This window comes from Aurantimonas sp. C2-5-R2 (genome assembly GCF_036549495.1).
GTDB classification, from domain to species: domain Bacteria; phylum Pseudomonadota; class Alphaproteobacteria; order Rhizobiales; family Rhizobiaceae; genus Aurantimonas; species Aurantimonas coralicida_A.
Genome location: NZ_JAZHLJ010000008.1, coordinates 1 through 56,486 on the forward strand (window position 1 = coordinate 1; position 56,486 = coordinate 56,486).

The following is a 56,486-nucleotide window of genomic DNA, read 5'->3' on the forward strand; positions in this document are numbered from 1 at the left end:
AGGCAGCTGCGCCGACCTTTGACGGGCTTTACTCCGGGGAATGGGCGCACCCCACATTTAGTGGGCGTGGGTAACAACCGGATAGGCAAGATATCGATCTCAGTTAGAGGCCGTTTCGAAACCCTGCCAAGACCAGCCTCCATGGTTCACCCGGGACGCCCAAACCCGCGGAAATCGGGTATCATGTCATTGCGGAGCGACCATCCGAGGGGCCTTTGAACCCGCCGCAGTGAGTTTCGAAACGGACTCTTAGAGCATGCGCGACTCTGGCTATATCCTCTGTAGTTGGGGGATGGGAAAGCCCATACTCCAGTTGTCTGCGTAGGGCACGAGCTCTGTCAACTTTTCGATAATGCCAATTTGCTTTCCCTTGGTGCTTAAGAGCACTGGCGGTTAGAGAGGCGAATGCGGGAACCAGAGCAAGGGCACCCACCCATTTCGCATCTATCGACGAAAAGACACCGATTATACCTGCCATTACACTTGATATTATCGTTAACGACATAAGAGTGTATGAAAATATGTAATTAATTCTTCCAAGTCTTTTATATTTTTTAACTACAGAATCTAGCTCCTCCACGAGGTTTTTTCTTACATTTCTCGCTTTCGGATTATCAACCATCTTAAATTTGTCCTTCGGCGCCGGCATTCAATAGGCGATCCGAAGTAGCATGGATAAAGATGTAGCGTGTGTCCAAATGATAATTCCGTCTTCCGACTGCTCGATAAAGATGGTCAGCCCAGCTTTGAGGCTTTCGGAAATTGCCCGCTATTGCCAGTTCATTTCACTCGCCAAGAAAAACTGCTTCACGGGCCAGAGGCGGAGGCCGATCGTTACCTGACGATCGGCCTCCCAGCGCCATGCGGTCAGCAGTTCCAACAGCACAACGTGGCACTTCTTGCCGTTGAGGATGACGACGCCCTCGACGCCGCGTGCGATCGCCGCGATGCAGGCCTCGATCTCGGGGGTCATGCCGGCCGGACATCGTCCCGTCGTGGATCGACTTCTTCGCCTCCGACATCGACAGCCCCCTCGCGGAGGCTGGCCGGACTTGCCGAGGACCCGGGTCAACGTCGCTTCTTGCGCCCGCCACCGGAGCGGCCAGCCCAACCCGTCTCGGCTAGGTCATTGTCGGCGTTCTCGTCTTTCAGCTTGCGCCAGCGTGCCAGCCGTTCGGGATCGATGTCGCCGGCGATGACGCCGGCCTGAACGGCGCATTGCGGCTCGTGCGCATGGGTGCAGTTGCTGAATCGGCAGAGCGGCGCGCGCTCGGTGATCTCCGCGAACAGTCGGTCGAGACCGTCGGCGACGTCACTGACCTGTAGCGTCCTGATCCCCGGCGTATCGATGACCCAGCCGCCGCCCGCGATCGCATGAAGCGAGCGCGCGGTGGTCGTGTGGCGTCCCTTGGAATCGTGTTCGCGGACGGCGCCGGTCAGCTGCGGCACCGCCGCGTCCGACCCGACCAGCGTATTCACCAGCGTCGATTTGCCGACACCCGACGATCCGACCACCGCCACCGTCTGCCCGCGGGCGCACCACGGCGCCAGCGCTAGCGCCGCCTCGCTTGCCTTGGGATTGACGATCACCACGTCGAGGCCGCGCTGCAACGCGCTGGCCTGGCGATGAAAGGCTTGCGGATCCGTCGCGAGATCCGCCTTCGTCAACAGGATGACCGGCTCCGTTCCGGCCTGGTTGGCCACGGCCAGATAACGCTCGAGCCGGGCCGGATTGAAATCGGCATCGCACGACGTGACGATGAACAGCGTGTCGATGTTGGCGCCGGCACATTGCGGGACATGCGTGCCCGACACCCGGCGCTGGAGGATCGACCGGCGGTCGAGGCGGCGTCGGACGAGCAGCGTCTCGGGATCGACCAGCACGAAGTCGCCGACCGCGAAGTGGCTGATCGGGAGGTCGGCCGGCAGTACCGGCTCGACGGGGCCGGTGGGTGACAGGGCGGTGATGCGCGAGCGATGAACCCTCGCGACGCGCACCGGCTGGAGACCATCGTCATCCGATGTGAGCTGTTCTGAAAAGAACGCGGACCAGCCCAGATCGAACAGCGGGTCGTCTCGGACAGGCGCGACGGGATCGATCATCGATCTGCCCGATGTCGTCCGCGACCGATCTCGAACTGACAAGCAAGGAAGTCCTGCGGAGGGTATGGCGTCGCCAGTTCCAGCTGCACCGCGTTGATCCCGACCTGGAGGTTGCCGGCCGTTCCGCCGCTCACACCCGCATGTCCGCGGCGGTGTTCAGCGTCGTTCCGACCCGACTTGCGATGGGCAGACCTTCGTCCCTGAAGATCTGTACCCCGATGGATGGCGGACGAAAGGATCAGTCCCGCGGTTCCGGGGGCACTGGAGTGGGGGCTGCCTGCTCCTTGGCGGCGGCCTTGGCCTCGGCCTTCGCGGCCTTCTTGGCAGCCTTGGCTTTATCGCGTTCCTGACGCTCGAAATCGAAATTGGGCTTTCTCGCCATCGTGGCTCCTTTTCGTCTATGTCGAATTTGCCGCCGATCCGGCCCGCGACCCATGCCGGCCGAAAGCGGATACGGCGTTCTGGTCGATCGGCGACCGGATGAACAGCCCGATTTTTGGTTGTCCGCCGGTTTGCCAGACCGTCAGTCTACAACGCCAGTGCTTGTATGGCGAGGATTTGCATCTTGGGACATGCTGCCGTGCGACCAAGGCGGCGGTGCTGATCCGAGCATTTTCTGCCCGGCCGGATGCCCGTCACCGCACGATCAGCGTGCCCGCCCCGTGCTCGGTCAAAAGTTCCAGCAGGACGGCGTGGCGTTTCTTGCCGTTGAGGATGACCACCCCCTCGACGCCGCGCTCGATCGCCTCGATGCAGGTTTCGACCTTGGGGATCATGCCGCCGGAAATGGTGCCGTCACGGATCAGGTTCTTCGCCTCCGCCACCGACAGCTCCTTGATCAACTGACCGGATTTGTCGAGGACGCCGGGAACGTCGGTGAGGAACAACAGGCGCGAGGCTTCCAGCGCGCCGGCGATGGCGCCGGCGAAGGTGTCGGCGTTGATGTTGTAGGTGGCGCCGTCGCGGCCGGGGGCGACCGGCGCGATCACCGGGATCATTTCGGAGCGGGCCAAGAGGTCGAGCAGCGTGCGGTCGACCTCGACCGGTTCGCCGACAAAGCCGAGATCGAGCACCCGCTCGATGTTCGAGTCGGGATCGACGACGGTCTTGCGGGCCTTTTCGGCGAAGACCATGTTGCCGTCCTTGCCGCACAGGCCAATCGCCCATTCGCCCTCGGCGTTGATCAGGGCGACGATCTCCTTGTTGATCGAGCCGGCGAGGACCATCTCGACGATCTTCACCGTTTCCTCGTCGGTGACGCGAAGGCCGCCCTCGAAGCGCGATTCGATGCCCATCTGGGTTAGCATCCGGCCAATCTGCGGGCCGCCGCCATGGACGACGATCGGGTTGACGCCGGATTGCTTCAAGAGCGCGATGTCGCGGGCAAACGCCTGGCCCAGTTCCGGATCGCCCATGGCGTGGCCGCCATATTTCACCACGACGGTCTTGTTCTCGTATGCCTGCATGAAGGGCAGGGCCTGGGCGAGCAGGCGCGCCTGGGTCTCGCCATTGTCCTGGGGCAGTGCTGCATCATTCATGAGCGGTCTCCGGAACCCGTGCTTATGGGCCGCGCCGGGCTTCTAGCCGGAAACGGGGCGAAGAGGAACCGGGGGGCGGTGGCGGTGTCTTCGGCGAAGATCATGCAAGGTCGGTCTTCGCGAAGTCGTTGCCGGTGTAGAGAAGGCGCGCGCCGATTTCCTTGGCGCTGGCGTAGATGAAGCAGTCGCCGAAATTCAGATCCGCCGGGTGGCCGACGATCTTGCCGTAAGTCGCAGCCGCCCGCAGGGCGCGCGCCGCCGTTTGTGGGCCGACGGCCACGACCTCGAGCGTGTTGGCTTTGACAAATTCAAGCACGACGATGTCCGCTGCGGCGATCTCTTCCGCCGTCGGGCGGCGGCGCGGATCGGATTTGGCGCGGGCCAGGCCGAGCGTCGCCTCGAACAGCGCAAGGGGCGAGGTGTACAGGGGCGAGTCCGCCTCTTCGATCGCGCGCTTCAATCTCTCCGCGTCGGGCTCGCGGTTGAGAATCGCCACGATCGCCGAGGCGTCGATCATCATCAGGCGTCGTCCCACATCGCGTCGGTGAAGGCCTTCATGTCGAAGGGAAGCGTTTGCGACGAGCCAAGGGCATCAGCCATCGCCATCACTTTGGCGTTCCGGTCGTCGAACCGCTCGGGCCGGCGCGCCCGGCGCAACTCGTTCCGCAGCGCCCGTCGGACGGCGTCCGTCTTGCTCTTGGCCCCGGTCATGGCGCGAAGCTTCCTGGCGAGTTCGTCGACTTCAGGGTCCCGGATGTAAAGCGCCATCATCAACTCTCCGCACTGTATATTCATATCAAGAAAGTATATACAGATGCGAGGCCTTGCAAGGTCCGCGGCTTGTTCGGGGCTAGCAGATCCCTCACCCCACCGCGCGCTTGACGTCTTCGATGGCGCTGGCGTCCTCGATCGTCGCCGGCATGTCGAACGGATCGTGGTCGACGATCGCCTTCATCGTGCGGCGCAGCACCTTGCCGGAGCGCGTCTTCGGCAGCTTGTCGACGATGACGACCCGTTTGAAGGCGGCGACCGGGCCGATGCGGTCGCGCACGATGGCGACGAGTTCGCGCTCGATCTCGTCGCGATCCTGGCCGTTGGCGTTCTTGAGAACGACGAAGCCGCAGGGAAGCTCGCCCTTCAGTTCATCGCGCATGCCGATGACGGCGCATTCGGCGACCGCCGGATGGCCGGCGACCGCCTCCTCCATCTCGCCGGTCGACAGGCGATGGCCGGCGACATTGATCACGTCGTCGGTGCGGCCCATGACGTAGAGATAGCCTTCCTCGTCAATGAACCCGCCGTCGGAGGTGGAGTAATAGCCGGGAAAGGCCGACAGATAGCCGTCGCGGAAGCGGTCCTCGGCGTGCCACAGTGTCGGCAGCGCGCCCGGCGGCAGCGGCAGCTTCACCGCGATTGCGCCCATTTCATTGGGCGCGGCCTCCTTGCCCGCCTCGTTCAGCACATGGATTTCGTAGCCGGGCATGGCGACGCCGGGGCTGCCGCGCTTGATCGGCAGCAGGCCAAGGCCCTTGGGATTGGCGGCGATCGGCCAGCCGGATTCGGTTTGCCACCAATGGTCGATCACCGGACGGTCGAGGGTCTTTTCCGCCCAGATCAGCGTATCCGGGTCGGCGCGTTCGCCGGCCAGGAACAGCGCCTCGAATTGCGACAGATCATACTGCGCGGCCAGCGCCCCGTCGGGGTCTTCCTTGCGGATGCCGCGGATCGCCGTCGGCGCGGTGAACAGCACCTTGACCCCGTGCTCGGCGACGACCCGCCAGAAGGCGCCGGCGTCGGGCGTTCCGATCGGCTTGCCTTCGTAGAGAACCGTCGTGCAGCCCTTCAGCAGTGGCGCGTAAGCGATATAGGAATGGCCGACGACCCAGCCGACGTCGGATGCCGCCCAGAACACCTCGCCGGCCTTGGTGCCGAAGATCGCGTCCATCGACCAGTGGAGCGCGACCATGTGGCCGCCATTGTCGCGCACGACCCCCTTGGGCTTTCCGGTCGTGCCGGAGGTGTAGAGGATATAGAGCGGGTCGGTCGCCTTGACGGGAACGCAAGGCACGTCGCGGCCAGCCTCGATCTCGGCGAAGGCCTTGTCGCGCGAGACGGCCCAGTCGTGGTCGCGGCCCTCGACCAAAGTGCAGGTGCGTTCGGGCCGCTGCAGGACGATCGTTGCTTGCGGCTTGTGCGTCGCCAGTTCGATCGCCTTGTCGAGCAGCGGCTTGTATTCGACTTGCCGGGTCGGCTCGATGCCGCAGGAGGCCGACAGGATCAGCTTCGGGGTGGCGTCGTCGATGCGGGTGGCGAGTTCGCGCGCCGCAAAACCGCCAAACACCACCGAATGGATCGCGCCGAGCCGGGCGCAGGCCAGCATGGCGACGATCGTTTCCGGGATCATCGGCATGTAGATGATCACCCGGTCGCCCTTTTCGACGCCGAGATCGGTCAGGCTCGCCGCCAGCGCCTTCACCTGGCGCAGGAGCTCGCCATAGGTGATGCGCCGCTTGGTGCCGGTGACCGGGCTGTCGTGGATGATCGCCGCCTGGTCGCCGCGGCCGGCGTCGACATGGCGGTCGAGCGCATTGAAGCAGGTGTTGCATTCGCCGTCGGGAAACCAGCGGCCATAGACCCCGGCATCGGCGTCGAGCGCGCGGGTCGGCTCCTTCGTCCAGGCGAGATCCCGCGCGGCTTGCATCCAGAAGCCTTCAGGATCCTTGCGCCAGGAATCATAAACTTCGTGGTAGCGGCTCGCCATGACTGTCCCTCCCGATCGCGGCGCGGCCGGCGTTGCTGCGGCCGTTCACGCTTTGCCTCGGGCGGCAGTCTACTCGGCGGCGTCCGGAACGGAAATGCTGCTTTCGGTGCGGGCGACCGTCGGCGGTTCGGGCACCTCGCAGCCGGTGGCGCAGCAACGGCCGGGCTGCTTCGACACCCGCTGGCCCTCGTCGAGAACGCCGCGGCCGAGCAGCCGCTCCACCAGTTCGACCTTCTCCAGCACCGGATAGTTGCGCCAGATCTCGCGTTTCATGGCTTCCGGCGAGCCGCCGCCATGCAGCGAGATGACCGAGTACCAGCCGCCCTGATGCGAGGCGGTCAGATCTTCGATCAGCCGCGCGACCTCCAGCCGTTGTTCGGCCGGAATGTCCGGCCGGCCGGCGAGGACAGCCGAGAGCGAGGCCTTGGTCTCCGGATTGTGATCCTCGTCGGGACCCGGCAAGGCGACGATCAGGCCGCCGGAAACGTAATGGGCGACGCGGTGCATGTCGTAGATCTTGGTCGCCAGCAGCAGCTTGCCGACATTGGAGAACATCGGGTCGGGCATGATGTTACCAGAGCCGTCCTTGACGCCGTAGACCGAGGCGGCGACGCCGCAGGCATAGAAGCTCTCGGTGATGGTGATGAGTTCGACCATGGCCTCGCGGATATGCCCGTGCTTGTCCGGGTCGAGGCCGTTCTCCTCGGTCATCAGGGCGCCGGCTCCGATCAGGAGGTCGCCGAAGCCCGCCCGCGCGCCGATGCACGAATGCCGGTGATGGGTGGCGTAGGAGGTGGTCAGGTAACCGGCCTCGACGGTTTCGCCGTCCATGAACACACGCTCATGCGGCACGAACACGTTCTCGAAGATGACGACGCCGGTGGATTGGCCATAGGTGCCGGAAAATTTCGCCGCCGCCTCGCCAGGACGCCCAGCGGGCCGCGCAACGATGGTGACGCCTTCCGCGTCGACCGGCACGGCGCAGGCAACGGCACAGGCCGCGTCCTCCGGCCGGTGGGTCCGGCACGGCATGACAAGGAATTCGTGGACGTAGGGCGCGCCGGTGACGATCGCCTTGGTGCCAGAGATCACGATGCCGTCGGAGCGGCGCTCCTTGACGTGCACATAGACGTCGGGATTGGCCTGATCGCCGGGCCGCTTGGACCGATCGCCCTTGGCGTCGGTCATGGCGATGCCAAGCGTTAGGTCCTCGTCCTGAACGCGATGGAGATAGACGAGGAAGCGCTCGAAATAATCCGTCCCGTGCTCGGCATCGGCCCGCTTGGTCGCCTGCCACAGGCCGTTCAGCGCGTCATGGACGAGGTAGCGCTGGGCGCAGCCGGATTCCTGGCAGACGAGCCGGACGGCTTCGAGCTTGTAGAGCAGGTCGGTGGATGTCTCGTTGATATGCAGCATCCGGTTGACGGTCTTGCCGGATGTCGCTTGCCGGGCGGTCATCAGCGCCGCATGCTTTTCCTTGAGCGCCATGTCGTAAGTGACGCCGATGGCGTTGATCCCGGGCCGCAGCGATGGTGCGTCGGCGACGCTCGCCACCCGCTCGCCATTGACGAAGACGCGCGGATTGTAACGGCGGAGGGACTCGCGAAACTCGGCGGACGACATCATCATGGCGGATTTCCTCATTGTGTATTGCAAGCAGATTTGAACACTGTTAGAAAAAATGTCAAATGTAAGATCAAGGGACGAAATCGCGATGGGCAACGGGCAAGCGGATCGCCGCCGGGCCGTCGGCGAAATGAAGCGCGAGCTCATTCTCGATGCGGCGCGCCGGGTGTTCGAGGCCGATGGCCTCGACGGCGCCAGCCTGCGCTCTATCGCCAAGGCCGCAGGCTACACCCCGGCGGCCCTCTATTTCCACTTCGACTCCAAGGAAGCGATCTATGCCGAGGTGCTGGAAGCCTCGTTGCGGCGGCTGGAGAAGACCGTGGATGCCGCCGTGGAAGGGCTGGGTCGGCCTGACGACGAACTTGAAGCCGCCGCGATGGCCTTTTTCGGCTTCTACGCCGAAAACCCGCGCGATCTCGATCTGGGCTTTTACCTCCTGCGCGGCGGCATGAAGCCGCAGGGGCTCGGCGTAGCGCGGGACGAGCGACTGAATGCCCGTCTCGGCGCGGCGCTGGCGCCGATCGGGCGGGCGGCGGAGGCAATGGGCGCCGAACGGTACCAAGCGAACCGGCTGACCGTGGAGATATTCGCCCATGCCGCAGGCCTGCTGCTCCTCGCCCATACCGGCCGCATTCGGATGTTCGGCGCATCCGCGCCCGAGTTGATGCGGCGCTACGTGCGCGATCAAATGGCGCTGCTTCGCCGCAGCATTTAGCCGCCTCGAAACGGCGAGGCCGCGCGGTGCGGTCATCCGCGATTGGTCGCCGGCCTTAGAATCTGGTTGCGGCCTTTCGTAGTCTCTATTTAAACTCTTCGACGGATGCGGTGTCTCATGAAAGGGGCACTGATGCCGGCGGTGAGGGGGGATCGTGCGCGACGCGCCGTCGGGAGCGTCGCTGAACGGAGTCGCGCCGGCGGCATCCAGCCAGCGTTGGTGGCCCTTGTCGTGTCCGCCGCGATCCTCGTCGGTGCAAGCAGCCCTGCCCACTCAGGCGCCTGGACGCTGGAGGAGGGCACGGGTCAGGCGATCGTCACCGGCCTCTACTCGCAAGCCGACGCGGCATTCGACGCGGACGGGTATCCCGCCCCGCGATCGGACTTCGAAAAAGGCGCGGTCGCAATCCTCGTCGAATACGGCCTCACGGAGACGTTCACACTTCTTGGCGATGGCGAATTCGGCGCCGAGCGCGAGGGCGATCTGCCCTTCGCCCGACCGGGGTTGTCGCATGTCGGGATCGGCGGCCGGTTGCGCCTATACGAGGCCGACGGCTTCGTCGCCTCCGGCCAGATTTCGGCTCGGGTCGAGGATGCCTTTGGCGCGGCCGACGCGGTGGTCGACACGTTTGGTTGGGACGCGCCGCAAATCGAGGTCCGGGCGCTGGCCGGCTATGGCTTCACGCTCGGTGACTATCCCGCCTTCGTCGACGCGCAAGCAGCCTATCGCTACCGGGTCGGCGGCGGGCCGGACGAAGTGAAGCTCGACCTCACCCTCGGCATCCGGCCGTGGTCGAACATCCTGCTACTCGCCCAGGGTTTTGCAACGTTCTCGGCCGGCGGCGGCGAGGATGTCGAGACCTATGCCTATCACAAGGCGCAACTCTCGATGGTCTACGATTTCAACGAGCAATGGTCGTTGCAGGCGGGCGGCTTTGCGACCGTGGCAGGCACCAACGCGATCAAGGAGCGGGGCTTGATCACCGCCCTCTGGTATCGTTTCTGACGAAAGCGGCGGCGGGTGCGGCGTCCGCGAGCAGGAAAGAGTGAAGTCTTATGCGGAATTACCTCGGCCTCGACCTCGGCACATCCTCGCTGAAGGCGCTGCTGATCGACGATAATCAGCGCGCCATCGCCTCGGTCTCGGTGCCGCTCAAGGTCGAGCGGCCTCGCTTCGGCTGGTCGGAGCAGGACCCGGCAAGTTGGATCGCGGCCTGCGAAGATGTCCTGGCGAAGCTGAAGGCCGAGCATCCGGACGACCTTGCCGCCGTCGCCGGCATCGGGCTCTCGGGCCATATGCACGGTGCGACGCTGCTGGGAGTGGACGACCGGGTTCTGCGCCCCTGCATCCTGTGGAATGACACGCGCAGCCACGAAGAAGCGCGCGAGCTCGACGACGCGGAATCGCGCGCGATCACCGGCAATATCGTCTTTCCGGGCTTTACTGCGCCGAAACTCGTCTGGGTCGCGCGCCACGAGCCGGAGATTTTCGCCAAGGTTCGAAAAGTGCTGCTGCCGAAGGACACTCTGCGGCTCTGGCTCACCGGCGAGACGGTGTCCGAGATGTCGGACGCCGCCGGCACGTCATGGCTCGACACTGGCAGGCGCGACTGGTCGGACCGCATGCTGGAGAAGACTGGCCTGTCGCTTTCCCACATGCCGCGTCTCGTCGAGGGCACCGAGGTTTCGGGCGGGCTCAGGCCGGAACTCGCCGCCACCTTCGGGATGAAGGCGGGAACGGTCGTCGCCGGCGGAGGCGGCGACAACGCCGCGTCGGCCTGCGGCGTGGGTGTCGCCGAACCCGGCAGCGGCTTTCTGTCGCTCGGCACCTCCGGCGTCCTGTTTACCGCGACGGCGGGCTACGCACCGGCGCCGGAAACGGCGCTGCACACCTTTTGCCACGCCATCCCCGGCCTCTGGCACCAGATGGGCGTGACGCTGTCGGCGGCGGGCTCGGTTGGGTGGCTGTCGCAGCTCCTGCACGAAAAGCCGGAAGCGCTGACCGGTGCGCTGGGCGAGGAAATCGCCGAGCCCGGGCGGCTGGTCTTCCTGCCCTATCTGTCCGGCGAGCGCACGCCGCACAATGATGCCGACATTCGGGGCGTCTTTGCGGGTCTGGAGGCGGGCACCGACCGTGAGGCGATGACGCGGGCGGTGCTCGAAGGCGTCGCCTTTTCCATGCGCGATTGCCTGGAAGCGGGCGGCGCGGGTGCGCGGCCGGAGCGGCTGATCGCCGTCGGTGCGGGCTCGCGCTCGGCCTATTGGCTGAAGCTGATGGCGACGGTGCTCGGCTGCGATATCGCGCTGCCCGAGGCTGGCGATTTCGGCGCGGCCTTCGGCGCCGCGCGACTCGGCCTGTGCGCCGCGACCGGCGCCGATCCAGCATCGGTCATGTGCGAACCGCCGATCGCGCGGCGTTTTGCGCCGGGCGGAGACAAGACGGAGGCCTATGAGGCCGCCTGGCGTCGCTATCGCGCGCTTTATCCAGCCTTGAAGGCGGCGATGGCGGGATAGGGATGCGACTCCGGGCTCGCGACGGGCCGGCAGAGAATCTATGCGAAAACCGACATATGGCCAGGATAGTGGCGACGGTTTCGTGGCCTGGCCAGATAGATAACGACGTAACGTAATCCCAAACGCAAAGAGAGCCGCCGCGGCCTGGAGGGGGATACACCGCAACGACTCTCTCGCTTCCGTCGAGCGAAGGCCCTGGAGAGGGGGAAGAGGGCCGCATCGCTCTTGATTCGGCTTAAGCGGGGGACGTGCTTCGGCCGAACGCGACGCCGTGAGGCATCGCCTAAGCTAAAATGCGACTTGGGTGGATATAAATCAAGGGAGCGCGCCTGCGCGCATGTCACATACCCGTGATGGCAACCTTAATTCGCGGTAACAAATAGAAAGCGGCCCGACAATGCAAGGGGCACGGGATTTCGCGGCTAGCGATCCTCCCGCCGCGCAATTTTCGACGAGGCCTGTCCGGCCGACGCTCCACCGCATATCCCGGCGCCGGAGTGATGGACTTGGGGCGGGCGCCAAGCTATCTCCGGCCCATGCAAAAAGGCGATCATCTCTTCCTCGTCGACGGCTCGGCCTACATCTTCCGGGCCTATCACGCGCTGCCGCCGCTGACCCGCAAATCCGACGGCCTGCCGGTCGGCGCGGTCTCCGGCTTCTGCAACATGCTGTGGAAGCTGGTCGAGGAATCGCGCGACACCTCCGTTGGCGTCGCGCCAACGCATTTCGCGGTGATCTTCGACCACTCCTCGAAGACCTTCCGCAACGAGCTCTACGACCAGTACAAGGCCAATCGCGAGGCGCCGCCGGAAGACCTCGTGCCGCAGTTCTCGCTGATCCGCGAGGCGGTGCGGGCCTTCGATCTGCCGTGCATCGAAAAGCAGGGTTTTGAGGCCGACGATCTGATCGCGACCTATACCCGCCACGCGCTGGAAGCGGGCGGCGATGTCACCATCGTGTCGTCCGACAAGGATCTGATGCAGCTCGTCGGGCCGTGCGTGATCCTCTACGACCAGATGAAGGACAAACGCCTCGGGCCGGAGGAAGTGAAGGAGAAGTTCGGCGTCTATCCGGACAAGATGATCGAGCTGCAAGCGCTGGTCGGCGATACCTCCGACAACGTGCCGGGCGTGCCGGGGATCGGCCCGAAGACGGCGGCGCAGCTGCTCGATGAATATGGCGACCTCGAAACGTTGCTCGCCCGCGCGCCGGAAATCAAGCAGACCAAGCGGCGCGAGAACCTGATCGCATTCGCCGACCAGGCGCGGCTGTCGCGGCGTCTGGTGACACTTGATGAGGCGACGCCGCTCGACACGCCGCTCGACGATCTGTTCATCCACGAGCCCGACGGCGAGAAGCTGATCGCCTTTCTCAAGGCGATGGAGTTCACGACGCTGACCCGGCGCGTCGCTGCCCGGCTCGACACCAATGCCGCCGAGGTCGAGACCGCCGCGATCACGGTCACGGGCCCGGCGCGCGGTCCCGACCTCGATCCGTCCGCGCCGGCCGCGCCGCATGGCGATGGCGAGGCCCTGCTGCCCTTCACCCCCGCCGGGCTCGTCGAAAGCCGCAGGGCGGCGGCCACCTCGGCTATGTTCGACCGCTCCGCCTATGTGACGATCCGCGACGCCGCGACGCTTCAAGCCTGGATGAGCGAGGCGCGGGAGGCCGGGATTCTCGCCTTCGACACCGAGACCAGCTCGCTTTCGGCGATGAATTGCGACCTCGTCGGCGTCTCCTTCGCCACCCGTCCGGGCCGCGCCGCCTATCTGCCGCTCGGCCATATCTCGCCCTCCGGCGAGGCGGACCTTCTGTCGGAGAAGGCGGCGGAAGACGAGATCGGCCCGCAGCTGCCGCTCGATGAAGCGCTGGCGATTCTCAGGCCCGTCCTCGAGGACGCGTCGATCCTGAAGATCGGCCAGAACTTCAAATACGACTACCTCGTCCTGCTCCAGCACGGCATCGCGGTGGAATCCTTCGACGACACGATGCTGATCTCCTACGCCCTCGACGCCTCGTCCTCGCTGGACGGCCACGGGATGGACGAATTGTCGGAACGCTTCCTGGGGCACAAGCCGGTGTCCTACAAGGAGCTCTGCGGCTCGGGAAAGAGCGCCAAGGCGATCGCCGCCTGCCCGATCGACAAGGTCACCGAATACGCCGCCGAGGACGCCGACGTGACGCTGCGCCTGTGGCAGGTCTTGAAGCCACGCCTCGTCGCCGAGGGCCTCGCCTCGGTCTATGAGCGGCTCGAGCGGCCGCTGGTGCCGGTGCTGGCGCGCATGGAGCAGCGCGGTATCAAGACCGACCGGCAGATCCTGTCGCGGCTGTCGGGCCGCTTCGCCCAGAAGCAGGCGGGGCTCGAAGCCGAGATCGCCGAGATGGCCGGCGAGGCGTTCAATCCCGGCTCGCCCAAGCAGCTCGGCGAAATCCTGTTCGGCAAGCTCGGCCTGCCGGGCGGCAAGAAGACCAAGAGCGGCCAATGGTCGACCGACGCGCGGGTGCTGGAGGAACTGGCGGCCGAGGGCCACGAATTGCCGCGCCGCATCGTCGACTGGCGCCAGCTCAGCAAGCTGAAGGGCACCTACACCGACACGCTGCCGGCGCATATGGACGATCAGGGGCGCATCCACACCTCCTATGCCATGGCCTCGACGACGACGGGGCGGCTCTCCTCCTCCGAGCCGAATTTGCAGAACATCCCGGTGCGGACCGAGGAGGGCCGGGCGATCCGCACCGCCTTCGTCGCGCCCAAGGGCAAGAAGCTGGTCTCGGCCGACTACAGCCAGATCGAGCTGCGCATCCTCGCCCATATCGCCGACATTCCGCAGCTGAAGGAGGCGTTTCGCGAGGGGCTCGACATCCACGCCATGACCGCGTCGGAAATGTTCGGCCTGCCGGTCGAGGGCATGGACCCGATGGTGCGGCGGCGCGCCAAGGCGATCAATTTCGGCATCATCTACGGCATCTCGGCCTTCGGGCTGGCCAACCAGCTGTCGATTCCGCGCGAGGAAGCCGGGCTCTACATCAAGCGCTATTTCGAGCGCTTTCCGGGCATTCGCGACTACATGGACGCGACCAAGACCTTCGCCAAGGAACATGGCTACGTCGAGACGCTGTTTGGCCGGCGGGCGCATTATCCCGACATCAGGGGGCCGAACCCGTCGGTGCGCGCGTTCAGCGAGCGCGCCGCGATCAACGCGCCGATCCAGGGCACCGCCGCCGACATCATCCGCCGCGCCATGATCCGCATGGAGCCGGCGCTCGCCGCCGCCGGCCTGTCGGCGCAAATGCTTCTGCAGGTGCATGACGAACTGATCTTCGAGGTCGATGAGGACGAGGTCGAGGCGAGCCTGCCCGTCATCAAGCAGGTGATGGAGGGGGCGGCGCTGCCGCGCGTCGAACTCACCGTGCCGATCGAGGTCGACGTCAAGGCGGCCGGCAATTGGGAGGAAGCCCATTGAGCGACGCGAATGCCAGCAATGCGGCGCGCGACAGGCTGATCGTCGGGCTCGACGTGTCCACCCGCGCCGAGGCGGAGCGGATTGTCGAGACGCTCGGCGACGCCGTGTCCTGGTACAAGATCGGCTATCAATTGGCCTATGCGGGCGGGCTGCCGCTGGTCACCGACCTCGCCAATTCCGGCAAGCGGGTGTTTCTCGACCTGAAGCTCCTCGACATTCCCAACACGGTGGCCAAGGGGGTCGACAGCGCGCTCGCGCTCGGCGCGTCGATGCTGACGATCCACGCCTATCCGCACGCCATGCAGGCCGCCGTCGACGCGGCGAAGGGCACGGATTTGACGCTGCTCGGCGTCACGGTGCTGACCTCCCTCGACGATGCCGATCTGAAGGCGGCCGGTTACGCCCATGGCGTCTCGGACCTCGTGCGGCTACGGGCGGGACAGGCACGGGACATCGGCCTGGGCGGCATCGTGTCGGCGGCGCACGAGGCGGCCGCGATGCGCGCCCTGATCGGCCCTGACATGGCAATCGTCACGCCCGGCATCCGGCCGGCCGGCGCTGCCGCCGGCGACCAGAAGCGGGTGTCGACCCCGGCCGACGCGCTTCACGCGGGTGCCTCGCACCTCGTCGTCGCCCGGCCGATCGTCGCGGCCGCAAACCCACGCGAGGCCGCCCTCGTGATCCTTGACGAGATGGCGGCGGCGCTCGCCTCCAAGGCGCAAGGACGCTTCGCAGCAACGCGCCGGCCGGTGGGGCTAAGCGCTCAAAGGGAGAGAGACTGATGGCAAAGGGCTACTGGATCGCACGCGTCGACGTGCGCGACCCCGAGGGCTACAAGGGTTATGTCGAGGCCGCCGCGCCGGCGTTTCGCGAATATGGCGCGACATTCCTTGCCCGCGGCGGCGCGTTCGAGGCGCTCGAGGGCACCGCGCGGAGCCGCAACGTCGTCATCGCCTTCGACAGCGTCGAAACCGCCAAGGCTTGCTACCACAGTGAGCAGTATCAGAAGGCCAAGGCGATCCGGCAGCGCTATGCCGAGGCCGACATGATCATCATCGAGGGCTACGACGGCTAGGGCAGGGTGAGGAAAACCGGAACCGGTTTTCCTCCGGTATCCCGCACAAGCTGTTTCAATGGCGATGCCTGCACATCGTGGTGGTCCGCTCGCGGGGCGAAGCGGGAGTCCGTCCAAAGTGCCCTTTGATCGATGTCTATGCCAAGTCTGCAGTGTAGGGCTAGTCTAATCGACGATGATGACCTGGCCGGTGATCGCGCCATCGACGCTCTTCGCATAGGCACGTCCGACGCGCTCAGACGAAACCGGGTCGTGGCCCGGAAACCACTGCCCATATCGCGGCACCGAGACATCTAACAGACCGGGACTGACGACATTGATCCTCAGTCGGCGGGGCATCTCAATGGCTGCCCCGACGACGAATCCACCGAGCGCTCCGTTCGCCGTTGCGGCACCGACGCCCATGCGAATTGGGTCGCGATCGAGCACGCCGCTCGTCAGTGTGAAAGACCCACCTTCCACAACCGACTTCAATCCGGCGACGACAAGGTTGATCTGTCCCATTACCTTTTGACGCAGGCCAAGCATGAGCGTTTCCGCGGTATGTTCACCCAGCGGCGCGAAATGCACATCCCCGCTGTCGAGACAACCGCGTCCACCGTTCCGACGCGTGCATACATTTCATCGACCGAGGAAGGGTCAGACATATCGACCTGGATTTCTCCGCTCGAACGGCCCACACGGACGAGATCGTGTCGCCTGCCGAGTTCCTCGCAGGCTGCTTCGCCGATATCTCCCTCGGCTCCGACAACGATGATTTTCATGATTTGCCTCCCAGTATGTCGTCATATCGCGCGAGCTTATGGGTCAGCAGCTTTCTGCACTTCGCGAGTAATGCTTGTTGGACCTGCAGACGCTTCTCGTGCTCAAGGAGCATCGTCTTCCGCTCGGAGACTGTCCCGTCTCCCTGCTGGTAGAGCCCGGCGAAGTGTTTCATCGCCTTGGTCGGCATCCCTGTTTCGCGAAGGGATGCGAGAAGGGTCAGCCAATCCACGTCCTCCGGTGAGAAGTGTCGCTTTCCATCAGACCCCCGGCGGAGGGCAGGGCAAATGCCAGCCTTCTCGTAATATCGTATTGTGTCGATGCTCAAGCCGCATTTCGCAGCCACTTCCGCGATTTTCATGTCATTCAAGGTCCCGAGATCCATCTGCCTTGAGAAGACTACCGACCTGGAGTGACTTCAGGTCAAGCCGCTCCGGCAGCAATATGCCGAGGCCGACACGATCATTGTCGAGGGTTACGACGGCTAGAGCAGGGATGACGAAAAGCGGCGACCGGTTTTTCGCCCGCTTTCCGTGCGAGCTATTTCAATGACGCCATCCGAACATCGTGTTGGTCGAAGCTCCCGTTGGTTCTACCGGGCGGGCTGCCTCAATGATTTACTGCCGACAAAAACGAACACTACGAGCGAGACAGTTTTAGGAAATCGACAACCGCCCGTATCGGGGCGGCCGACATCATGTCGGAGTGGATGATAAGCCAAACCTCGCGAATAAGCGGCGGATCGTCTGGACAGGCCCGGTCGAGCGAAACCTTGGGCGCCGCCATGAATTCGGGCAACATGGCCACGCCCCCATCCGCCAAAACAAAGGCAAGTTGAATCTCAAGGTGGTCGGATGACAGCCCGAAGTCATGCCCCCCGGTCATCCGCTCGACTGCGGATTGCTGGGGTGAATGAGCCATCGATCCGTCCAAGCCGATAAAATTCCAGTCGGATCTTGCCGTTTCTTTCAGATAGCGGGTGAGCGCGTAGAGGTGAAACCGCACCTCGCCGAGTTTCGTCACCGTTAGGTCCCCCGCCGTGGGTCGGCTGAGGCGGATTGCTATGTCGGCTTCGCGCCGGTCCAATGAAACGACGCGCCCTTCCCCCGAAACTCGGAGGCGCAGGTCAGGGTGGCGTTTCCTCAGCCTGACCAGGGGCCCCGCCAGAAAAGCTGCCGCATAGGCGGGTGGGGCACTGATAATGACGTCACCCTTGAGCTCCGCGTTCGCACCGCGTGCCAGACGCGCCAGTTCCTGTGTCTCGACCGCGATCCGCGTGGCGACGCTCGCGACGCGTTCCCCGTCCGGCGTCAGCGTGAGCCGCCTACCCCGTCGATCAACGAGTTTCATCCCCAGTTCCGACTCCAGGGATGCGATGCGGCGGGCCACCGTCGCATGCTCGACGCCAAGCTGACGGGCAGCCCCTGAGAGGCTGCCGCGGGCCACAAAAGCCGCAAAATGGCGCAGATCCTCCCAATCCATCTCTGTTAATTTTTTCCCATCCATTGGTTCAATATAGGAAATTTATAACAGTTCGGCGAGCACCTATGTTGCTGAGAGAAAGCGAGGCCATCATGAACAAAGCCGTCAAATTGAAACGCCCGGGGTCGATAGATCAGATGGAAATGGTGGACTGGCCGCCGCAGGAGCCGGGGCCGGGCGAAGTGCGCATCCGGCACGAGACGATTGGGGTCAACTTCATTGATATCTATTTTCGCTCAGGCCTTTACCCGTTGCCCGCTCCCGGCATTCTCGGTGTGGAGGGCGTCGGGACCATCGAAGCTCTTGGCGATGATGTAAACGACGCCAAGGTGGGGCAGCGTATCGTATATACCGCTCTCCCCGGAGCATATGCGGCCACGCGGCTGTTACCCGCGTGGCGGGCTATAGCTCTGCCAGATACGATCTCTTCACACAGCGCCGCTGCATCGATGCTGCGCGGCATGACGGTGCATATGCTGCTCAGGTGCACCTATCCGGTCAGCAAGGAAAGCGTCTTGCTCGTTCATGCAGCCGCAGGTGGGCTTGGCAGCATGCTCACGCGATGGGCGAAATACCTTGGCGCCACTGTAATCGGAGCGGTCGGCTCGCCGGAAAAGGCATCGGCGGCGCGGAACAATGGCGCGGACCACGTGATCGTAGGTCGCGATGCAGAAATTGTCGACGAGGTTGCTAAGCTGACCATGGGGAGGGGAGTTGACTTCGCAGTCGATGGTATCGGCGGAAAAATGTTGCGCAAGACCCTTGCCTGCGCCCGACCCCTCGGCACTGTCGCCAGCATCGGTCAGGCTGCCGGCCCGATCCCGCCGCTCACCATTGAGGAGTTCGCGCCCTTGCGGGCGATCTGTTTCTCCCGGCCGAGCATCATGAGCTATGCGAGCGACAAGGATATCTACCGCGACGCTGCGAAGGAAGTACTGGCTATGATACAACGGAACATTACCGCTGGGATTGGTCGGGAGTACCGTCTTGATCAAGCCGCAGAAGCCCATGTCGACCTCGAGACCGGCCGCATGGTGGGTGCCGCGATCATCGCGATCTGAGCCTTGCTCATGAGCTGGTGCCGCGACTACAGTCCATGCACTTCATAGTTGGAGCCGACCACACGGTTGGCGGGCTCGGCAACGGAAATCGATCGCGTCGTAGGAAATCGGATAAGATCGATCCGATTTGATGTGATCTAGCGGCCGCTCTCCGGCACGGGAAGCCATGGGCAAGAAGCCGGGGCGCAAAGCATTCAAGGGTCTGGCGTCGAAAGGCTACCGCATTCGCATGATGGAGCCCGGCGCGGCCGATTCATTGCTGGCGATCCGCCAGGAGGCAGCCACCCGGCCGCCGGAGCCTGGGAACGAAATTCCAGTGGAGCCATCAACGCTGCCGGATTTCGTCCGATTCCTGCTATCCCACGAAATTTTCGTCGCCGTGGCCAAGCGCAACGGCCACCCGGTCGGCTACGCAGCGGCGCAAGAGCGCGGCGATCTCTACTGGCTCGCCGATCACCGCGTCCTGACGCCGGATCGACGTCGCGGCATCGGCGGCGCCCTCATCGCCGCTGTGACGCAGAGGGCACGGTGGTTCGACCATCGGGCCGTTGGCATACCAGCGACTGTCGACAACTGCCGTCAAGCGGCGCTCTATGCACGTAACGGTTTCATGACGGTCTCGCGCAAGCGACACCCGGCTATACTGGCGAATCAGCGAGTAGACGAGATGCTGGAGGAAGCGGGCATCGAAGCCCAAAGGGTGCTCATCAAATGGCTATAGCAGCCATGTGCCGGTGTTAAAATCGACCTCGGCTCCCTATTTGTGCATTGCAGCAAAATTTGCTAATTTATTCAGGAAGGCATAGCGGGAGTTGATGTTGTATCATTTTTATGAATGGAACCACGCGGCGCTTACGCCGCTGCGGGCCATGGCCGACGTCACCCGGCTGTTCTACCAAAATCCGCTCAATCCACTGTCGCAAACCACGGCCGGGCGCTCCATCGCGGCGGCGGCCGAACTGTTCGAGCGCACCACGCGGGTCTATGGCAAGCCGGAATTCGGCCTCGACGAAACCGTCGTCGCCGGTCAACGCGTGCCGGTGCAGGACAAGGTCGTGTGGGAGAAGCCCTTTGGCCGGCTGCTGCATTTCGACCGCGAACTGCCCAAGCGGCACGGTGAGGACCCCCGGTTTCTGCTAGTCGCCCCGATGTCGGGCCATTACGCGACCCTGCTGCGCGGTACGGTGGAAGCGCTGCTTCCCTATGGCGACGTCTACATCACCGACTGGAACGACGCCCGTCACGTCCCGGTGACCGACGGTCGTTTCGACCTCGACGACTATGTCGACTACCTCATCGAGATGCTCCAGTTCCTCGGACCCGATACCCACATCATCGGCGTCTGCCAGCCGGCCGTTCCGGTGATGATGGCGGTGGCGCTGATGGAAGCGGACGAGGACGATTGCACGCCCGCGACGATGACGCTGATGGGCGGCCCGATCGATACGCGCATCAACCCCACCGCGGTCAACCGGCTGGCCGAGGACAAGGGCATCGACTGGTTCCGCGACAACGTCATCATGACGGTGCCGTTTCCGCAGCCGGGCTTCACGCGGCCCGTCTATCCGGGCTTCCTGCAGCTGACCGGCTTCATGTCGATGAATCTCGATCGGCACATGACCGCCCACAAGGAGTTCTTCTGGCACCTGGTCAAGGACGACGGGGATTCGGCCGACAAGCACCGCGAGTTCTACGACGAGTACAATGCGGTAATGGATCTGACCGCCGAGTTCTATCTGCAGACCGTCGACGAGGTGTTCATCAAGCATTCGCTGCCGAAGGGCGAGATGATGCATCGCGGCAAGCGCATCGACCTGACCAAGATCAAGCGCACGGCGCTGCTCACCGTCGAGGGCGAGAACGATGACATTTCCGGCGTCGGCCAGACCGAGGCGGCGCAGCGGCTCTGCTCGAACATCCCGGCCGACATGCGCGTCCATTACGTGCAGCCGAAGGTCGGTCATTACGGCGTCTTCAACGGCTCGCGCTTCCGCGCCGAGATTTGCCCGCGCATCGTCGATTTCGCGCTGACGCACGGGACCACCCACGCCAACGCGACCCAGCCTCACAAGGATGTCGCGCCGCGGCGCGAGGGCGCCGTCGCCGAGCGGGAGGCAAAGGCCGAAAAGCTCGGCAAGACCATCATCGGTGAGACCGAAGTCGCCAAGCTGGCCGCCGCCGACGAAGCGCCGACAGCGGCGACGCCGGCTCCTGAGACAAAGGCGAAGGCCGACAAGACAGCAAAGGCCGGCAAGGCGGCGAAGGCGAAGGCTGGGCGGTCTGCCGACAATGCGAACGCCGCCGCGGCCAATACCAAGGCTGCGTCATCGGTAAGAGATGAGGGAAAGACAACGCCTGTCGCCAAGACAGCCAAAAAGCCGAAGGATCAGACATCCAAAGCGTCGGGCTCGAAAGCGAAACGGGCGGCGAACGATTCAGAACCGAACCTCTTCGCCGAAGCGTCGGCGCCCAAGCCCGGCGCCGAGACGCCTGCGGCCAACCCGGCGAAGACCCAGCCGGTGAAGGCCGTTGCCAACTCCGCGCCCAGGCTCCAGCAGGAGACGACGAACAAAGTCGGCGGCGCCGAGGCCCCGAAGCCAGCTGTGGCCAAGACGGCCGCCCAGCGCGTATCTGCACCGCAAAAAAGCGAACCGGCGCCCGCCAAATCCAGTCCCGCCAAGGCGGGAGGCCCTAATCGCCGTGCCCGGCGCGCGGCCAGCGCCAGCGCAGCGGCGAAGCCGCGCAGCCGCCGATAGGGTTTTGCCGGACGCGGCGCGGCCCATCTCCGCACCGCTCCCATGATACGAACAGCCGCCGGAGGGCATCCCTCCGGCGGCTTTTTCATGGGCGTCGGGTGGAGCTTCATCCAGGGCGCGGCAAGAGAGGCTGGGACGCGGCTTTGCCGTCCCTTGTGGCCCCAGGCCCCTCTTCGACGCCCGACACAGACCCTTCAAGGATGCCGTAAAAGGCCGCATGGGCGGCGGAAATACGCCGCCTCCGTGACCGTAAGGGGGTCATATCACGGCGCTGTAATTTTTTGGCTCCACGCCGGGAACGCTCCTGCAATCAGTTGGTTAGAGGTGCCGACAGGGACAGCTCAACTCGAGGAATGGAGCTTACAATGTTCAAGACCACAGCACTCGCCACCGTCGTCGCGCTCGCCATGGGCGGCTCGGCCTTTGCCCAGGCCAATTCAACCAACGCCGGCAACAACAAGATCGATGCCGGCGGCGGCAAGGGCCTCGTCGTCGTCGATATCAGCAACAACGACATTGCGCAGAACATCGCCAACGATCTCTCGGCCCTCAACGACCTGACCGTGCAGGCGCAGGACGTTATCGATGTCGGCTCCGTACAGGTGCCGATCAGCGTCGCCGCCGTGGTTTGCGAACTGGAGGTCAACGCGATCGCCAGCAGCAACGACAAGGGCGACAAGTCCTGTGATGCCCAGAGCACCAACGACGCTCTGAACCAGGCCGTGCAGCAGAGCCTGCCGACGCAGTCGAACTAAGCGACGCGTCCAATCAGCAGCGAGGGGGCACGCCCCCTCCAACCGGCGCGATCGTCTGGATCCCGTCCCCGTTCAACCGGAAATCCGCCGGCAGTGGAGAGGCCCGTCACCAGACGGGTCTCTTTTCTTTCTCGGCCCTGATTCCAGGGCAATGTGCGCACGGTAGCAGCAGGGCTATCCCGCCGCTTGCGCCTTCTTCTCAAGCCGGCGGCGATGCAGCACGGGCTCGGTGTAGCCGGACGGCTGTTCCCGCCCTTCGAAGACCAGGTCGCAGGCCGCCTTGAAGGCGATCGAGCCGTCGAAATTTCCGGCCATCGGCTGGTAGGCCGGATCGCTGGCGTTCTGCTCGTCGACCTTTCTGGCCATCTTCTTCATCGCTTCCATCACCTCGTCCTTGGAGACGACGCCATGATGCAGCCAGTTGGCGATGTGTTGGGAGGAGATGCGACAGGTGGCGCGGTCCTCCATCAGGCCGACATCGTTGATATCGGGCACGGTCGAGCAGCCGACGCCCTGGTCGATCCAGCGCACGACGTAGCCAAGGATGCCCTGCGCATTGTTCTCCAGTTCGCCCCGGATCTGCTCCTCCGGCCAATTGGCGCGGTTGGAGAGCGGGACGGTGAGGATGTCGGAGAGGACCGCCCGGCTGCCCTTTTTGGCAATTGCCTCCTGCCAGGCGAGGACGTCGACCTTGTGGTAATGGGTCGCGTGCAGGGTCGCGGCCGTCGGGCTCGGCACCCAGGCGGTGTTGGCGCCGGCCTGCGGATGGGCGATCTTCTGGGCCAGCATGTCGTGCATCCTTGCCGGCATCGCCCACATGCCCTTGCCGATCTGCGCCTTGCCGGTCAGGCCGCAGGCAAGACCCACATCGACGTTCCAGTCCTCATAGGCCTTGATCCAGGTGCGGTCCTTCATCACGGTCTTGCGGATCATTGGCCCGGCTTCCATCGAGGTGTGAATCTCGTCGCCGGTGCGGTCGAGGAAGCCGGTGTTAATGAAGAACACCCGATGCTTGGCGGCGCGGATACACTCCTTGAGGTTGACCGTCGTGCGGCGCTCCTCGTCCATGATGCCCATCTTGAGCGTGTAACGGGCAAGGCCGAGCAAATCCTCGACGCGGCCGAAGATCTCGTCGGAGAAGGCGACCTCGTCCGGCCCGTGCATCTTCGGCTTGACGATGTAGATCGAGCCGGCACGCGAATTGCGGATGCCGCCGGTCTTCTTGAGGTCGTGCATGGCGATCATCGCGGTGATCACCGCGTCCATGATGCCCTCCGGCACCTCGGCCCCGTCCTTGAGCTGGATGGCCGGGTTGGTCATCAGGTGGCCGACATTGCGGATCAGGAGCAGCGAGCGCCCCGGCAGGCTGAGGGCCGCGCCGTCGGCGCCGACATAGTCGCGATCCGGGTTGAGCTGCCGCGTCACCGTCTCGCCGCCCTTCTCGAAGCTGTCCTGAAGGTCGCCCTTCATCAGGCCGAGCCAGTTGCGATAGACGGCGGTCTTGTCTTCGGCGTCGACGGCGGCGATCGAATCCTCGCAGTCGCAGATCGTCGTGATCGCCGATTCCATCATCATGTCGGCGACGTTCGCCGGATCGTTCTTGCCGATCCGGTTGGTCGCGTCGATGGTCACTTCCAGATGCAGGCCGTTGTGCTTGAACAGCAGCGCCGTCGGGGCCGCGGCGTCGCCGCGATAGCCGGCGAAGGCGGCCGGGTTCTTCAGCCGCGCCTGTTTGCCGCCGTTGAAGGTGGCGGCCAGTGTACCGTCCTCGACCGAATAGGCCTTCACGTCGATATGCGAGATCCGGTCGAGCGGCGCCAGGCCGTCGAGGAAGCTCTTCGCCCAAGTGACGACGCGCGCGCCCCGCGCCCGGTCGTAGCCCTTGCCTTCGGGCAGATCGCCCATCGCGTCGGTGCCGTAGAGCGCGTCATAGAGCGAGGCCCAGCGGGCATTGGCCGCGTTCAGCGTGTAGCGCGCGTTCATCAGCGGCACGACGAGCTGCGGACCGGGGATCAGCGCGATTTCCGGATCGACGTTTTCGGTCTCGATGGCAAAGTCCGCCCCTTCCGGAACGAGATAGCCGAGATCGCCCAGGAACGCCTTGTATTCCTTCATGTCGATCGGCTTGCCGCGGCGCTCGCGGTGCCAGTCGTCGATCTTGGCTTGCATCTCCTCGCGGATCCGCAGCAACTCCCGATTGCGCGGTGCCAGGCCGTTGAGGATGTCCGACGTCCCCTTCCAGAAGACATCCGGCGCGATCCCGGTGTCCGGCAAAGCCTCCGTGTCGATGAAATTCTTCAGGATGGCCGCAACCTTGAGGTCGTGGACGTCGATCATGTCGGACATGCGGTTTCTCCAATAGTGCGCTGCGGGAGGACATCCGACATGAAAAGCGCGAAGTCAATTCGACGGAGGGCGCACAAGGATGCACCCCGTTCCCAAACGGGGAGTGGGCCTGTCCTCTCCGCCGCCCTTGAGGTTTCCTCGTCGGCTGTTACAAATCTGCGACCGGGCCGCTTCGGCCCTTTTTGGGAGGACACTTCATGAAGTTATTCAACCGTCTCGCCGCCTCGGCGCTCGTCGCGGGCCTGGCCATGGCGCCAGCCGCCGCCTCGGCCCAGCAGTTCATCAACGTACTGACTGGCGGCACCTCGGGCGTCTACTATCCGCTCGGCGTCGCGCTCGCCAAAGTCTATGGCGACAAGATCGAGGGGGTGAAGACCCAGGTCCAGTCGACCAAGGCGTCGGTCGAAAACATCAATCTGATTGCACAGGGTCGTGGGGAAATCGCCTTCGCCCTCGGTGACTCGGTCAAGGCCGCCGCCGAAGGCAACGCCGACGCCGGCTTCCAGCAGCCGGTCGAGAAGCTGCGCGCCATCGCCGCGATCTATCCGAACTACGTGCAGATCGTCGCCTCCAAGGATTCCGGCATCACCGATCTGGCCGGCCTGAAGGGCAAGGCGCTGTCGGTCGGCGCACCGGCGTCCGGCACCGAGCTCAACGCGCGAGCGATCTTCTCGGCTGCCGGCATGAGCTATGAAGACCTCGGCAAGACCGAGTATCTGCCCTTCGCCGAGTCGGTCGAGCTGATCAAGAACCGCCAGCTCGACGCGACGCTCCAGTCGGCCGGCCTCGGCGTCGCCTCGATCCGCGACCTCGCCTCGTCGCTGCCGATCACGGTCGTCGCGGTTCCGGCCGAGATCGCCGAAAAACTCGGCGCGCCGTTCCAGGCAGCCGAAATTCCGGCGGGCACCTATGATGGCCAGGACGCAGCCGTGCCGACGCTGGCGATCACCAACATCCTGGTTACCTCGAGCGACGTCGACGAGGAACTGGTCTACCAGATGACCAAGCAGCTGATCGAGAACCTGCCGGAGCTGGTCGCCGCCCACAATGCAGCGAAGTCGATCGACCCGGCGAAGGCCGCGAAGAACCTGCCGGTCGCTCTGCATCCGGGCGCCGAGCGCTATTACAAGGAAGCCGGCCTGCTCTAAGAGTCCGTTTCGAAACTCACTGCGGCGGGTTCAAAGGCCCCTCGGATGGTCGCTCCGCAATGACATGATACCCGATTTCCGCGGGTTTGGGCGTCCCGGGTGAACCATGGAGGCTGGTCTTGGCAGGGTTTCGAAACGGCCTCTAAGGGTAGCCATTGTTTCACGTGAATCGGCCGCGCGACCGAAAGGGTGCGCGGCCGTTTTCATTCGCGCGGCCTTCAGATTACCCCGTCACCCCGCAGCGCGGCGATCTCGGCGGACGAATAGCCCGCCTCGGCGAGAACCGTGTCGGTATCCGCGCCGAGATCCGGCGCCGGATGGCGGACGACGCAGGGCGTGTCCGAGAATTTGATCGGAAAGCCGGTCATCTTGACCGTGCCGTGGCCCGGATGATCGATGGCGAGAACCATCTCCTGCTCGCGCACCTGCGGGTCCTCGAACACCTCGGCGAGTGTCTGCACCCGACCGCAGGGCACGCCGGCGGCGTTCAGCCGCTCGATCCAGATCGCTTGGCTCTCGTGACGCATGGCATCGTCGATCATCGCGTTGACCTCCGCGCGGCGCTCGACCCGCTTGGCATTGGTGTCGAAGCGCGCATCCTCCAGCATCGCCGAAAGCCCGGTCGTCTCCAGGAACCGCCGCAGGATCGGCGGGGTCGACGCGGCCACCGCCACCGGACCGTCGGATGCCTGGAACAGCCCGTAAGGCGAGGCGATTGGGTGGTCGTTGCCGGTCGGCGGCGGCGTCTGGCCGGTGGCGAGCTGGGCGGCGGACAGATAGGCCATCATCGAGATCATGCCGTTCATCATCGAGGATTCGACTGCCTGGCCGGCGCCGTCCCGGTCGCGCACGCGCAAAGCCGCGACGATGCCGAGCGCGGTATAGAGACCGGCGATGAGATCGGTCAGCGGCGGCGCGGCGCGGATCGGACCGCCTTCCAGGGTTCCGTTCACCGCCATGAAGCCGGACATCGCCTGGGTGATGAAATCGAAGGCCGGTCGCTCGCTATAGGGGCCGGTGGTGCCGTAGCCGTTGACCGAGCCGACGACGAGCCGCGGATTGATGGCGTCGAGCCCGGCGCGGTCGAGCCCCATGGCGGTGAGGACGCCGGGCCGGAAATTCTCGACCAGCACGTCGGCCTCGGTCAGAAGCCTGCGCAGGACGGCCTTGCCCTCCTCGCGCTTCAAATCCAGCGTGATCGAGCGCTTGTTGCGGTTGAAGCTGGCGAAATACCAGGACAGACCATCGATGATCGCGCCCTGGCCACGCACATGATCGCCCGAACCCGGCGTTTCGATCTTGACGACATCGGCGCCGAGATCGCCGAGGATCATTGAACAGAACGGTCCGGAGAGAATGCGCGTCAGATCGACGACGCGAATACCGGCAAGCGGTTGCTCCATGCTTCTCAGCCCGCCGCCGTAGAGACGTCGTCGACGCCGTGCCGGGTCAAACGCGGCCCGGCCTTCATCACCTGGCCCGGCAATTCCCGGCCAAGGATCGTCTCGGTCCGCTTGGCGACCGCGATCAGGCGTTTGAGATCGACGCCGGTCTCATAGCCGCTTTCCTGGAGCAGATAGACCAGATCCTCGGTGCAGATGTTGCCCGTCGCCCCCGCCGCGAAGGGACAGCCGCCGAGCCCGCCGATGGAGGAATCGTAACGGTTGACGCCTTCGGAAAGGCCGACCATGACATTGGCGAGGCCGACGCCGCGCGTGTTGTGGAAATGCAGCGTGATTTTCATCTCCGGCACGCCCTCCCGCAGCGCCGCCAGCAATGCCTTGACCGTCGTCGGCGTCGCCATGCCGGTGGTGTCGCCGAGATTGAGATCGACGATGCCGAGGTCGCGGTAGAAGCGCGCGATCCGCACGACGGATTCGGGCGGAACGTCGCCCTCGAAGGGGCAGCCGAAGGCGGTGGCGACGCCGCCCTGGACCCGCTTGCCCGCCGCCGTGGCGATCTCGACCACCGGCGGAAACCGCGCGAGCGTCTCGTCGATCGAGGCGTTGACGTTCTTGCGGCTGTGCGCTTCGGAGGCCGAGCAGAACAGCCCCATGATGTCTAGCTGCGTTTCCGCCGCCCGCTCGGCGCCGCGGGCGTTCGGCACCAGCGCCGTCAGCACGACGCCCGGTCGCTTGTCGATGCCGGACAGGACCTCGGCGGCGTCGGCGAGTTGCGGCACGGCGCGCGGCGAGACGAAGGAGGTCACCTGCACCTTGCGCAAGCCGGCATCGATCAGGCCGTTGACGATCTCGATCTTGCGTTCCGTCGGGATGAAGGGCTTTTCGATCTGGAAGCCGTCGCGGGGGCCGACCTCGCAAATCTCGATCCGGCTCCCAGCGCGCACCGGCATGGGCAACACATTGCCTGCTTCGGCCATCATCCCGCTCCTGTTTTGTTTCGTTGGCATTACGGTTCCCATACGCGAAGGGTCAGTCGAAAGTAAATTTTGAAATATTGCGCTGCATTGCAGCATGCCCTCTTTTCGCGGCGCAGCACAGATGACATCGCGTCCGGCCTTGACCGGCCGAATACTTCGGTGTCATCCACTAACAAAGGCACGCAAGGGTAAATGTCGGTGACGGCGCGATCTCTTGCGGCCGACAACAGGGCGGGGGACGCAAGAACCGTCGCCAGAGGGAGGATGAGTATGTTTTTGAAACGTTTGCTGATGGTCGCGGCCGTGGCGTCGATCGCCTTACCGGCGGCGGCGTTCGAGCCGTCGAATGTCGAGTGCATCGCACCGGCCAATCCCGGCGGGGGCTGGGACTTCACCTGCCGGACCGTCGGTCGCCTGCTGCAGGAAGAAGGCCTCGTTCCGGGCGCCGTCCAGGTGACCAACATGCCGGGCGCCGTCGGCGCTGTGGCCTTCGCCAATGTCGCATCGAAGCGCAATGACGACCCGAATCTGATCGTTGCGACATCGACCGTCGGCATCACCCAGATCGCCCAGGACAAATATCCGGCCGGCATCGACCAGATGCGCTGGCTGGGCATGCTCGGCGCCGATGTCGGCACGGTGCTGGTCAACAAGGACTCCGAATACGACTCGCTCGAAGCCGTCCTCGCCGCCGTCAAGGAAGACCCGGCCGGTGTCGTGGTCGGTGGATCGTCCTCGATCGGCGGCTGGGACCATCTGCGGTTCCTGATCCTGGCGCAGGAAGCCGGCGTTCCGACTGACCAGTTGAAGGACATCCGCTGGGTCGAATTCTCCGGTGGCGGTGACGCCGTCACCCAGTTGCTCGGCGGCCATATCGACGTCGTCCTCACAGACATCGGCGAGATCGGCGGCTTCATCCAGTCGGGCGACGCCAAGGCTTTGGCGGTCATGTCCGACGACAGGCTGCCCGCCTATCCTGATATCGCCACCGCCAAGGAGCAGGGCATCGAGGCCGTCGGCTACAACTGGCGCGGTTTCTACATGGGCGGCGGGGTTCCCGACGAAGCCTATGATTTCTGGGTCGAGAAGATGAAGACGCTTTACGATTCGGACGGTTGGCAGACGGCGGCGACCGAGTCGGGCCTGACCCCGATCTGGCGCGGTGGCAAGGAATTCGATGCCTTCGTGCGCGAGTCCAAGGACAAGGCCGCGGAAATCTCGAAGGCCATCGGTGTCATCCAGTAGGACGGCCATGAGCCTTCGTCTCAGTGACCGCATCGCGGGGGCGATACTGCTCGCCCTCGCGATCTGGTACTGGATCGCCGCCGGCGGCTATGTCGTCGCCTATGGCGATCCTGCCGGTCCCAGCCTGTTTCCCCGCATGGTCGCCGTGCCGCTCGGGCTGTTCGCGGCGTTCCTGATCATCAAGCCGGACCCCGACCCGATCTGGTTCCGCTGGCCGCATGTCTGGGGCCAGTTCGCGATGCTGGCGGTCCTCATCGCCTATCCGTTCGTTCTCGAACCGGCGGGCTTTCCGCTGTCGACAAGCGTCGCCGCGGTATTTCTGGCGCGGATTCTCGGCGGAAGCTGGTTGCAATCGGTACTCACCGGATTGGTGATCGGTTTCGGTCTGTTCTTTCTGTTCGACGGCGTTTTCGGCCTGCCGCTGCCGATGGGACCGCTTTTCGGCTAGTCACCGCTTGACCGGTGCCAAGGAGATCACGTGGAAATTCTTGGATTTCTCGCCGACGGCTTTGCGGTCGCCCTGACGCCGACGAATATCGGCCTCGCCCTGTTCGGCTGCTTCATCGGCACGATCATCGGCGCGCTGCCGGGCCTCGGCCCGGTCAACGGCGTGGCGATCCTCATCCCGCTGGCGTTCTCGCTGCAATTGCCGCCGGGCTCGGCGCTCATTCTTCTGGCCTGCGTCTATTACGGCTGCATGTATGGCGGCCGCATCTCCTCCATCATGCTGAACATTCCCGGCGACGAACCGGCGATGATGACCTGCCTCGACGGCTACCCGATGGCCAAGAACGGCAAGGCGCCGGAGGCTCTGGCGATCTCCGGCATCGCTTCCTTCGTCGGCGCGGTGGCCTCGACCATCGGCCTGGTGCTGTTCGCGCCGCTTTTGGTGCAGTTCGCCATCCGCTTCGGCCCGGCCGAATATTTCGCGCTCTATGTCATGGCTTTCGCCACGATCGGCGGCATCACCGGCGCCAACCCGGCCAAAACGCTACTGGCGGCCGGGATCGGACTGATGCTGGGAACGGTCGGGATCGACCCGCAAAGCGCCGTGCCGCGCTATACCTTCGGCAGCTTCCACCTTTATGACGGCTTCCATGCCATTATCGCTATCGTCGGCCTGTTCGCCATTTCCGAGGCGTTGATCCTTTTGGAACACGGGATCGGAGGTCATTCCGGCGCGATTCCGGTCAAACGCGCCTTTGCCCGCTGGGCCGACATCCGCCAATCACTGGGGGCGATGTTGCGCGGCTCCGGCCTCGGCTTCGTCGCCGGCATCCTGCCGGGGGCGGGTGCTTCGCTCGGCTCGTTCATCGCCTACACGCTGGAAAAGCGCTATTCGAACAGCAACGATACGTTCGGCAAGGGCGATCCGCGCGGGGTCGCGGCGCCGGAGGCCGGCAACAACGCGGCGGCCGGCGGAGCGCTGGTGCCGATGCTGGCGCTCGGCGTACCGGGCTCCGGCACGACGGCGGTGCTCCTGGCGCTGCTGATCTCGCTGAACATCACGCCGGGACCGCTCCTGTTCCAGAACCAGCCGGACATTGTCTGGGGCCTGATCGCGGCACTGTTCATGGCGAACGTGTTCCTGCTGATCCTCAATCTGCCGCTGGTCGGCCTGTTCACCCGGATGCTGGCGATCCCGATGTGGGCGTTGATGCCGTTCGTGGTGATGATCTCCTTCGTCGGCATCTATTCGATCAGCCACTCCACCTTCGACCTGCAAGTCATGGTCGGCTTCGGCGTGCTCGGCTTCATCCTGCGCAAGCTCGATATCTCGGTGGTTCCGGTCGTGCTCGGGCTTCTGCTCGGCGGCGAAATGGAAAGCATGCTGCGGCGGGCGCTGTCGATCTCGGGCGGCGATCCGTCGATCCTCGTCGGCAGCGGGATTTCGATCGGGCTCTATACGGTGACGGCGTTCTTCCTGCTCGCGGCGGTCTATTTCGCGTTCCGCAAGCGGCGGGCGAAGCCGGCACTGGAGATCGAGCAGGAGACTATGGCGGACTGAGGCGCCGTCGATCCGGACGACCGAGGCGTAGCCGGTTATATCGAGGCCGTGGCCTGCATGCGCCTGATGCCGTCGGCACCGCTCGACCAGAGTTCGCAGCCATCCCCATCGCGCCGTGCATTGAGACCCATCGTCTTGCCGTCGAACAGCGGCTTGACGCCGCGATAGGAAAACACCGCCGGCGTTCGGCCGAGCGTCTCGGCGGCCAGATGCGCCAGCAGCGTCGCCTGCAGCGGTCCATGTACGACAAGGCCGGGATAGTTCTCCTCCTCGATGCAATAGCGCCGGTCGTAATGGATGCGATGACCGTTGAAGGTCAGGGCGGAATAGCGAAACAGGGCCAGCGGGCTCGGCTCGAAGGCGCGGCTGACATCGGCCTTCGGCGGCTCGGTCGCTTCGGGGCGGGCCGCCGGCGTGGCGCCACCGGTCTCGGCCGCGCGGTAGACGATGTCCTGGCGCTCCTCGATAGCGACGACGGCGGAGGCGAGAATGTCGTGCCGGACTGTCACGAAGCATAAGGGGCCGGAGCGCCCCTGCTTGAGTTCGACGGCCTCGATGCGCGAGCGGCGCGTGACCCGGTCGCCGACGACGAGCGGGGTCAGAAAACGCAGTTCGCCGCCCGCCCACATGCGCCGGGGCAGGGGCACCGGCGGCAGGAAACCGCCGCGCGCCGGATGTCCGTCCGGCCCGGTGGCGGAGTTGGGCACAACCGGCGGCGCGAGGCACCAATGCAGGCAGAGCGGGGTCGGGGCGCCCTCGGACACGTCTCCCGGTTCACGGTCGAGCGTCGCCAGGAACGAGCGGACCATCCGTGTGTCGATATGGTCGCTCGCTTCCTCGGAGCGGCCGATCCAGCTTTTCAGATGGTCGATATCGATCGGGTCCGTCATCGTTTTCTCCCTCAATACGAGCGCGGCAGGCCGGGTCTGCCCGGCGAGAGTGGGCAGGGATTGGCAGACGCCCGCAGTTAAACCGGTCGGCCGGAAACGCGGATCTCCGGCCGCTTCCATCGCGCCGGCCCGGTGGTGTGGATGGAGGTGCCGCCGGCATCGACGGCGACGGTCACCGGCATGTCCTCGACCACGAATTCACGGATCGCCTCCATGCCGAGATCGTCGAAGGCGAGGATGCTCGAGGAGCGGATCGCCTTGGAGACGAGATAGGCCGCGCCACCGACGGCGATGAGATAGGCCGCGCCATGGCGCCTTATGCTGTCGATCGCGGCCGCACCGCGCTCGGCCTTGCCGATCATCACCAGGAGGCCGGTCGCCTCCAGCAATTGGTCCGTATACGGGTCCATGCGGGTCGAGGTCGTCGGGCCGGCCGGTCCCACCGCTTCGTCGCGCACCGCGTCGACGGGGCCGACATAGTAGATCGCGCGGCCATTGAGATCGACGGGGAGTTTTTCGCCGCGATCGAGCATCGCGATCATCCGCTTATGGGCGGCGTCGCGCCCGGTCAAAAGCCGGCCGGACAGGAGCAGCGTCTCGCCGGCCCGCCAGCCGGCGACGTCCTGGCGCGTCAGCCTGTCGAGGTCGACGCGGCGCACGGACGCGTCCCCCTGGCCGAGGGCGATGTCGGGCCATAGATCGATCGCCGGCGGCGTGAATTCCGCCGGGCCGGTGCCGTCGAGCGTGAAGCTCAGATGCCGGTCGGCGGCGCATTGCGGGACCAGCCCGACCGGCTTCGACGCGGCATGAACGGGATAGGTCGCGATCTTGACGTCGAGCACCGTGGTCAGGCCACCGAGCCCCTGCGCGCCGATGCCGAGCGTGTTGACCTTCTCGTAGAGCTCGATCCGCAGTTCCTCCAGCTTCGAGGCCGGGCCGCGGGCAATCAGCGCCGTCATGTCGATGGGCGCCATCAGCGATTGCTTGGCCAGCAGCATCGCCTTTTCGGCGGTGCCGCCGACGCCGATGCCCAGAATGCCCGGCGGACACCAGCCGGCGCCGAGCCCCTCGACCGTCTTCAGCACCCAGTCGACGACCGAGTCGCCCGGGTTGAGCGCGGCGAAACGCGCCTTGTTTTCCGAGCCGCCGCCCTTGGCCGCCACGGTCACCGCGATCTCGTTGCCGGCCACGAGTTCGACGTGGGTGACGGCGGGCGCGTTGGTGCCGGTGTTCTTCCGCTCGAAGATCGGATCGTCGAGGATCGACGGGCGCAAGGGGTTTGCTGCGTCGGTATAGGCGATGGCCACCGCCTCGTTCACCAACTCGGTGAGCGGGCGCGTGGTGGCCAGACGCGCCTCCATGCCGAATTTGACGAAGACGTTGACCGTGCCGGTGTCCTGGCACATCGGCCGGCCGCCGAGCGCGGCCATGCGGGAATTGACCAGGATCTGCGCCATCGCGTTCTTCGCCGAGGCGCTTTCCTCGCGCTGATACGCCTCGGCGAGATGGGCGATGAAGTCCGGCGGATGATAGACCGCGATGTATTGCAGCGCGTCCGCGACCGAACGGATGAAATCCTCCTCGGTGATCGGAGAAGCGCTCATGCGGCCTCGCTGGAACGCGGCGTTGCGCCGAACGCCGAAAGCCGGTCGAGCCCTTCGAACTGGTCGGCCAGACGCCGCGCGTCGTCGCCGAGAACCGGTTCGGCGAGTGCCATGAACTTGGCGCGGATGGCGGCCGCGTCCGGGAAGGTCGCCGGCTCGCCGGACGGATCGCGAATGCTTCGCTCGAGCGTTCCGCTGGCGGTCTCGACGCAGAGCGTCGCGCCGAAGGGATGCGCCAGCCCTTCGAGGCTTTCGTCGCGCACGACATCGATCCGGTCCGACAGCGCGTCGAGCGCCGGATCGCCGATTCGCCGATAATCGTCCCAGCCGAACGATCCCTGGTCGAGCGCCACGCTGGCGACGAAGGGCATGGAGAACTGGCCGTCGACGATGCTGCGCACCCGGCGCTTTTCCGGCAGGGGATCGCCGGTCAGCGTGATGCCGTTGCGGTGCAGCCCGATCGTCACGGAGCGGAGGTCCGCAGCGGTGAGCCCCTCCTCGCGCCGCAGCGCCAGCAGCCCGTCGAGCGCAGCATGGGTGTAGCGGCAGGAGGGGTAGGGCTTCATGCCAATCTTCATGGTTTCCCAGACCGAGCCGAGCCCCGCTACCGCTTTGGCCGGATCGGCGGCGTCGGTGTAGCCGACCAAGAGACCGTGCCGGCCCTCGATCGGGGCGGATGCCGCCTTCAAGCCGTTCTTGGCCAAAGTCGCGGCGAAGACGCCGTTCATTGCCGCCGCGCCGACCTGCCAGCGCTTGTTCCAGGCGCCGTTAACGAGGAATTGCAGTGAGCCGGCGGCCTGACTGCCCGACACGCCGAAGGCGCTGGCGACACCGTCCGCATCGAGGCCGAAGAGCCGCGCCGCGGCCGCTGCGGCGCCGAAGGTGCCGGCGGTGGCGGTGGGATGAAAGCCGCGCGCGTAATGGCTGGTCGGGTCGAGCGCGTTGCCGAGTCGGCAGCAGACCTCGTAGCCGGCGACGATCGCCGTGACGATCTCGGCGCCACTCGCCCCGACCATCTCGCCGACCGCGAGCGCCGCCGGCACCACCGGGGCGGAGGGATGCAGCGAGGAATCGGCATGGGTGTCGTCGAAATCGAGGGAATGGCCGAGCATGCCGTTGACCAGAGCCGCGACCGGCGGCGCCAGCCGGCGTCCCGTGCCGACCACGCTGGCGGCGCCCGGCCCGCCGAGGCCGAGTTCGTCCAGCGTCGCATAGAGGCTCGGGGTGGATTCCGATTCGGCATGGGCCCGCACGATGCTGCCTGTCAGATCGAGCGCCAGATGGCGCGCGCGCAGGGCGACCTCCGGCGGAATCGCGTCGAAGGACAGATTCGCCACGAATGCCGCGAGGATTCTCGTTTCGTCGCTCATGTTCGCGCCCTCCTCAAGCTTCGTCGCGTGGCCCGCTCGTTTCATCCCGGCGCGACAATCGTAAGCTTGTCGGTTTATTGGCATTGTCGCGCGGGTCAAGCGCCGAAGCCGAATTGACCTGACGCCGCGTCCGTATCGGTCCGCCAGCTTGGACCAGCCACCGCCTTCGGCTCTGGCCGATATCACCGCGGTCCAGTAAAACGCGGCGCGACAATCGGCCGAGAGCGATCACCCCTGGCCATCACGCAGCGAAGCGGAGCCCATGAATGAACATTGATCTCGCCGGCGTTCTCGTCGTTTCCGTCGAGCAGGCCGTCGCCGCGCCCTATGTCTCGGGACGGCTCGCCGACGCCGGTGCGCGGATCCTGAAGATCGAGCGCCCGGAGGGCGATTTCGCCCGCGGCTACGACAGCTTCGTCCACGGTGAGAGCGCCTATTTCGTCTGGCTCAATCGCGGCAAGGAATCGGTCCGGCTCGACCTCAAGGATGCGACAGATCGCGAACGCCTCGCCGGGCTTATCGGCGAGGCCGATATCTTCATCCAGAATCTCGCACCCGGCGTCATATCGCGGCTCGGCTTCGACGTGGGTGAACTGCGGGCGCGTTACCCGCGGCTGATCACCTGCTCGATCTCGGGCTATGGCGACGACGGCCCGCTCGCGCATCTGAAGGCCTATGACCTTCTGGTGCAGGCGGAGACGGGCCTGTCCTCCGTCACCGGCAACGAACACGGGCCGGCGCGGGTCGGGGTTTCGGTCTGCGACATCGCCGCCGGGATGACCGCGCTATCCAGCATCATGCAGGCGCTCTACGCCCGCGAGCGGACCGGCGCCGGGCGGCACATCTCGCTGTCGCTGTTCCACGCCCTCTCCGACTGGATGAATGTCCCCTATCTGCAATATGTCTATGGCGGCCTGACGCCGCCCCGCAACGGCCTCAGCCACCCGACCATCGCCCCTTACGGGGTGTACGAATGCTCCGACGGCCGCGCCATCCTGTTGTCGATCCAGAACGAGCGCGAATGGGTCAATCTCTGCGCCAAGGCCTTGGAGCAACCTGAATTGGCCACCGATGAACGGTTTGCCTCGAACAACCAGCGCGTCGCCAACCGGCCGGCGCTGGAGGCGATCATCCAGTGCATCTTCGCTCGCCATGATCGCGACGCCTTGGCCGCGCGCCTCGAGGCGGCGCAGATCGCCTATGGCCGGTTGTCCGACATGGAAGATTTGAAGAACCACGCCCAGAACCGGACGGTGACGGTCGATACGCCGACAGGCCCGGTCACCATGCTGGCGCCGGGCTTCCTCATCGACGACACGCTTCCCGAATTCGGCAAGGTGCCGGCCCTCGGGGAGGACACCGAGCGGGTCCTCGCCGAGTTCGGGCTGACCGAACCAGCGTCCGCGAAGGGCTGACGGGGCAAGCCGAAGCGCGAACCGCTGACGGTGATCGCGCTTCGGGATTAGCTTGCTACCAGTCGGTGCGGTCGGTGGTGAACAGAAAGTCCTCGCCCGGTGCGCCCGAATGGCAAGCGATGCACCCGGCCTCGGCATTGCCCTTGGCGACCCGGCCGGCCAGTTCCATTCCCTTCGGGTTCTTGTCGAGCGACCCGTCCGGTAGGTATTTGGCGTAGAACCAGTCCTTGTTCTCCGCGTCGTAGCCGGCCTCGCGCTTGAACATGACCGTGACCGCGCCGAGATGCTTGCTCGGATCGGCCAGAACCTGGTCCGCGGTGACGCCCTGCGGCCCGTAATTGTTCTTGACCACCAGCGATCCCGCCTGCCCGTCGATCTCGGCGTTGAGATAGAAGGTCTCGAGCATCATGCCGTGCGGGTCGGTGCCGGCATAGGGAAAGGCGTGAATGGCGCCGTCGCCGGCGAGATTCAGCTGTTCCATCGCCGCCCAGACCTTCTGGGCATAGGCGGTGTCTTCTTCCTGACCGAAGGGCGGGGTCTGGGCCTGGGCCACAGCCATGGTCAGCGCCGAGGCGACGACGAGGCTTCCAACCAGCTTTGAACGTAATTTCATGAATTCCTCCACCTTCTTCCGACTCCGAGGCCGATCCCCGAAAGATCGTGCGAGCGGTGCCAGCCCGGTTTGCCGCACCGACGTGTTCGGCGCGGCAAGAAACCTGCACGCTCGATGGTTCTTCGCGGCGGGGGCGGGATTTGTAACGTCCGAGGTGGGGAAAATTAATTCGCCGCACCCTTCACGGGGTGGACGGTCGCCTACGATGCCGAAATCGAACAGCGCGGGAGCGGGGCGCCGCGGGGCTTAAACCGGACCGCACGAAAAAGTGACACGCAACCCCAGCGCTTCGGCGGCATTCCTGGGGACGACGAACCCCAAACGCATCTGACCGAAGGACGATATCATGCGCCACACCACCCTGATTCCAGGCGACAAGGCTCCGAAGCTGGCTGTGGAGGTTCTCGGCGGCCCCGCCTTCGATCTGGCCGCCGAGAAGCCCGAAAAGATGTCGCTGGTGTTCTTCTATCGCGGTGTTCATTGCCCGATCTGCAAGACGCAGATGGAAGAACTGAACGACAAGCGCGCCGAGTTCGAGGCGATCGGCGTCTCGGTTCACGCAGTGTCGATGGATTCGAAGGAGCGGGCCGAACGGCAGAAGCAGGAGTGGAAGATCGCCGATCTGCCGATCGGCTACGGTCTGACCGAGGAAAGCGCCCGCGAATGGGGGCTGTTCATTTCCGCCAAGGAGAAGGATTCCGAGCCGGCGCGTTTCGCTGAGCCCGGCATCGCGATGATCTACCCCGATGGCACGATCTATGCGCTGTATTTCCAGAGCATTCCCTTTGCCCGCCCGACGCTGGACGGCTTGAAGAAGGGGCTCGGCTTCATCCTCGAAAACGACTATCCGATCCGCGGCAAGCTCGCCGCCTGAGCCGAGGCGCTCATTCAAGCACCGGCGGGGGACCGCGTCTGGTCTCGGCCGGTACTTTTCGATTCAAATCCGGACCAACGGTTTCTCCTTGGCCAGAGGCTTTTGCGCCGGCCCGCTTCGCGCTAGCGTCGGCAGATGGCCTTTTCTCACTTTCGATGGCGAGCCGTATGACCGATACTCCACATCTCTCCGACGAGCCCCGCTGGAAGAATGACGGGGTCCGCGTCATCAAGGGCGATCAGCTCGATTCCAATACCGCCCAGACGCCCGGCATGTTTCGCCAGGCGGCGATCAATCACGCCCGCGTCGGAGCACAGAAGATATGGGCAGGCACGGTCACCATCGAACCCGACGCCAAGACCGGCGTCCATCATCACGGGGCGCTGGAAAGCGTCATCTTCGTCTTGCGCGGCAAAGCCCGCATGCGCTGGGGCGAACGGCTGGAATTCGTTGCCGAGGCCGAAGCCGGCGACTTCATCTTCGTGCCGCCCTACGTGCCGCATCAGGAGATCAACGCCGATCCCCAAAATCCGCTCGAATGCGTGCTCGTGCGCTCCGACAACGAGGCGGTGGTCGTCAACATCACCGATGTCGATCCGGTCGAGCGGCCGGAGGAAATCTATTGGGTCGATCCGATCCACCGGCATCCCGGGGGCGGGGGCTGAGCCCGGCATGACACGGCGGGTTTTCCCATGCGGCTCAGGCTACCGGTTGATGGGTGACGCGTTTGCCTCTCTCGGCGTTTCCCGGAACCATGTGAGCGAAGGAGCAGGCCATGGCCGATCAAGCTGACCGGGTTTTGCAGGCCGCGTCCGTCCTGGTCTTCGGCTCGCTGAACGTCGATCTGATCTGCCGGGTCGCGGCGATCGCGCGGCCGGGCGAGACCGTGCTTGCCCCCGACTACGAACAGTTGTTCGGCGGCAAGGGGGCCAACCAGGCGGTCGCCGCCGCGCGCGTTCTCGGCGCGGCCAACCGCGTCGCGATGATCGGCGCGGTCGGCGAGGACGAACTGGGCAGGGCGGTCACCGGCAATCTGGCCAATGAGGGCATCGACGTTACCGGCCTGCAGACGGCGCCAGCTCGGACCGGCTGCGCCTTCATCAGCATCGACAGCGGCGGCGAAAATGCCATCACGGTGGCGAGCGGCGCCAATGCCCGTCTCGACGCGTCGGCGCTGCCGGACGGTCTGCTCGACCCGTCCAGCGTGCTGGTGCTGCAAATGGAAACGCCGCTCGCCGCGAGTTTTGTGGCGGCGGAGCGAGCCCGAGCCAAAGGCGGGCGCGTGGTGGTCAATCTGGCTCCCGTGCCCGCCCAACTCGATGCCGACGATTTGGCGCGGTTGCTGGCGCCGGCCGACTATCTCATCGTCAACGAGAGCGAACTTGCCGCCGCCGCCGGACTGTCCGGAATCGGCGGGGACGAGCCCGGCGCGCTGGCGACCGCTCTCGCCGCCCGCTTCGACCTCGTTGTCATCGCCACGCTGGGAGCCAAGGGCGCGCTGGTCGCCGAGGGCGAAGCCATTCACCCGATTCCGGCACTGGCGGTGGAGCCGATCGATACGACCGGTGCCGGCGATACCTTCGTCGGCGTGTTCGCCGCGGGTCTCGGCGAGGGGCTGTCGACCGAAGACGCGGCTGAACGCGCGGTCGTCGCGGGGTCGCTCGCCTGTCGCCGGGTCGGGGCGCAATCGGCGATGCCGACGGCAGGTGAAATCGAACAGGCGCTTGCCGGCCGTTGAGCGAGCGCTCTGGCGGGCCGCGGTCCGGGCGTTTATGGTCCGGCTGACCTCATTCCCAAGCAAAGGATGCCGCTTGCGTCGCTGGAACCGCTCTTTGGCCGTCGCCGGACTTTTCGTTGCGCTGAGCGCGCCGACCTTCGCCGTTGCTGCAACGGTGCGCGTCGCGGTGGCGGCGAACTTCACCGAGGCGGCCAAGGCGATCGCCACCGCCTTTGCGGCGAAGACCGGCGACACGGCGGAACTCAGCTTCGGCTCGACCGGTACGCTCTATACGCAGATTTCCCAGAACGCGCCGTTCGCGGTGTTTCTGGCCGCCGACGACGCGCGACCGAAAAAGGCGGTGGCGGAGAAGCTGGGCGTTCCGGGTACGGTCTTCACCTACGCCATCGGCAAAATTGTGCTCTACAGCGCCGATCCGGACCGGGTCACCGGCGAGGAGACGCTGAAAGCCGGGGATTTCGACAGGATCGCCATCGCCAATCCCCTGACCGCTCCCTATGGGGCTGCCGCCGTTGCGGCGATGCGGGCACTCGGCGTCTACGACGCGCTGGAGCCGAAGTTCGTCCAGGGCACCAATATCGCCCAAACCTTCCAGTTTGTTCAGACAGGCAATGCCGAACTCGGCTTCGTCGCCCTGGCGCAGGTCGCCGACAACGAGAACGGCTCGCTCTGGGAAGTGCCGGCCGATCTTTACCCGCCGATCCGGCAGGATGCGGTGCTGTTGGAGAACGGCAGGGACAGCAAAACCGCGAAGGCATTTCTGGATTTCCTGAAGGGGCCGGAAGCGGCCGCGATCATTCGCCAGTTCGGCTACGACACGGGCGATTGACGCGGTGTTCGAAGGTGGTGAAATCCTCAGTGCTGTCGTTCTGACCCTCGAGCTCGCGACCGCGACAACGCTGATCCTGTTGCTGATCGGCACGCCGCTCGCCTGGTGGCTGGCGCGATCCCGGGCGCGGTGGAAAGAGATCGTCGGCACGCTCGTCGCGCTGCCGCTGGTGCTGCCGCCGACCGTCCTCGGCTTCTATCTTCTTATCGCGCTCGGGCCGGACGGTCTCGGCGGGCTTCTCGGCGTGAGAACGCTCGCCTTCAGCTTCGAGGGGCTGGTGATCGGCTCGGTGGTCTATTCCATGCCCTTCGTCGTGCAGCCGATCCGCAACGCCTTCGAGGCGATCGGGGAGCGCCCGCTGGAGGTCGCGGCGACGCTGCGCGCCGCGCCGCTCGACCGGTTCCTGACGGTGGCGCTGCCGCTGGCACGGCCGGGCTTCCTCACCGGCGCTGTGCTCGGCTTCGCCCACACCGTCGGCGAGTTCGGCGTCGTCCTGATGATCGGCGGCAGTATTCCCGGCGAGACCAAGGTGCTGTCGGTGGCGATCTATGATTACGTCGAGACCCTGCGCTGGACCGAGGCGCATATCCTCGCCGGCGGCATGCTGGTGTTTTCCTTCCTCGTCATCCTGACCATGACGCTGATCGGCCGGCGGATGGGGCAGCCGCAGCCGTGACGATTCATGATGGCTCCAAAGCGGACACGGCCCGCATCGACATCGCGCTTGCGGGACGGCTCGGGCAGTTCGCGCTCGACGTCGCCTTCGATCTGCCGGCCTCCGGCGTCACCGCCCTGTTCGGCCCGTCCGGCTCGGGCAAGACCTCGGTGCTCCGGGCCATTGCCGGCCTCACCCGGCTTACGGGCCGGGTCGTGGTCGGCTCCGAGACCTGGCAGGATGCACGGACCTTTCGCCCGCCGCACCGGCGCGAGATCGGCTACGTCTTCCAGGAAGCGAGCCTGTTTGCCCATCTGACGGTCGCCAAGAACCTCGTCTATGGGGCGCGGCGCAGCGTCGGCGGCCTCGATGAAGGGCGGTTCGCCGAGATCGTCGGCCTGCTCGGCCTGCGTCCGCTGCTCGACCGCTCACCGACGACGCTATCCGGCGGCGAACGCCAGCGCGTCGCGCTCGGCCGCGCCATCCTGTCGCGGCCACGCCTGTTGTTGATGGACGAGCCGCTGGCGGCCCTCGATCGCATGGCGAAGGACGAGATCCTGCCGTATTTCGAGGCGCTGCACGACCGGCTGCGAATCCCGATCCTCTATATCAGCCACGATATCTCCGAGGTCGAGCGTCTCGCCGACCGGATCGTCGTGCTCGAAGCCGGCCGGGTCCGCGCCAGCGGCCCGCTCAACATGGCGCTGACCGACGCCGGTCTCGGCTTCGTGCGCGATCCGCACGCGGCCTCGGTGCTGCCGGCGCGGGTGGTGGCGTTTGACGCGGCGGACGCGCTGGCCGAACTCGATCTCGGCGGCCAGCGGGTGTTCGTCGACGGCTGCGGGCCGGACGACATCGGCGGGCTGCGGCGCCTGCGCATCGAGGCCAGCGACGTCAGCCTGTCGCGCGAGGTCCCGACCCTTTCGACCATCCTCAACACGCTTGCGGTGCGGATCGTCGCGGTCGAGCCGACCTCCGCGGCCGCCAGCCTGGCTTTCGTGCTCGCCCTCGACGGAGCGCCGGAGTTGAGTTTCGTCGCCAAGGTGACGCGGCGCTCGGCGGCGCGGCTGGGCCTTGCCGTCGGCGACCAGCTGTTTGCCCAGATCAAGTCGGTGTCGCTGGCCACCGCCCCGTCGCTCGGCAAATGAGGGTTTTCCTCAGCGGATGTCGGCGGCCCTTGCCGGACGCGTGACCGGGCGGTCGGCGTCGGGATACCAATAGCGGGCGTCCGCAGCGCCCCGGTCGATCAACACGAAATTGTTGGCGAAGACCCGGTAGGGATGGCTCCATTCCCCGTCCGGCCATTGCACCCGCACTTCGGCGCGCTCGGCGGTGCCGAGTCCGACATGGACGAAGCCGGACGTGCCTGAGGCATGGCCGCCGCCCACCTGGACCGTGCGATTGATCGTCTTCGTGCCGACGCGGACCGCGAGTTTCGCGCCGAGCGCTGTCCGGTTGGCGTCCTTCTGGCCGAGCGCGATCTCAAGAAAATTGCCCAGCGGCGCGGTGCCGAAGTCACTCTTTGCCCCGAGATTGCGGAACAGGCTCGCCCGGTCACCGCGATTGACGACCAGGAGGTCCAGCGCGCCGTCGAGGTTGAAATCGCTGATCAGCGCGCCGCGTCCCTTGGTCGGCAAGGCGATGCCCGCCTCCCCGCCGCGCTCGGTGAAGCGGCCGTCGAAGCCGCCCATCAGGAGATTGTCCGGGTCGTAGGCGGCGAAATCGGGCATCGCCTCGACATTGCCCTTGGCGATGAAGAGATCGAGGGCGGTATCGTTGTTGAAATCGGCGAAGCCCGCGTGCCAGCCGGTCGACGGCTTGCCCGCGTCGTCCTTGTAGGGCCGGTGCGCGGTCGCGCCGCGCTCATACGCTTCGTCGCGATAGGTCGGGGCGTCCTCGAATTCGCGGTCGAGGAATTGCAGCTTGGTGTCGCCCATCGAGGTCAGGGCGTATTCCGGGGTGCCGTCGCCGTCGATGTCGCCCTCGGCGATGCCCATGCCCCAGATGGTCAAATGTTGCCAGCCATCGGCCTTGCGATAGGGGCGCGGCGCCCGGCCGGGCTCGACCCGCCACAGCTGTTCCTCGCCGCCGCGATAATATTGCCGGTCGTTGGTGATGCGCAGCGCCGGTTCGCCGGAGCGATTCCAGTCGGTGAACAGCATCGACAGCGCGCAATAGCCGGGCGCCAGAGCCACCGGCTCGGAATAGTCCGGCGTCTCGCCCTCCTTGGAACGCAGCAGGACGTTGTCGGCGCAGGTGCCCCAGGGCGAGCCGGGCGCTGAGCGGTCGACATAATTGCCGAAGGCGAGCGTCGGAAACCGCGCGCCCGGCTCGACGATCGCGGAGAACGCCGTCGTCCAGGCGCGGCCGCCGTCGAATCTCCAGTCGAAATTCGCCTTGTCGAAACGACAGTCGGGGCCGCCCTTCAAGAGGATATTGCCGCCGACCCGCAAGAGCACGAGATCCTCGCGGCCATCCTGGTCGATGTCGAGCGGATAGGCGCCGGTGACGTCGGCAAGGTCCTTCGGGTGGAGATCCTGGGCATTTGTCTCGAAGGTGAGCGGACCGCCGGCCTTCGACCGGTTGACGTAGAACGCGCTCTCGCCCTTGCCGCCGGCGAGGAAGACGTCCGGGAAGCGGTCGCCATTGCAATCGAAGGCCGCGCCGCCGCCGCCGACGAAGAACTCCCACGGCCCGCCATAGACATGGTCGATGCCGGCGGCCTTCGCCTCTTCCTGAAACACCGGGGTATCGCCCGCAAAGGGGAGTGCGGTGCCTTCGTCGGCGCGGCCGGGGAAGGCGAGGAGACACGCGGCGAGAATGCTCGCGAGGCCATTTACCGAGAGCAAGTGGTGGCGGCTCACGGTTCGATCCTCAATGTCTTCAGCCAGGCGATCAGCGCGGAGCGCTCGGCTTCCGGCAGATCGCGATAGGCCTTGGCGCTGTCGCTTGCCTCGCCGCCATGGGCGCGGATCACGTCGTCCAGCGTCGTCATGTCGCCGCGATGGCCGTAAGGGCCCGTATCGGCGATCCCCCAAAGCTCGGCGGTCATGAACACGTCGCGTTCGACGAAGCGCTGGGCGAGCGTTTCGTTGCCGAGCGCCGCGGTTCTCGTGTCGGCGATGCGGTGGCGTTTGAGATCGCCGAACAGCGGCACCTGAATCTCGCCCTTGTCGTTGCGCGGCAGGGTTTTCGCCCAATCGAGCAACGCGAGATCGTAGACTGCCGGGCTTGCCACATCGCCCTGGCGCAACGTGCCGGCCATATCCACCGGGCCGGGGTCGGCGAAGGCAAGGCTTTCCAGCGGCAGGGTCGGGCGATGGCAGCTTTCGCAGCCGAGATCGGCGAAACGCTGACGTCCGATCGCGGCGGCCTTGCGCCACGCCGGATCGTTCGGTGCCGTCTCGCGCGGCGGCGGCAGGCTCGCCTGAAAGGCGACCAGCGCCGAAACCTCGCCTGTGCCGATCTCGTCGGCGACGCCGTCGCCGTCGAAATCCGCCGACCCGGTCCAGCGGGCGCCCCAGCGCTCGTCCGGCTGCATGCCATGATGATGGTTGAGCGCATTGACGGTGAACTGGCGCAGCGACGTCATCACCCCCTTCTGGGTGAAGGGTCGCACGACGAGGTCGGCGTCGACGCCGTCGAGTTCCGCGAGATCGACCGAGCCATCGGGAAGCGCCGTGATCCGGCCGAAGGCAACGCCCTTCGAGGCGAGGTCCATGCGCACCGGCTCGCCTGAGGCGCGCGCCTGTTGCAGTGCCTCCGCCCGCGCTGCCACGAGATCGGCCGTCATCTCGCGGGCGAGCAGCTCGACAAGGCCGGCGCCAAACAGATGATTGGTGCCACGTTCGTTGGAAAATTGCGGATCGAGCGTGTCGAAATCGGCGCTTTCGAAGCCTTCGGAGACAAAGACGTTTGTGACGAATCCACCGGCCCCGCCGGTGACGGGCTCGTTGTGGCAGGAGGCACAGGCATTGGCGTCGGGGCCGGCGAGCCGCTGGAACGCCTGTTCGGCCGGACGGCGGGAGGCGGTCGGGACGATCGCCTGGGTGGCGTTTGGACGGCCGGCGCCGCCGAGGATCGTGAACCGCGCCTCGAACAGGTCGCGGCCTTTTTGCACAAGGTCGCGCAGGGCCTGGGCGGACAGAGGGCCGGCCAGACTCGCCGGATCGATCCGCTGCTTGATCGCGGTTTCGCGCCAGGCCGGCTCGCCAGCGAAGGTCGGCACCGCCAACGCGGCCGACAGAGCCAGCGCGAGAAGCGTCGATCGCATCAGGCGGCCTCCCTCGTTTCGGCGTTGCCGGCACGGGCGAATTCATCGTCGCACGCCGCCAGCCCCTTGGCGGTGGCGGCCCCGAAGATCAGTTCGTCGACGTCGTCCGCCAGCGAGAAGGCAATGTCGGCGCCGACCCCGTCGATGGCGCTGTCGCGGATGCCGGCGCGGATCGCCGGCTCCAGCAAGTCCATCGCGTGGGCGCCGGAGCCGGTGAAGACGACCGGCAAGGGATCGACCAGCGTGAACATGCGCCCGAGACCGTAACCGATCGCAGTGCCCGCCTCGGCGAAGGCCCGCGTCGCGGCGGGCTCGCCCGATCGGGCGAGTGCCGCCAGACGATGCATGTCGGCATCGCTGACTCGGCCCGCGGAGATTTCGTCCGTCCGTCCGTTCGCTCGCCGCCAGATCGCATAATCGCCGGCATAGGCCTCGATGCAGCCGCGATTGCCGCAGCGACAGAGGGCGCCGCCGGGAATGTGGTTGATATGGCCGAATTCGACCGCCGAGGAGCGCTGGCCCTGAAAAGTGGTGCCGCCCAGCCGCAGCCCCATGCCCACACCGACGCCGATGAAAAGCGTGGCGAAATCCCGCCGTGCGAAATCCGGCTTCCAGCGGAACGCCTCGGGCATCAGCGAACAATCGTTGAAGACGCCGACGGGCACCCCGGTCAGGGCGGTGAGCGGCCCGGCGATGTCGAGGTCGCGGGCATTCAAGGCGGGCGACCAGAGAATGCGCCGGGCGTTGCTGTCGGTTTTTCCCTGGACCGCGACGACGAGGTTTCGCGGCATCCTATTGCCCGCCAATCCGAGCATTGCTTCGCCGAGCAGCGTGGCCAGAAGCCGCACGATCTCATCCTGACCGAAAGCGGCGAGATCGCACTCCCGCCGGGCTTCCCCGAGCAGCTCGCCGCGATAGTCGCAAACGCGAACGGCCACCTCGCCGACGGCGATTTTCGCCACCGCGACACTGGCGGCCGATCCATCGAGTGCCAGACTTCGGCCCGGCCGGCCGCGCCGCGCGGCGCGTTCGTCCTCGGCGATTTCGACGATCAGCCCGGCTCGCAGCAACGTCGTCGCAATGGCGGAGGCGGCCGAGACCGACAGGCCCGTGGCCGCGCTCATCGCCTTGCGCGTCGAGACCGGGGTCCGTCGCAGATGGTCGATGACGGCGCGGCGATTGTGCGCGCGCACGTCGTCCGCATCGGTTTTCGCGAGCATGTTCCGGCCTGTCCTCCCAGCCGCGCCTCCGCTCTTTTAGTCGGATCGCGCGGTCCCTCGAATGGCACGTTGACACGGATGAGAATTGCTGTCACGATTTTTTACGAGGCTTGGAAAAAGTATCGACCGGTCGGGAGAACGGTCCGGTCGGTCTGATCGTGGGGCGCCGATGCGCCGGGAGGATTTCATGAAAATTCTGAAGCTCGCGCTAGCCGGCGCGGTGTTCTCGATGGCTGCCGCGGGCGCGGTTTCCGCCCAGGAAGGCAAGACCGTCGGCGTGTCCTGGTCCAACTTCCAAGAAGAGCGCTGGAAGACCGACGAGGCGGCCATCAAGGCAGCGCTGGAAGCTGCCGGCGCCACTTACATCTCGGCCGACGCCCAGTCGTCGGCTTCCAAGCAGCTCACCGACGTCGAGTCGCTGATTTCCCAAGGCGCCGACGCGCTGATCATCCTGGCGCAGGATTCCGACGCCATCGCGCCGGCTGTCGAAAGCGCCGTCAACAACGGCATTCCGGTGGTCGGCTATGACCGCCTGATCGAAAATCAGGACGCTTTCTACATCACCTTCGACAACAAGGAAGTCGGCCGCATCCAGGCCCAGGAAGTGCTGAAAGCGCAGCCGGAAGGCAATTACGCCTTCATCAAGGGCTCGTCGTCCGATCCCAACGCGGACTTCCTGTTCTCCGGCCAGATGGAAGTCCTCAAGGACGCCATCGACTCGGGCAAGATCAAGAATGTCGGCGAGGCCTATACCGACGCCTGGCTGCCGGCCAACGCCCAGCAGAACATGGAACAGATCCTGACCGCCAACAACAACGAGGTCGACGCGGTCGTCGCCTCCAATGACGGCACCGCCGGCGGCGCCGTCGCGGCGCTCGAAGCGCAAGGGTTGGCCGGCTCCGTTCCTGTCTCCGGCCAGGACGCTGATCACGCCGCCTTGAACCGCATTGCCCGCGGCACCCAGACCGTCTCGGTCTGGAAGGACTCCCGCGAACTCGGCAAGCGGGCGGCGGAAATCGCGCTCGACCTCGCGAACGGGACGGCGATGAACGAAGTCGCGGACGTCGAGGCGTTCAGCGGCGGACCGAAGGGGGTCGAGATGCAGTCGATCTTCCTGAAGCCGGTCGCGATCACCAAGGACAACCTCGACACGATCATCGATGCCGGCTGGGTGTCGAAGGACGTCGTCTGTCAGGGTGTCGAAGCCGGCTCGACTCCGGCCTGCGGCTAAAGACCTGTGGCCGCGGCCCGTGAGGGTGGCACTCCGATCCATTTGAAGGATCGTTCAAGGCGCGAGGCAAAGCTGCGCCAAACTTTCTATCCAGCGCAATTCGTTGCACAGTTCGGCAGAGCCGAGCGCTCGATGTGTCCCTCAGGCCAGAGAGAGCATCGCTCGAGGGAGGCGGCCATGAGTCAAGCGACATCGGGGACGACAGCCGGAGCGGCGGCAACGCCCGGCGGCGGTGGCCTCAAGGGCTTCATCCGCGCCACCGAGGTGGACACCCGCATGCTCGGCATGGTCGGCGCGCTGCTGGTCATCTGGTTGGTCTTCCACGTCCTGTCCGGCGGCATCTTCCTGACCCCCCGCAACTTGTGGAATCTCACGGTCCAGACCTCGTCGATCGCGGTGATGGCGACCGGCATGGTGCTGGTCATCGTCACCCGCAACATCGACCTGTCGGTGGGCTCTATCCTCGGCTTCACCGGCATGGCGATGGCGGCGCTGCAGGCGCAGATCCTGCCCGGTATCCTCGGTTTCGACAGCCCCTTCGTCTGGATCATCACGCTTCTCGGCGGCATTCTCGTGGGCGTCGTGATCGGTGGCCTGCAAGGTTACGTCATCGCCTATCTCAGTGTCCCCGCCTTCATCGTCACCCTCGGCGGCCTCCTGGTCTGGCGCGGCGGCGCCTGGTGGCTGACCTCCGGCCGCACGGTCGCGCCGCTCGACGACACCTTCCGGCTGATGGGCGGCGGCGCCACCGGTTCGCTCGGCGAGACCTGGACCTGGGTCCTCGCTGTCGTCGCCTGCATCGTGGTCGCCGTGTCGCTCGTCCTCGCGCGGCGGCGACGCCTCAGCTTCGGCTTCCCGCTCCGGCCGATCTGGGCGGAGGCGACCATCGGCGCCATCGTCTTCGTGGCAATTATCGGCGCCGCCGCCATCGTCAATGCCTATAAATGGCCGTCGGCCATCGCCCGGCGCTACGCCACCGCCAACGGCATCGAAATGCCCGAGGGCGGTTTGCAGATCGGCTACGGCGTTGCTGTGCCGGTGCTGCTCGCCATCGTGGTCGGCATCGTCATGACCTTCGTCGCGCGCCGCACCCGCTTCGGCCGCTATGTCTTCGCCATCGGCGGCAATCCGGAAGCCGCCGAGCTCGCTGGCATCAATACCCGCTGGGTGCTGATGAAGGTGTTCATGCTGATGGGCGGCCTCGCCGCCCTCGGCGCGGCGATCTCCACCGCCCGCCTCAACGCCGCCACCAACGCCCTCGGCACGCTCGACGAGCTCTATGTCATCGCCGCGGCGGTGATCGGTGGCACCTCGCTCGCCGGCGGCGCCGGCACGATCATCGGCGCGATGCTCGGGGCTCTCGTCATGCAGTCGCTGCAATCGGGCATGGTGCTCTTGGGCGTCGACTCGCCGCTGCAGTCGATCGTCGTCGGCATCGTTCTCGTCATCGCCGTCTGGATCGACACCACCTACCGCAGGAGGGCCGCATGAGCACGACGATGGAGGCCATCACCGACCACGGCCCCGGCCACCCCGGCGCCGTCGACCGCAGCGGGCCGGCGCTGATCGATATGCGCGACATCTCGATCGCCTTCGGCGGCATTCACGCGGTCGAAGGCGCCTCGGTCGACCTTTATCCCGGCGAAGTCGTGGCGCTGCTTGGCCATAACGGCGCCGGCAAGTCGACGTTGATCAAGATCCTCTCCGGCGCCTACAAGCGCGATGCCGGCACGATCCATGTGCGCGGCGAGGAGGCCGCGATCTCCAACCCGCGCGACGCCAAGGCCTACGGCATCGAGACGATCTACCAGACGCTGGCGCTTGCCGACAATGTCGACGCGGCCGCCAACCTCTTCCTCGGCCGCGAGATCCTGACGGCTTGGGGCACGCTCGACGACGCGGCGATGGAGGCCGAGGCCCGCAAGGTGATGGGCCGGCTCAATCCGAATTTCCGCCGCTTCAAGGAGCCGGTGAAGGCGCTGTCCGGCGGCCAGCGGCAGTCCGTCGCGATCGCCAGGGCGATCCTGTTCAACGCCAAGATCCTGATCATGGACGAGCCGACCGCCGCGCTTGGGCCGCAGGAGACCGCGCAGGTCGGCGAACTGATCAAGGAATTGAAGAAGGACGGTATCGGCATTTTCCTGATCAGCCACGACATCCACGACGTCTTCGATCTCGCCGACCGTGTCATCGTCATGAAGAATGGCCAGATCGTCGGCGGCGCCAAGACCGGCGATGTCACCAAGGATGAGGTGCTCGGCATGATTATCCTCGGCAAATGCCCGCCCGGCGCGACGCCCGGCCCCGGCGCGATGGTGGAGTGACGAAGCGCGTCTGTATCTGAGGCCTTGATCCCGACCGTCTCGCTCCCGTAACGATAGCGCCAAGACGACCGCGTCCGACGCCCGGCTGTGACCTGAATGGGGCAGCCGCCCGTGCGGCGCCTTCTCCAACGACGGGATATACATGGCCGATCTCGACAGCGTGCTTGCCTGCCTCGACCTCAATCTCGACCGCGCGCTCGGCCGGTTGACCGAGCTTTTGAAAATCCCGTCGATCTCGACCGATCCGGCCTATGCCGCCGATTGCCGGCGGGCGGCGGAGTATCTGGCCGGCGATCTCGCCGCGATCGGCTTCGACGCCTCGGTGCGCGACACGAACGGCCATCCGATGGTCGTCGCCCATCACGACGGGCCTTCCGGCGCTCCGCATGTGTTGTTCTACGGCCATTACGACGTGCAGCCGGTTGACCCGCTGGAGTTGTGGGAGAGCCCGCCGTTCGAGCCGACGATCCGGGAGATGCCGGACGGGACCAAGCGGATCGTGGCGCGCGGCTCGGCCGACGACAAGGGCCAGCTGATGACCTTTGTCGAGGCCTGCCGGGCCTACAAGGCCGAGACCGGCGGGCTGCCCTGCAAGGTGACGATCTTCCTCGAAGGCGAGGAGGAATCCGGTTCGCCCTCGCTCAACCCCTTCCTCGACGCCAACCGCACGGAGCTGTCGGCCGACGTGGCGCTGGTCTGCGACACCAATATGTGGGACCGGCAGACGCCGGCGATCTCGACCGGGTTGCGCGGCCTCGTCGGCGAGGAAGTGACGATCAAGGCGGCGAGCCGGGATCTGCATTCGGGCTATTTCGGTGGCGCCGCCCAGAACCCGATCCGCGTGCTGGCGAGGATTCTCGCCGACATCCACGATGACGACGGCCGCGTCACCATCCCCGGTTTCTACGACGGCGTCGATGAATTGCCGGACGACGTCCGCGCGATCTGGGACGATCTCGATTTTTCCGAGACGGATTTCCTTGGCCAGGTCGGCTTGGAGGTGCCGGCCGGCGAAAAGGGCCGCTCGGTGCTGGAGCAGGTCTGGGCGCGGCCGACCGCCGAGTTCAACGGCATGTCCGGCGGCTACACCGGCGAGGGCTTCAAGACGGTGATCGCGGCGGAGGCCTTCGCGAAAGTCTCGTTCCGGCTGGTGTTCCGCCAGGACCCGGAAAAGCTCCGCGCCGCCTTCCGCGCATTTGTCACCGCGCGTCTGCCGGCCGATTGCACGGCGGAATTTTCGCCGCATGGCGGCTCGCCGGCGATCCAGCTGCCGTTCGATTCGCCCTGGCTCGAAAAGGCGCGGGCCGCATTGTCGGACGAATGGCCGAATCCGGCGGTGATGATCGGCATGGGCGGCTCGATCCCGGTGGTCGGCGAGTTCAAGGACAGGCTCGGCATGGAGTCGCTGTTGATCGGCTTTGGCTGCGGCGACGACCGCATCCATTCGCCGAACGAGAAGTACGAGATGACCTCTTTCCACAAGGGCCAGCGCTCCTGGGCGCGGGTGCTGGCGGCGCTCGGCGGGGCGGCGGGTTAACGAGTGGTTAATAAAATGGCTCTATTTTGATCGATCACGGGGATACCGCACTCGCGGAGCCCATGCACTTCGCATGACGAGCGGGGACAGACGAAGGGCGCGGCGCCGAGGGAGTGCCGCGCCCTTTTTCGTTGCGGCGGTGGGCTCTCAGTCGTCCGTTCCGCCCATTGCTTCGACGATCTCCGCGCGCAATCGCCCCGCAGTTCCGAGGTCGTAGGCCGATTGCGCTTCCCGGTAGACCTCCAGCGCGCCGTCGACGGCGTCGAGGGCGGAGCGCAATCGACTATGCTCGTTGGCCTTCCGGAATAGCGAGACAAACGCGATGGCCAGATTCTCCTGCGTTTGGGCCCATTGATAGGGCGCCTGGTCGCGGGTGTGTTCTTCGAGGGCGGCGTTGTAGGCGTCGACGGCCTGTTCGAGGCGTTCGGTGCCGGCCTCGCGCTCGCCGAGGGTCTGGAGCGCGTTGCCGAGATTGTTCTGGGACAAGGCCCAGTGGAGGGGGACGCGGTTACGGGAATATTCTTCGAGGGCGGCGTTGTAGGCGTCGACGGCCTGTTCGAGGCGTTCGGTGCCGGCCTCGCGCTCGCCGAGGGTCTGGAGCGCGTTGCCGAGATTATTCTGGACCATGGCCCAGTCGAGGGGGACGCGGTCGCGGGTGTGTTCTTCGAGGGCCGCGTTGTAGGCGTCGACGGCCTGTTCGAGACGCTCGGTGCCGGTCTCGCGTTCGCCGAGGGTCTGGAGTGCGTTGCCGAGATTGTTCTGGGCTGCGGCCCAGTCGAGGGGGACGCGGTTACGGGAATATTCTTCGAGCGCGGCGTTGTAGGCGTCGACGGCCTGTTCGAGGCGTTCGGTGCCGGCCTCGCGCTCGCCGAGGGTCTGGAGCGCGTTGCCGAGATTGTTCTGGGTCATGGCCCAGTTGAGGGGGACGCGGTTACGGGAATATTCTTCGAGGGCGGCGTTGTAGGCGTCGACGGCCTGTTCGAGTCGTTCGGTGCCGGTCTCGCGCTCGCCGAGGGTCTGGAGCGCGTTGCCGAGATCGTTCTGGGCTGCGGCCCAGTCGAGGGGGACGCGGTCGCGTGTGCGTTCTTCGAGGGCGGCGTTGTAGGCGTCGACGGCCTGTTCGAGACGCTCGGTGCCGGCCTCGCGCTCGCCGAGGGTCTGGAGTGCGTTGCCGAGATTGTTCTGGGCTGCGGCCCAGTCGAGGGGGACGCGGTTACGGGAATATTCTTCGAGCGCGGCGTTGTAGGCGTCGACGGCCTGTTCGAGGCGTTCGGTGCCGGCCTCGCGCTCGCCGAGGGTCTGGAGCGCGTTGCCGAGATTGTTCTGGGTCATGGCCCAGTTGAGGGGGACGCGGTTACGGGAATATTCTTCGAGGGCGGCGTTGTAGGCGTCGACGGCCTGTTCGAGGCGTTCGGTGCCGGTCTCGCGCTCGCCGAGGGTCTGGAGCGCGTTGCCGAGATTGTTCTGGGTCATGGCCCAGTTGAGGGGCACGCGGTCGCGTGTGCGCTCCTGGAGGGCGCCGCGATAGATCGTAACTGCTCGCCGCAACGACTGATTGTGGCCCTTCTCCAACCCGTGTCGATACAGCGCGCCCGCCTGTTCCAGCGCATAGCTCGTCGCCTGCTCCGGTGACGCCTCCTTGGCGATGTCGGCCGCTTCCTCGAAATGCTCTGCCGCCCTCAGAAAATCGAGCTGTTGCGACGCTATTCCGCCGCGCTCCGCCCGGGCCTCGGCCGCGGTCAGGAGGCGTTTCTCGGCGGCGCGATCGGCCTGCCGCGCAAGGCTCCGCGCAGCGCGGGCGGCGGCCAATTCCGTCTCCTCCGCCCGCTCCAGAATGAGGTCTGCGTCCGTCAACCGCCCCTCTTCGATCGCGCGGGTGGCGTCTTCCAAGAGCGTCCGCGTGGCAGGATCGTCAGGATCGAGCGCTCGAAGACGCGCGATCTGCTCTACATGACGCTCGGCAATCTCGGCGAGCTTCTCCAAAAGCCGGTCCGGGGCAACTTTCTCCCGTCCCAGAATCCGGAAAAAATTCGTCACGGCCGATTCGGTGATGCCAAGATCGCGGGCGATCCGGGCGCTGTACTCGGAGCTGCCGCGAACCGCCGCAGTCAGCTGGTCTTCCGTATACCCCCGGTTGACGATGATATCCCGTGCGTTGATGTCGCGTTCCGCGCGCAGTGGCTGTGACGTTTCGATGTCCTGCGCCCGCAGCTCGGAGAAAGGCAGGTAAGCGCCAGACAGCGAAGCAAGGAAGACGACGAGGCAAAACCGATCGATCGCATTCGCTCTCCAGGTTTTTGGCTCAGCGGGCTCGTGCATCATCGCCTTTGGCTTCCACGTCTATAATGCCGCCCGCGATGACATCGCCACACTCTGCCCGCATGGCCGCGAGAGCCAGACGGTCGGCGCCTTCGATGCGGATATCCCCCGCCGCCTGAATATTACGGCCGGCGGAGATCAGAGGGGGAGGGGATGGACTGACGGCATTCGACCGGTTCGCTGCCAGTCGCGCAACGCATTCCGTCAACGCCTCCTCTTGCGCGGCGAGGCGAGTTGCCGTCCAGGTCCATGCAGCCAAACCCCCGATCGCGACGAGGAAGGAAAGAATCATCATCGTGCGAAGGAGCCGGAAGGCGTTTTCTCTGGAAAGTCCGCCGATATTGGGTCCGACGGCACGCAGATAAACCAGCGCCATTACGCCGAGCGCAATCCCCCCGATACCCGCTACTTTTCCCAGTGCCTCCAGAGTGCTCATCTGGGCTCCCGCAATCAAAGTAATGTATGAAAAGTATACTAACCGAAACTGACGTAAGGGGAAATGCCGCGCCCTTTTTTGATTGCGGCGCAGTCGCGAGGAACCGCCGCTGTGGTCGCCGGGCAACGGCGGGAACGGAAACAGCGCGGATGGTCGCGAACCCGGCATAAGATCATTGTCGATCGCCGGATATCGGGTATGAACGAGGGGCATAACGTGCCCGGCGCCCAAGCGGCGGAATGAGGCGCGAATGGCTGGAGTATCAGGACATGATCGTGCGTACTGGCGTTGCGGCGCTCGCCTTTCTTATCGGCTCGAGCCTCGCCGCGACAGCGGCCGATCACGTCGCCGGGCCTTACGATCCGAACCCGGCGCCGCTCGCCCCTGCCGCCAATGATTACGGCGACGCGGACTTCGTCTTCGAGCTCGGCATTTCCGGCTTCGTCTCGCCGGACTATGAGGGCTCGGACGAATATCAGATCACCCCGGTGCCGATCATCAGCGTCGAATATCTGAGCATTCCCGGCATCGGGGCCTTCGGCGGCAAGGATGGTCGCGGTTTCTCCATCGGTCCGTCCTTCGGTTACACCGGCGAGCGCAAAACATCCGATTTTCCCCAACTCGCCGGACTGAACGATGTCGACGCGACCTTCGAGCTGGGCCTCAAGGCCAGCTATGAATGGGAGAACGCCGAGATCTACGGCGCCGCGCGCTACGCCTTCGGTGGCGGCGAGGGCCTCGTCGGCGACATCGGCGCCAATCTGATCGTGCGGCCGACCGAGCGGATCATCCTCAAGGGCGGTCCGACCGCGAGCTTTGCCTCCAGCGACTACATGGACGCCTATTTCGGGGTCACGACGTCGGAAGCCTTCGCCTCCGGCGGCCGGTTCACCACCTATGCGCCCGAAGGCGGCTTCAAGAGCGTCGGAGTCGCGGCCTCGGCGCGCTACGAGGTGGTCCCCGACTGGTTCCTCAATGCCGACGCCTCCTATGAGCGGCTGGTCGGCGATGCCAAGGATTCGCCGATCGTCAAGGCCAGCGACGAGAACCAGTATACCTTCGGTCTCGGCATCTCGCGCCGTTTCTCGCTCGACCTGTTCTAAAGCGCCGGACGCACGAAGGACGCTCTAACAGTTTGATTGAGCGTCGGAATGATCCAAAAACCGGGTTCCGCTTTTTGGTTCGATGCTCCAAGGTTCCGGGACGCCGACGCTGGCGCCCGAGCCCGACTTCAATTGCTTAACGCCCCGTTAAATCGCCGCAATTAGACTGCATTCCCGCTGGTAAGGGGATGATTGAGGGTGGGCCGTCGCCGCGGCGGCATGCTCTTCGCCGAAAGGGCTTTGGGCTAAATGGCACGACGGCACGAGCGTATCGAACCGACCTTCGACGGGCCGGAAGGCGACGACGATTTCCACGT

The 56,486-nt window shown here is 65.5% G+C and carries 50 protein-coding genes and 1 pseudogene (1 of these 51 running past the window's edge); 27 read left to right on the forward strand and 24 right to left on the reverse strand.

The features are described 5' to 3' along the window. Positions 1–834: 834 nt before the first annotated feature. From VQ044_RS05720 to VQ044_RS05755, 8 genes and pseudogenes are all read right to left on the reverse strand, one after another. Positions 835–1,028 (reverse strand): annotated as a pseudogene (locus VQ044_RS05720) (acetylglutamate kinase); the annotation flags it as partial. Between the two features lie 40 nt (positions 1,029–1,068). After that, the gene (gene rsgA / locus VQ044_RS05725; protein ID WP_327645954.1) at positions 1,069–2,103 is read right to left on the reverse strand and encodes a ribosome small subunit-dependent GTPase A; all 1,035 of its coding nucleotides are present in this window, start codon (positions 2,101–2,103) and stop codon (positions 1,069–1,071) included. 238 nt (positions 2,104–2,341) lie between these two features. Next, the gene (locus VQ044_RS05730) at positions 2,342–2,485 is read right to left on the reverse strand and encodes a hypothetical protein (protein WP_327623716.1); all 144 of its coding nucleotides are present in this window, start codon (positions 2,483–2,485) and stop codon (positions 2,342–2,344) included. A gap of 253 nt (positions 2,486–2,738) precedes the next feature. Then, complete coding sequence (gene argB / locus VQ044_RS05735; protein WP_327623715.1) at positions 2,739–3,641, reverse strand: acetylglutamate kinase; 903 nt, start codon at positions 3,639–3,641, stop codon at positions 2,739–2,741. A 100-nt stretch (positions 3,642–3,741) separates the two neighbouring features. Beyond that, positions 3,742–4,161 carry a type II toxin-antitoxin system VapC family toxin gene (locus VQ044_RS05740; RefSeq protein WP_327645955.1) on the reverse strand — a complete coding sequence of 140 codons (420 nt, stop codon included), beginning with the start codon at positions 4,159–4,161 and terminating at the stop codon, positions 3,742–3,744. Beyond that, entirely contained in the window at positions 4,161–4,412 is a 252-nt protein-coding gene (locus VQ044_RS05745; RefSeq protein WP_327645957.1) for a type II toxin-antitoxin system VapB family antitoxin, read from the reverse strand. Before VQ044_RS05745 ends, VQ044_RS05740 begins: the two co-directional genes overlap by 1 nt. Positions 4,413–4,503: 91 nt before the next feature. Continuing rightward, positions 4,504–6,402, reverse strand: a complete 1,899-nt coding sequence (locus VQ044_RS05750) for a propionyl-CoA synthetase (RefSeq protein ID WP_327645959.1) — start codon at positions 6,400–6,402, stop codon at positions 4,504–4,506. A 69-nt stretch (positions 6,403–6,471) separates the two neighbouring features. After that, positions 6,472–8,031 (reverse strand): 4-hydroxyphenylacetate 3-hydroxylase family protein, encoded by a 1,560-nt coding sequence (locus VQ044_RS05755; RefSeq protein ID WP_327645961.1) that lies wholly within the window; start codon positions 8,029–8,031, stop codon positions 6,472–6,474. Between the two features lie 85 nt (positions 8,032–8,116). On the opposite strand from VQ044_RS05755, the gene VQ044_RS05760 reads away from it, so the two are divergent. The 6 genes from VQ044_RS05760 (at position 8,117) to VQ044_RS05785 (ending at position 15,795) form a co-directional block, all read left to right on the forward strand. Next, entirely contained in the window at positions 8,117–8,743 is a 627-nt protein-coding gene (locus VQ044_RS05760) for a TetR/AcrR family transcriptional regulator (RefSeq protein ID WP_327645963.1), read from the forward strand. A gap of 117 nt (positions 8,744–8,860) precedes the next feature. Then, entirely contained in the window at positions 8,861–9,748 is an 888-nt protein-coding gene (locus tag VQ044_RS05765) for a hypothetical protein (RefSeq protein WP_327645965.1), read from the forward strand. A gap of 50 nt (positions 9,749–9,798) precedes the next feature. After that, positions 9,799–11,256 (forward strand): xylulokinase, encoded by a 1,458-nt coding sequence (gene xylB, locus VQ044_RS05770; RefSeq protein WP_327645967.1) that lies wholly within the window; start codon positions 9,799–9,801, stop codon positions 11,254–11,256. Between the two features lie 536 nt (positions 11,257–11,792). Next, complete coding sequence (gene polA, locus VQ044_RS05775; RefSeq protein WP_327645968.1) at positions 11,793–14,720, forward strand: DNA polymerase I; 2,928 nt, start codon at positions 11,793–11,795, stop codon at positions 14,718–14,720. Beyond that, positions 14,717–15,502, forward strand: a complete 786-nt coding sequence (pyrF, locus tag VQ044_RS05780; protein ID WP_327645970.1) for an orotidine-5'-phosphate decarboxylase — start codon at positions 14,717–14,719, stop codon at positions 15,500–15,502. The genes polA and pyrF overlap by 4 nt, the downstream gene beginning before the upstream one ends. After that, on the forward strand, positions 15,502–15,795 hold the full coding sequence (locus tag VQ044_RS05785) for a DUF1330 domain-containing protein (RefSeq protein ID WP_327645971.1): 294 nt from the start codon (positions 15,502–15,504) through the stop codon (positions 15,793–15,795). The genes pyrF and VQ044_RS05785 overlap by 1 nt, the downstream gene beginning before the upstream one ends. A 165-nt stretch (positions 15,796–15,960) precedes the next feature. Here the strand turns inward: VQ044_RS05785 and VQ044_RS05790 are convergent, their stop codons facing one another. The 4 genes from VQ044_RS05790 to VQ044_RS05805 form a co-directional block, all read right to left on the reverse strand. Next, positions 15,961–16,323, reverse strand: a complete 363-nt coding sequence (locus tag VQ044_RS05790; protein WP_327645973.1) for a hypothetical protein — start codon at positions 16,321–16,323, stop codon at positions 15,961–15,963. After that, positions 16,299–16,559, reverse strand: coding sequence for an NAD-dependent epimerase/dehydratase family protein (locus tag VQ044_RS05795; protein WP_327645974.1), 261 nt, complete (start codon positions 16,557–16,559; stop codon positions 16,299–16,301). The genes VQ044_RS05790 and VQ044_RS05795 overlap by 25 nt, the downstream gene beginning before the upstream one ends. Beyond that, on the reverse strand, positions 16,556–16,918 hold the full coding sequence (locus tag VQ044_RS05800) for a MerR family transcriptional regulator (protein ID WP_327645976.1): 363 nt from the start codon (positions 16,916–16,918) through the stop codon (positions 16,556–16,558). The genes VQ044_RS05795 and VQ044_RS05800 overlap by 4 nt, the downstream gene beginning before the upstream one ends. Before the next feature lie 278 nt (positions 16,919–17,196). Continuing rightward, complete coding sequence (locus tag VQ044_RS05805; RefSeq protein WP_327650867.1) at positions 17,197–18,063, reverse strand: LysR family transcriptional regulator; 867 nt, start codon at positions 18,061–18,063, stop codon at positions 17,197–17,199. Between the two features lie 68 nt (positions 18,064–18,131). On the opposite strand from VQ044_RS05805, the gene VQ044_RS05810 reads away from it, so the two are divergent. From VQ044_RS05810 to VQ044_RS05825, 4 genes are all read left to right on the forward strand, one after another. Continuing rightward, the gene (locus tag VQ044_RS05810) at positions 18,132–19,100 is read left to right on the forward strand and encodes a quinone oxidoreductase family protein (protein ID WP_327645979.1); all 969 of its coding nucleotides are present in this window, start codon (positions 18,132–18,134) and stop codon (positions 19,098–19,100) included. A 166-nt stretch (positions 19,101–19,266) separates the two neighbouring features. Next, positions 19,267–19,821 (forward strand): GNAT family N-acetyltransferase, encoded by a 555-nt coding sequence (locus VQ044_RS05815; RefSeq protein ID WP_327645981.1) that lies wholly within the window; start codon positions 19,267–19,269, stop codon positions 19,819–19,821. Positions 19,822–19,915: 94 nt separating this feature from the next. Continuing rightward, positions 19,916–21,856, forward strand: a complete 1,941-nt coding sequence (phaZ, locus tag VQ044_RS05820) for a polyhydroxyalkanoate depolymerase (RefSeq protein WP_327645983.1) — start codon at positions 19,916–19,918, stop codon at positions 21,854–21,856. A 365-nt stretch (positions 21,857–22,221) separates the two neighbouring features. Next, on the forward strand, positions 22,222–22,611 hold the full coding sequence (locus VQ044_RS05825) for a hypothetical protein (protein ID WP_327645984.1): 390 nt from the start codon (positions 22,222–22,224) through the stop codon (positions 22,609–22,611). Between the two features lie 174 nt (positions 22,612–22,785). Here the strand turns inward: VQ044_RS05825 and VQ044_RS05830 are convergent, their stop codons facing one another. After that, positions 22,786–24,957: a malate synthase G gene (locus tag VQ044_RS05830; protein WP_327645985.1), complete on the reverse strand. Its 2,172-nt coding sequence runs from the start codon at positions 24,955–24,957 to the stop codon at positions 22,786–22,788. Between the two features lie 197 nt (positions 24,958–25,154). Here VQ044_RS05830 and VQ044_RS05835 point away from each other — a divergent pair, with 197 nt between their 5' ends. Then, positions 25,155–26,105, forward strand: a complete 951-nt coding sequence (locus tag VQ044_RS05835) for a TAXI family TRAP transporter solute-binding subunit (protein WP_327623700.1) — start codon at positions 25,155–25,157, stop codon at positions 26,103–26,105. A gap of 218 nt (positions 26,106–26,323) precedes the next feature. Here VQ044_RS05835 and VQ044_RS05840 read toward each other — a convergent pair whose 3' ends face one another. Together VQ044_RS05840 and VQ044_RS05845 are read right to left on the reverse strand one after the other, a co-directional pair. Continuing rightward, positions 26,324–27,508, reverse strand: a complete 1,185-nt coding sequence (locus tag VQ044_RS05840) for a CaiB/BaiF CoA transferase family protein (RefSeq protein WP_327645986.1) — start codon at positions 27,506–27,508, stop codon at positions 26,324–26,326. 5 nt (positions 27,509–27,513) lie between these two features. Beyond that, complete coding sequence (locus tag VQ044_RS05845; RefSeq protein WP_327645988.1) at positions 27,514–28,488, reverse strand: hydroxymethylglutaryl-CoA lyase; 975 nt, start codon at positions 28,486–28,488, stop codon at positions 27,514–27,516. 267 nt (positions 28,489–28,755) lie between these two features. On the opposite strand from VQ044_RS05845, the gene VQ044_RS05850 reads away from it, so the two are divergent. From VQ044_RS05850 to VQ044_RS05860, 3 genes are read left to right on the forward strand one after another with little or no spacing between them, the layout of a single operon-like run. Beyond that, entirely contained in the window at positions 28,756–29,730 is a 975-nt protein-coding gene (locus VQ044_RS05850; protein ID WP_327623697.1) for a Bug family tripartite tricarboxylate transporter substrate binding protein, read from the forward strand. Between the two features lie 7 nt (positions 29,731–29,737). After that, positions 29,738–30,178 carry a tripartite tricarboxylate transporter TctB family protein gene (locus VQ044_RS05855; RefSeq protein ID WP_327645990.1) on the forward strand — a complete coding sequence of 147 codons (441 nt, stop codon included), beginning with the start codon at positions 29,738–29,740 and terminating at the stop codon, positions 30,176–30,178. 30 nt (positions 30,179–30,208) lie between these two features. Further along, positions 30,209–31,738 (forward strand): tripartite tricarboxylate transporter permease, encoded by a 1,530-nt coding sequence (locus VQ044_RS05860; protein WP_327623695.1) that lies wholly within the window; start codon positions 30,209–30,211, stop codon positions 31,736–31,738. Between the two features lie 35 nt (positions 31,739–31,773). Here VQ044_RS05860 and VQ044_RS05865 read toward each other — a convergent pair whose 3' ends face one another. From VQ044_RS05865 to VQ044_RS05875, 3 genes are all read right to left on the reverse strand, one after another. Continuing rightward, positions 31,774–32,628 (reverse strand): FAS1-like dehydratase domain-containing protein, encoded by an 855-nt coding sequence (locus tag VQ044_RS05865; protein WP_327645992.1) that lies wholly within the window; start codon positions 32,626–32,628, stop codon positions 31,774–31,776. A gap of 77 nt (positions 32,629–32,705) precedes the next feature. Continuing rightward, on the reverse strand, positions 32,706–34,232 hold the full coding sequence (locus VQ044_RS05870; protein WP_327645993.1) for a fumarate hydratase: 1,527 nt from the start codon (positions 34,230–34,232) through the stop codon (positions 32,706–32,708). Continuing rightward, entirely contained in the window at positions 34,229–35,602 is a 1,374-nt protein-coding gene (locus VQ044_RS05875) for an MmgE/PrpD family protein (RefSeq protein ID WP_327645994.1), read from the reverse strand. Before VQ044_RS05875 ends, VQ044_RS05870 begins: the two co-directional genes overlap by 4 nt. Positions 35,603–35,868: 266 nt before the next feature. Between VQ044_RS05875 and VQ044_RS05880 the strand changes: the two genes are divergently transcribed. Beyond that, entirely contained in the window at positions 35,869–37,017 is a 1,149-nt protein-coding gene (locus VQ044_RS05880; protein WP_327645995.1) for a CaiB/BaiF CoA transferase family protein, read from the forward strand. Positions 37,018–37,072: 55 nt separating this feature from the next. On the opposite strand, the gene VQ044_RS05885 is transcribed toward VQ044_RS05880, so the two are convergent. Then, positions 37,073–37,630 carry a cytochrome P460 family protein gene (locus VQ044_RS05885; protein ID WP_327645996.1) on the reverse strand — a complete coding sequence of 186 codons (558 nt, stop codon included), beginning with the start codon at positions 37,628–37,630 and terminating at the stop codon, positions 37,073–37,075. A 346-nt stretch (positions 37,631–37,976) separates the two neighbouring features. On the opposite strand from VQ044_RS05885, the gene VQ044_RS05890 reads away from it, so the two are divergent. The 6 genes from VQ044_RS05890 to modC all read left to right on the forward strand — a co-directional run bounded on the left by VQ044_RS05890 (position 37,977) and on the right by modC (position 42,874). Continuing rightward, the gene (locus VQ044_RS05890) at positions 37,977–38,504 is read left to right on the forward strand and encodes a redoxin domain-containing protein (protein WP_327645998.1); all 528 of its coding nucleotides are present in this window, start codon (positions 37,977–37,979) and stop codon (positions 38,502–38,504) included. 167 nt (positions 38,505–38,671) lie between these two features. Beyond that, positions 38,672–39,169: a cupin domain-containing protein gene (locus VQ044_RS05895; RefSeq protein WP_327645999.1), complete on the forward strand. Its 498-nt coding sequence runs from the start codon at positions 38,672–38,674 to the stop codon at positions 39,167–39,169. A gap of 110 nt (positions 39,170–39,279) precedes the next feature. Further along, positions 39,280–40,242 (forward strand): ribokinase, encoded by a 963-nt coding sequence (locus VQ044_RS05900; protein WP_327646000.1) that lies wholly within the window; start codon positions 39,280–39,282, stop codon positions 40,240–40,242. 73 nt (positions 40,243–40,315) lie between these two features. Then, on the forward strand, positions 40,316–41,071 hold the full coding sequence (modA, locus tag VQ044_RS05905; RefSeq protein WP_327646001.1) for a molybdate ABC transporter substrate-binding protein: 756 nt from the start codon (positions 40,316–40,318) through the stop codon (positions 41,069–41,071). A 4-nt stretch (positions 41,072–41,075) separates the two neighbouring features. Continuing rightward, complete coding sequence (gene modB, locus VQ044_RS05910) at positions 41,076–41,747, forward strand: molybdate ABC transporter permease subunit (protein WP_327623685.1); 672 nt, start codon at positions 41,076–41,078, stop codon at positions 41,745–41,747. Then, positions 41,744–42,874: a molybdenum ABC transporter ATP-binding protein gene (modC, locus tag VQ044_RS05915; protein WP_327646002.1), complete on the forward strand. Its 1,131-nt coding sequence runs from the start codon at positions 41,744–41,746 to the stop codon at positions 42,872–42,874. The genes modB and modC overlap by 4 nt, the downstream gene beginning before the upstream one ends. Before the next feature lie 9 nt (positions 42,875–42,883). Here the strand turns inward: modC and VQ044_RS05920 are convergent, their stop codons facing one another. From VQ044_RS05920 to VQ044_RS05930, 3 genes are read right to left on the reverse strand one after another with little or no spacing between them, the layout of a single operon-like run. Beyond that, entirely contained in the window at positions 42,884–44,590 is a 1,707-nt protein-coding gene (locus VQ044_RS05920) for an FG-GAP-like repeat-containing protein (protein WP_327646003.1), read from the reverse strand. Beyond that, entirely contained in the window at positions 44,587–45,999 is a 1,413-nt protein-coding gene (locus tag VQ044_RS05925) for a di-heme oxidoredictase family protein (RefSeq protein WP_327646004.1), read from the reverse strand. Before VQ044_RS05925 ends, VQ044_RS05920 begins: the two co-directional genes overlap by 4 nt. Continuing rightward, complete coding sequence (locus tag VQ044_RS05930; RefSeq protein ID WP_327646005.1) at positions 45,999–47,219, reverse strand: ROK family protein; 1,221 nt, start codon at positions 47,217–47,219, stop codon at positions 45,999–46,001. Before VQ044_RS05930 ends, VQ044_RS05925 begins: the two co-directional genes overlap by 1 nt. A 187-nt stretch (positions 47,220–47,406) precedes the next feature. Between VQ044_RS05930 and xylF the strand changes: the two genes are divergently transcribed. The 4 genes from xylF to VQ044_RS05950 all read left to right on the forward strand — a co-directional run bounded on the left by xylF (position 47,407) and on the right by VQ044_RS05950 (position 52,311). Continuing rightward, positions 47,407–48,450, forward strand: coding sequence for a D-xylose ABC transporter substrate-binding protein (gene xylF / locus VQ044_RS05935; RefSeq protein ID WP_327646006.1), 1,044 nt, complete (start codon positions 47,407–47,409; stop codon positions 48,448–48,450). A gap of 177 nt (positions 48,451–48,627) precedes the next feature. Then, positions 48,628–49,941 carry a sugar ABC transporter permease gene (locus VQ044_RS05940; RefSeq protein WP_327646007.1) on the forward strand — a complete coding sequence of 438 codons (1,314 nt, stop codon included), beginning with the start codon at positions 48,628–48,630 and terminating at the stop codon, positions 49,939–49,941. 8 nt (positions 49,942–49,949) lie between these two features. Then, positions 49,950–50,774 carry an ATP-binding cassette domain-containing protein gene (locus VQ044_RS05945; protein ID WP_442872864.1) on the forward strand — a complete coding sequence of 275 codons (825 nt, stop codon included), beginning with the start codon at positions 49,950–49,952 and terminating at the stop codon, positions 50,772–50,774. A gap of 142 nt (positions 50,775–50,916) precedes the next feature. Then, positions 50,917–52,311 carry a M20/M25/M40 family metallo-hydrolase gene (locus VQ044_RS05950; protein WP_327646009.1) on the forward strand — a complete coding sequence of 465 codons (1,395 nt, stop codon included), beginning with the start codon at positions 50,917–50,919 and terminating at the stop codon, positions 52,309–52,311. 147 nt (positions 52,312–52,458) lie between these two features. Here VQ044_RS05950 and VQ044_RS05955 read toward each other — a convergent pair whose 3' ends face one another. Together VQ044_RS05955 and VQ044_RS05960 are read right to left on the reverse strand one after the other, a co-directional pair. Further along, complete coding sequence (locus VQ044_RS05955) at positions 52,459–54,633, reverse strand: tetratricopeptide repeat protein (RefSeq protein ID WP_331827651.1); 2,175 nt, start codon at positions 54,631–54,633, stop codon at positions 52,459–52,461. Beyond that, a complete protein-coding gene (locus VQ044_RS05960) occupies positions 54,614–55,066 on the reverse strand; it encodes a hypothetical protein (protein ID WP_327646011.1) in 453 nt (150 codons plus the stop codon). Before VQ044_RS05960 ends, VQ044_RS05955 begins: the two co-directional genes overlap by 20 nt. A gap of 269 nt (positions 55,067–55,335) precedes the next feature. Here VQ044_RS05960 and VQ044_RS05965 point away from each other — a divergent pair, with 269 nt between their 5' ends. Together VQ044_RS05965 and VQ044_RS05970 are read left to right on the forward strand one after the other, a co-directional pair. Next, positions 55,336–56,169 carry a MipA/OmpV family protein gene (locus VQ044_RS05965; RefSeq protein WP_327646013.1) on the forward strand — a complete coding sequence of 278 codons (834 nt, stop codon included), beginning with the start codon at positions 55,336–55,338 and terminating at the stop codon, positions 56,167–56,169. A gap of 249 nt (positions 56,170–56,418) precedes the next feature. Continuing rightward, a protein-coding gene (locus VQ044_RS05970) for a transglycosylase domain-containing protein (protein ID WP_327646015.1) crosses the window boundary here: on the forward strand, positions 56,419–56,486 show its start. Its footprint extends 2,191 nt past the window's final position; only the first 68 of its 2,259 coding nucleotides appear in the window; its start codon is at positions 56,419–56,421; the stop codon falls past the right edge of the window.

What these genes read in the sequence shown, in the direction of transcription:
- VQ044_RS05880 (WP_327645995.1), top strand. Translation starts at nt 35,869, where the DNA reads ATGAACATTGATCTCGCCGGCGTTCTCGTCGTTTCCGTCGAGCAGGCC.
- rsgA (WP_327645954.1), bottom strand. Translation starts at nt 2,103, where the DNA reads ATGATCGATCCCGTCGCGCCTGTCCGAGACGACCCGCTGTTCGATCTG.
- VQ044_RS05745 (WP_327645957.1), bottom strand. Translation starts at nt 4,412, where the DNA reads ATGATGGCGCTTTACATCCGGGACCCTGAAGTCGACGAACTCGCCAGG.
- VQ044_RS05870 (WP_327645993.1), bottom strand. Translation starts at nt 34,232, where the DNA reads ATGAGCGCTTCTCCGATCACCGAGGAGGATTTCATCCGTTCGGTCGCG.
- VQ044_RS05840 (WP_327645986.1), bottom strand. Translation starts at nt 27,508, where the DNA reads ATGGAGCAACCGCTTGCCGGTATTCGCGTCGTCGATCTGACGCGCATT.
- VQ044_RS05750 (WP_327645959.1), bottom strand. Translation starts at nt 6,402, where the DNA reads ATGGCGAGCCGCTACCACGAAGTTTATGATTCCTGGCGCAAGGATCCT.
- VQ044_RS05930 (WP_327646005.1), bottom strand. Translation starts at nt 47,219, where the DNA reads ATGCTCGCGAAAACCGATGCGGACGACGTGCGCGCGCACAATCGCCGC.
- VQ044_RS05875 (WP_327645994.1), bottom strand. Translation starts at nt 35,602, where the DNA reads ATGAGCGACGAAACGAGAATCCTCGCGGCATTCGTGGCGAATCTGTCC.
- VQ044_RS05800 (WP_327645976.1), bottom strand. Translation starts at nt 16,918, where the DNA reads ATGAAAATCGCGGAAGTGGCTGCGAAATGCGGCTTGAGCATCGACACA.
- VQ044_RS05895 (WP_327645999.1), top strand. Translation starts at nt 38,672, where the DNA reads ATGACCGATACTCCACATCTCTCCGACGAGCCCCGCTGGAAGAATGAC.
- VQ044_RS05955 (WP_331827651.1), bottom strand. Translation starts at nt 54,633, where the DNA reads ATGATGCACGAGCCCGCTGAGCCAAAAACCTGGAGAGCGAATGCGATC.
- VQ044_RS05965 (WP_327646013.1), top strand. Translation starts at nt 55,336, where the DNA reads ATGATCGTGCGTACTGGCGTTGCGGCGCTCGCCTTTCTTATCGGCTCG.
- VQ044_RS05845 (WP_327645988.1), bottom strand. Translation starts at nt 28,488, where the DNA reads ATGATGGCCGAAGCAGGCAATGTGTTGCCCATGCCGGTGCGCGCTGGG.
- VQ044_RS05730 (WP_327623716.1), bottom strand. Translation starts at nt 2,485, where the DNA reads ATGGCGAGAAAGCCCAATTTCGATTTCGAGCGTCAGGAACGCGATAAA.
- VQ044_RS05890 (WP_327645998.1), top strand. Translation starts at nt 37,977, where the DNA reads ATGCGCCACACCACCCTGATTCCAGGCGACAAGGCTCCGAAGCTGGCT.
- VQ044_RS05805 (WP_327650867.1), bottom strand. Translation starts at nt 18,063, where the DNA reads ATGGATGGGAAAAAATTAACAGAGATGGATTGGGAGGATCTGCGCCAT.
- VQ044_RS05765 (WP_327645965.1), top strand. Translation starts at nt 8,861, where the DNA reads ATGAAAGGGGCACTGATGCCGGCGGTGAGGGGGGATCGTGCGCGACGC.
- VQ044_RS05795 (WP_327645974.1), bottom strand. Translation starts at nt 16,559, where the DNA reads ATGAAAATCATCGTTGTCGGAGCCGAGGGAGATATCGGCGAAGCAGCC.
- VQ044_RS05835 (WP_327623700.1), top strand. Translation starts at nt 25,155, where the DNA reads ATGAAGTTATTCAACCGTCTCGCCGCCTCGGCGCTCGTCGCGGGCCTG.
- VQ044_RS05825 (WP_327645984.1), top strand. Translation starts at nt 22,222, where the DNA reads ATGTTCAAGACCACAGCACTCGCCACCGTCGTCGCGCTCGCCATGGGC.
- VQ044_RS05855 (WP_327645990.1), top strand. Translation starts at nt 29,738, where the DNA reads ATGAGCCTTCGTCTCAGTGACCGCATCGCGGGGGCGATACTGCTCGCC.
- VQ044_RS05815 (WP_327645981.1), top strand. Translation starts at nt 19,267, where the DNA reads ATGGGCAAGAAGCCGGGGCGCAAAGCATTCAAGGGTCTGGCGTCGAAA.
- VQ044_RS05960 (WP_327646011.1), bottom strand. Translation starts at nt 55,066, where the DNA reads ATGAGCACTCTGGAGGCACTGGGAAAAGTAGCGGGTATCGGGGGGATT.
- VQ044_RS05790 (WP_327645973.1), bottom strand. Translation starts at nt 16,323, where the DNA reads ATGCTTGGCCTGCGTCAAAAGGTAATGGGACAGATCAACCTTGTCGTC.
- xylF (WP_327646006.1), top strand. Translation starts at nt 47,407, where the DNA reads ATGAAAATTCTGAAGCTCGCGCTAGCCGGCGCGGTGTTCTCGATGGCT.
- polA (WP_327645968.1), top strand. Translation starts at nt 11,793, where the DNA reads ATGCAAAAAGGCGATCATCTCTTCCTCGTCGACGGCTCGGCCTACATC.
- VQ044_RS05740 (WP_327645955.1), bottom strand. Translation starts at nt 4,161, where the DNA reads ATGATGATCGACGCCTCGGCGATCGTGGCGATTCTCAACCGCGAGCCC.
- xylB (WP_327645967.1), top strand. Translation starts at nt 9,799, where the DNA reads ATGCGGAATTACCTCGGCCTCGACCTCGGCACATCCTCGCTGAAGGCG.
- VQ044_RS05940 (WP_327646007.1), top strand. Translation starts at nt 48,628, where the DNA reads ATGAGTCAAGCGACATCGGGGACGACAGCCGGAGCGGCGGCAACGCCC.
- argB (WP_327623715.1), bottom strand. Translation starts at nt 3,641, where the DNA reads ATGAATGATGCAGCACTGCCCCAGGACAATGGCGAGACCCAGGCGCGC.
- VQ044_RS05865 (WP_327645992.1), bottom strand. Translation starts at nt 32,628, where the DNA reads ATGACGGACCCGATCGATATCGACCATCTGAAAAGCTGGATCGGCCGC.
- VQ044_RS05810 (WP_327645979.1), top strand. Translation starts at nt 18,132, where the DNA reads ATGAACAAAGCCGTCAAATTGAAACGCCCGGGGTCGATAGATCAGATG.
- VQ044_RS05830 (WP_327645985.1), bottom strand. Translation starts at nt 24,957, where the DNA reads ATGTCCGACATGATCGACGTCCACGACCTCAAGGTTGCGGCCATCCTG.
- VQ044_RS05950 (WP_327646009.1), top strand. Translation starts at nt 50,917, where the DNA reads ATGGCCGATCTCGACAGCGTGCTTGCCTGCCTCGACCTCAATCTCGAC.
- VQ044_RS05885 (WP_327645996.1), bottom strand. Translation starts at nt 37,630, where the DNA reads ATGAAATTACGTTCAAAGCTGGTTGGAAGCCTCGTCGTCGCCTCGGCG.
- VQ044_RS05785 (WP_327645971.1), top strand. Translation starts at nt 15,502, where the DNA reads ATGGCAAAGGGCTACTGGATCGCACGCGTCGACGTGCGCGACCCCGAG.
- VQ044_RS05755 (WP_327645961.1), bottom strand. Translation starts at nt 8,031, where the DNA reads ATGATGATGTCGTCCGCCGAGTTTCGCGAGTCCCTCCGCCGTTACAAT.
- VQ044_RS05900 (WP_327646000.1), top strand. Translation starts at nt 39,280, where the DNA reads ATGGCCGATCAAGCTGACCGGGTTTTGCAGGCCGCGTCCGTCCTGGTC.
- phaZ (WP_327645983.1), top strand. Translation starts at nt 19,916, where the DNA reads ATGTTGTATCATTTTTATGAATGGAACCACGCGGCGCTTACGCCGCTG.
- VQ044_RS05945 (WP_442872864.1), top strand. Translation starts at nt 49,950, where the DNA reads ATGGAGGCCATCACCGACCACGGCCCCGGCCACCCCGGCGCCGTCGAC.
- VQ044_RS05925 (WP_327646004.1), bottom strand. Translation starts at nt 45,999, where the DNA reads ATGCGATCGACGCTTCTCGCGCTGGCTCTGTCGGCCGCGTTGGCGGTG.
- VQ044_RS05760 (WP_327645963.1), top strand. Translation starts at nt 8,117, where the DNA reads ATGGGCAACGGGCAAGCGGATCGCCGCCGGGCCGTCGGCGAAATGAAG.
- VQ044_RS05850 (WP_327623697.1), top strand. Translation starts at nt 28,756, where the DNA reads ATGTTTTTGAAACGTTTGCTGATGGTCGCGGCCGTGGCGTCGATCGCC.